Annotated in this window: 45 protein-coding genes; 21 read left to right on the plus strand and 24 right to left on the minus strand. The window is 66.8% G+C overall.

Annotated features, from left to right (window positions below; genetic code table 11):
• Positions 1 to 7: 7 nt before the first annotated feature.
• From ACTWP6_RS23340 to ACTWP6_RS23355, 4 genes are all read right to left on the minus strand, one after another.
• Positions 8 to 1,000 (minus strand): hypothetical protein, encoded by a 993-nt coding sequence (locus tag ACTWP6_RS23340; RefSeq protein ID WP_443188913.1) that lies wholly within the window; start codon positions 998 to 1,000, stop codon positions 8 to 10.
• 107 nt (positions 1,001 to 1,107) lie between these two features.
• Positions 1,108 to 6,960, minus strand: coding sequence for a MobF family relaxase (mobF, locus tag ACTWP6_RS23345; RefSeq protein ID WP_443188922.1), 5,853 nt, complete (start codon positions 6,958 to 6,960; stop codon positions 1,108 to 1,110).
• A gap of 187 nt (positions 6,961 to 7,147) precedes the next feature.
• Positions 7,148 to 10,270, minus strand: coding sequence for an MMPL/RND family transporter (locus ACTWP6_RS23350; protein WP_030133881.1), 3,123 nt, complete (start codon positions 10,268 to 10,270; stop codon positions 7,148 to 7,150).
• Between the two features lie 273 nt (positions 10,271 to 10,543).
• Positions 10,544 to 11,185: a TetR/AcrR family transcriptional regulator gene (locus tag ACTWP6_RS23355; protein WP_011777634.1), complete on the minus strand. Its 642-nt coding sequence runs from the start codon at positions 11,183 to 11,185 to the stop codon at positions 10,544 to 10,546.
• Positions 11,186 to 11,289: 104 nt separating this feature from the next.
• On the opposite strand from ACTWP6_RS23355, the gene ACTWP6_RS23360 reads away from it, so the two are divergent.
• Positions 11,290 to 12,159, plus strand: coding sequence for a metal-dependent hydrolase (locus ACTWP6_RS23360; RefSeq protein ID WP_013470992.1), 870 nt, complete (start codon positions 11,290 to 11,292; stop codon positions 12,157 to 12,159).
• Between the two features lie 128 nt (positions 12,160 to 12,287).
• Here the strand turns inward: ACTWP6_RS23360 and ACTWP6_RS23365 are convergent, their stop codons facing one another.
• The 3 genes from ACTWP6_RS23365 to ACTWP6_RS23375 all read right to left on the minus strand — a co-directional run bounded on the left by ACTWP6_RS23365 (position 12,288) and on the right by ACTWP6_RS23375 (position 15,070).
• Complete coding sequence (locus ACTWP6_RS23365) at positions 12,288 to 13,190, minus strand: alpha/beta fold hydrolase (RefSeq protein WP_013470993.1); 903 nt, start codon at positions 13,188 to 13,190, stop codon at positions 12,288 to 12,290.
• A 58-nt stretch (positions 13,191 to 13,248) separates the two neighbouring features.
• Positions 13,249 to 13,689, minus strand: a complete 441-nt coding sequence (locus tag ACTWP6_RS23370; protein WP_030133884.1) for a PaaI family thioesterase — start codon at positions 13,687 to 13,689, stop codon at positions 13,249 to 13,251.
• Positions 13,690 to 13,873: 184 nt separating this feature from the next.
• Positions 13,874 to 15,070 carry a cytochrome P450 gene (locus tag ACTWP6_RS23375; RefSeq protein WP_032698085.1) on the minus strand — a complete coding sequence of 399 codons (1,197 nt, stop codon included), beginning with the start codon at positions 15,068 to 15,070 and terminating at the stop codon, positions 13,874 to 13,876.
• A 74-nt stretch (positions 15,071 to 15,144) separates the two neighbouring features.
• Between ACTWP6_RS23375 and ACTWP6_RS23380 the strand changes: the two genes are divergently transcribed.
• Together ACTWP6_RS23380 and ACTWP6_RS23385 are read left to right on the plus strand one after the other, a co-directional pair.
• Complete coding sequence (locus ACTWP6_RS23380; protein ID WP_013470996.1) at positions 15,145 to 15,741, plus strand: TetR/AcrR family transcriptional regulator; 597 nt, start codon at positions 15,145 to 15,147, stop codon at positions 15,739 to 15,741.
• The gene (locus ACTWP6_RS23385; RefSeq protein WP_013470997.1) at positions 15,738 to 16,787 is read left to right on the plus strand and encodes an LLM class flavin-dependent oxidoreductase; all 1,050 of its coding nucleotides are present in this window, start codon (positions 15,738 to 15,740) and stop codon (positions 16,785 to 16,787) included. Before ACTWP6_RS23380 ends, ACTWP6_RS23385 begins: the two co-directional genes overlap by 4 nt.
• A 48-nt stretch (positions 16,788 to 16,835) precedes the next feature.
• Here the strand turns inward: ACTWP6_RS23385 and ACTWP6_RS23390 are convergent, their stop codons facing one another.
• From ACTWP6_RS23390 to ACTWP6_RS23400, 3 genes are all read right to left on the minus strand, one after another.
• Entirely contained in the window at positions 16,836 to 17,300 is a 465-nt protein-coding gene (locus ACTWP6_RS23390) for a DUF6188 family protein (RefSeq protein ID WP_013470998.1), read from the minus strand.
• A gap of 78 nt (positions 17,301 to 17,378) precedes the next feature.
• The gene (locus ACTWP6_RS23395; protein ID WP_030133888.1) at positions 17,379 to 18,050 is read right to left on the minus strand and encodes a TetR family transcriptional regulator; all 672 of its coding nucleotides are present in this window, start codon (positions 18,048 to 18,050) and stop codon (positions 17,379 to 17,381) included.
• Positions 18,047 to 18,562, minus strand: coding sequence for a PaaI family thioesterase (locus tag ACTWP6_RS23400; protein WP_013471000.1), 516 nt, complete (start codon positions 18,560 to 18,562; stop codon positions 18,047 to 18,049). Before ACTWP6_RS23400 ends, ACTWP6_RS23395 begins: the two co-directional genes overlap by 4 nt.
• 100 nt (positions 18,563 to 18,662) lie before the next feature.
• On the opposite strand from ACTWP6_RS23400, the gene ACTWP6_RS23405 reads away from it, so the two are divergent.
• The 3 genes from ACTWP6_RS23405 (at position 18,663) to ACTWP6_RS23415 (ending at position 21,069) form a co-directional block, all read left to right on the plus strand.
• Positions 18,663 to 19,355 (plus strand): TetR/AcrR family transcriptional regulator, encoded by a 693-nt coding sequence (locus tag ACTWP6_RS23405; RefSeq protein ID WP_013471001.1) that lies wholly within the window; start codon positions 18,663 to 18,665, stop codon positions 19,353 to 19,355.
• A gap of 502 nt (positions 19,356 to 19,857) precedes the next feature.
• Positions 19,858 to 20,181, plus strand: a complete 324-nt coding sequence (locus ACTWP6_RS23410; RefSeq protein ID WP_030133890.1) for a YegP family protein — start codon at positions 19,858 to 19,860, stop codon at positions 20,179 to 20,181.
• 9 nt (positions 20,182 to 20,190) lie between these two features.
• Positions 20,191 to 21,069, plus strand: coding sequence for a TIGR02391 family protein (locus ACTWP6_RS23415; RefSeq protein WP_050597092.1), 879 nt, complete (start codon positions 20,191 to 20,193; stop codon positions 21,067 to 21,069).
• A gap of 69 nt (positions 21,070 to 21,138) precedes the next feature.
• Here ACTWP6_RS23415 and ACTWP6_RS23420 read toward each other — a convergent pair whose 3' ends face one another.
• The 3 genes from ACTWP6_RS23420 to ACTWP6_RS23430 all read right to left on the minus strand — a co-directional run bounded on the left by ACTWP6_RS23420 (position 21,139) and on the right by ACTWP6_RS23430 (position 24,021).
• Positions 21,139 to 22,449 (minus strand): hypothetical protein, encoded by a 1,311-nt coding sequence (locus ACTWP6_RS23420; RefSeq protein WP_030133892.1) that lies wholly within the window; start codon positions 22,447 to 22,449, stop codon positions 21,139 to 21,141.
• 128 nt (positions 22,450 to 22,577) lie between these two features.
• Positions 22,578 to 22,910 carry a helix-turn-helix domain-containing protein gene (locus ACTWP6_RS23425; protein WP_030133893.1) on the minus strand — a complete coding sequence of 111 codons (333 nt, stop codon included), beginning with the start codon at positions 22,908 to 22,910 and terminating at the stop codon, positions 22,578 to 22,580.
• A complete protein-coding gene (locus ACTWP6_RS23430; protein ID WP_030133894.1) occupies positions 22,900 to 24,021 on the minus strand; it encodes a tyrosine-type recombinase/integrase in 1,122 nt (373 codons plus the stop codon). Before ACTWP6_RS23430 ends, ACTWP6_RS23425 begins: the two co-directional genes overlap by 11 nt.
• Positions 24,022 to 24,411: 390 nt before the next feature.
• Here ACTWP6_RS23430 and ACTWP6_RS23435 point away from each other — a divergent pair, with 390 nt between their 5' ends.
• Positions 24,412 to 24,879, plus strand: coding sequence for a hypothetical protein (locus ACTWP6_RS23435; RefSeq protein WP_443188914.1), 468 nt, complete (start codon positions 24,412 to 24,414; stop codon positions 24,877 to 24,879).
• Between the two features lie 241 nt (positions 24,880 to 25,120).
• Positions 25,121 to 25,624, plus strand: coding sequence for a hypothetical protein (locus ACTWP6_RS23440; RefSeq protein WP_112744669.1), 504 nt, complete (start codon positions 25,121 to 25,123; stop codon positions 25,622 to 25,624).
• Between the two features lie 129 nt (positions 25,625 to 25,753).
• Here the strand turns inward: ACTWP6_RS23440 and ACTWP6_RS23445 are convergent, their stop codons facing one another.
• The 5 genes from ACTWP6_RS23445 to ACTWP6_RS23465 form a co-directional block, all read right to left on the minus strand.
• Positions 25,754 to 26,287 (minus strand): hypothetical protein, encoded by a 534-nt coding sequence (locus ACTWP6_RS23445; RefSeq protein ID WP_443188915.1) that lies wholly within the window; start codon positions 26,285 to 26,287, stop codon positions 25,754 to 25,756.
• Between the two features lie 15 nt (positions 26,288 to 26,302).
• A complete protein-coding gene (locus ACTWP6_RS23450) occupies positions 26,303 to 26,545 on the minus strand; it encodes a hypothetical protein (RefSeq protein ID WP_112744670.1) in 243 nt (80 codons plus the stop codon).
• Positions 26,546 to 26,556: 11 nt separating this feature from the next.
• Entirely contained in the window at positions 26,557 to 26,841 is a 285-nt protein-coding gene (locus ACTWP6_RS23455) for a hypothetical protein (RefSeq protein ID WP_112744671.1), read from the minus strand.
• A gap of 47 nt (positions 26,842 to 26,888) precedes the next feature.
• Entirely contained in the window at positions 26,889 to 27,137 is a 249-nt protein-coding gene (gene nrdH, locus ACTWP6_RS23460; protein WP_112744672.1) for a glutaredoxin-like protein NrdH, read from the minus strand.
• Between the two features lie 271 nt (positions 27,138 to 27,408).
• Positions 27,409 to 28,986, minus strand: a complete 1,578-nt coding sequence (locus ACTWP6_RS23465) for a ParB/RepB/Spo0J family partition protein (RefSeq protein WP_443188916.1) — start codon at positions 28,984 to 28,986, stop codon at positions 27,409 to 27,411.
• A 291-nt stretch (positions 28,987 to 29,277) separates the two neighbouring features.
• Between ACTWP6_RS23465 and ACTWP6_RS23470 the strand changes: the two genes are divergently transcribed.
• From ACTWP6_RS23470 to ACTWP6_RS23485, 4 genes are read left to right on the plus strand one after another with little or no spacing between them, the layout of a single operon-like run.
• Positions 29,278 to 30,717 (plus strand): tyrosine-type recombinase/integrase, encoded by a 1,440-nt coding sequence (locus ACTWP6_RS23470; protein WP_014805453.1) that lies wholly within the window; start codon positions 29,278 to 29,280, stop codon positions 30,715 to 30,717.
• A complete protein-coding gene (locus ACTWP6_RS23475) occupies positions 30,714 to 32,552 on the plus strand; it encodes a hypothetical protein (RefSeq protein ID WP_041783812.1) in 1,839 nt (612 codons plus the stop codon). The genes ACTWP6_RS23470 and ACTWP6_RS23475 overlap by 4 nt, the downstream gene beginning before the upstream one ends.
• Positions 32,549 to 34,663, plus strand: a complete 2,115-nt coding sequence (locus ACTWP6_RS23480; protein ID WP_014805451.1) for a hypothetical protein — start codon at positions 32,549 to 32,551, stop codon at positions 34,661 to 34,663. The genes ACTWP6_RS23475 and ACTWP6_RS23480 overlap by 4 nt, the downstream gene beginning before the upstream one ends.
• The gene (locus tag ACTWP6_RS23485; RefSeq protein ID WP_014805450.1) at positions 34,660 to 35,082 is read left to right on the plus strand and encodes a hypothetical protein; all 423 of its coding nucleotides are present in this window, start codon (positions 34,660 to 34,662) and stop codon (positions 35,080 to 35,082) included. Before ACTWP6_RS23480 ends, ACTWP6_RS23485 begins: the two co-directional genes overlap by 4 nt.
• A gap of 45 nt (positions 35,083 to 35,127) precedes the next feature.
• On the opposite strand, the gene ACTWP6_RS23490 is transcribed toward ACTWP6_RS23485, so the two are convergent.
• The 3 genes from ACTWP6_RS23490 to merA are packed head-to-tail and all read right to left on the minus strand — an operon-like array spanning position 35,128 to position 38,587.
• On the minus strand, positions 35,128 to 36,483 hold the full coding sequence (locus tag ACTWP6_RS23490) for a dihydrolipoyl dehydrogenase family protein (RefSeq protein ID WP_014805449.1): 1,356 nt from the start codon (positions 36,481 to 36,483) through the stop codon (positions 35,128 to 35,130).
• A 49-nt stretch (positions 36,484 to 36,532) separates the two neighbouring features.
• On the minus strand, positions 36,533 to 37,174 hold the full coding sequence (gene merB / locus ACTWP6_RS23495; protein WP_014805448.1) for an organomercurial lyase MerB: 642 nt from the start codon (positions 37,172 to 37,174) through the stop codon (positions 36,533 to 36,535).
• 27 nt (positions 37,175 to 37,201) lie between these two features.
• Complete coding sequence (gene merA, locus ACTWP6_RS23500; RefSeq protein ID WP_014805447.1) at positions 37,202 to 38,587, minus strand: mercury(II) reductase; 1,386 nt, start codon at positions 38,585 to 38,587, stop codon at positions 37,202 to 37,204.
• Positions 38,588 to 38,752: 165 nt separating this feature from the next.
• Between merA and ACTWP6_RS23505 the strand changes: the two genes are divergently transcribed.
• The 4 genes from ACTWP6_RS23505 to ACTWP6_RS23520 are packed head-to-tail and all read left to right on the plus strand — an operon-like array spanning position 38,753 to position 40,917.
• The gene (locus tag ACTWP6_RS23505) at positions 38,753 to 39,061 is read left to right on the plus strand and encodes an ArsR/SmtB family transcription factor (RefSeq protein ID WP_079633045.1); all 309 of its coding nucleotides are present in this window, start codon (positions 38,753 to 38,755) and stop codon (positions 39,059 to 39,061) included.
• A 21-nt stretch (positions 39,062 to 39,082) separates the two neighbouring features.
• Positions 39,083 to 39,400, plus strand: coding sequence for a hypothetical protein (locus ACTWP6_RS23510; protein ID WP_014805445.1), 318 nt, complete (start codon positions 39,083 to 39,085; stop codon positions 39,398 to 39,400).
• Between the two features lie 3 nt (positions 39,401 to 39,403).
• A complete protein-coding gene (locus tag ACTWP6_RS23515; protein ID WP_052765176.1) occupies positions 39,404 to 39,994 on the plus strand; it encodes a TlpA family protein disulfide reductase in 591 nt (196 codons plus the stop codon).
• Positions 39,991 to 40,917: a cytochrome c biogenesis CcdA family protein gene (locus tag ACTWP6_RS23520; RefSeq protein ID WP_014805443.1), complete on the plus strand. Its 927-nt coding sequence runs from the start codon at positions 39,991 to 39,993 to the stop codon at positions 40,915 to 40,917. The genes ACTWP6_RS23515 and ACTWP6_RS23520 overlap by 4 nt, the downstream gene beginning before the upstream one ends.
• Before the next feature lie 424 nt (positions 40,918 to 41,341).
• On the opposite strand, the gene ACTWP6_RS23525 is transcribed toward ACTWP6_RS23520, so the two are convergent.
• Positions 41,342 to 41,749 carry a heavy metal-responsive transcriptional regulator gene (locus ACTWP6_RS23525; RefSeq protein ID WP_014805442.1) on the minus strand — a complete coding sequence of 136 codons (408 nt, stop codon included), beginning with the start codon at positions 41,747 to 41,749 and terminating at the stop codon, positions 41,342 to 41,344.
• Positions 41,750 to 41,852: 103 nt separating this feature from the next.
• On the opposite strand from ACTWP6_RS23525, the gene ACTWP6_RS23530 reads away from it, so the two are divergent.
• From ACTWP6_RS23530 to ACTWP6_RS23545, 4 genes are all read left to right on the plus strand, one after another.
• Positions 41,853 to 41,999 carry a hypothetical protein gene (locus tag ACTWP6_RS23530; protein ID WP_014805441.1) on the plus strand — a complete coding sequence of 49 codons (147 nt, stop codon included), beginning with the start codon at positions 41,853 to 41,855 and terminating at the stop codon, positions 41,997 to 41,999.
• A 41-nt stretch (positions 42,000 to 42,040) separates the two neighbouring features.
• Entirely contained in the window at positions 42,041 to 43,231 is a 1,191-nt protein-coding gene (locus ACTWP6_RS23535) for an MFS transporter (protein WP_014805440.1), read from the plus strand.
• Positions 43,232 to 43,449: 218 nt separating this feature from the next.
• On the plus strand, positions 43,450 to 44,550 hold the full coding sequence (locus ACTWP6_RS23540) for a hypothetical protein (RefSeq protein WP_443188917.1): 1,101 nt from the start codon (positions 43,450 to 43,452) through the stop codon (positions 44,548 to 44,550).
• A 61-nt stretch (positions 44,551 to 44,611) separates the two neighbouring features.
• On the plus strand, positions 44,612 to 44,860 hold the full coding sequence (locus tag ACTWP6_RS23545) for a helix-turn-helix domain-containing protein (RefSeq protein ID WP_443188918.1): 249 nt from the start codon (positions 44,612 to 44,614) through the stop codon (positions 44,858 to 44,860).
• Here ACTWP6_RS23545 and ACTWP6_RS23550 read toward each other — a convergent pair.
• Both ACTWP6_RS23550 and ACTWP6_RS23555 read right to left on the minus strand, forming a co-directional pair.
• A complete protein-coding gene (locus tag ACTWP6_RS23550) occupies positions 44,854 to 45,153 on the minus strand; it encodes a hypothetical protein (RefSeq protein ID WP_443188919.1) in 300 nt (99 codons plus the stop codon). The two genes, ACTWP6_RS23545 and ACTWP6_RS23550, sit on opposite strands and share 7 nt — an antisense overlap.
• A 122-nt stretch (positions 45,154 to 45,275) precedes the next feature.
• On the minus strand, positions 45,276 to 45,818 hold the full coding sequence (locus tag ACTWP6_RS23555; RefSeq protein ID WP_443188920.1) for a hypothetical protein: 543 nt from the start codon (positions 45,816 to 45,818) through the stop codon (positions 45,276 to 45,278).
• Positions 45,819 to 46,814: 996 nt separating this feature from the next.
• Here ACTWP6_RS23555 and ACTWP6_RS23560 point away from each other — a divergent pair.
• Positions 46,815 to 47,312 carry an Imm61 family immunity protein gene (locus tag ACTWP6_RS23560; protein WP_443188921.1) on the plus strand — a complete coding sequence of 166 codons (498 nt, stop codon included), beginning with the start codon at positions 46,815 to 46,817 and terminating at the stop codon, positions 47,310 to 47,312.
• The last annotated feature ends 551 nt before the right edge of the window (positions 47,313 to 47,863 follow it).

Below are 47,863 nucleotides of genomic sequence, written 5' to 3' on the forward strand. Positions count from 1 at the left end.
ACAGTCGTCACCATGACGACCACCGCGTCGCCGCGACGATTACCCCGTCACAATGCAGACCGACCCCCGAAATCACGTCTGCATCCACAGTGACGCCATCGTCTGCATCCTGAGCGACGGCCAACACGGCTGCCCCGGCGACGGTGCCGGTGTTAGGAGCGATGACGAACAGGCTCGCGTCCGGGTCATCCAACATTGCGACATCGAAGGGTTCGATGCTGAGTTCGTCGACGGCGCTGAGGCGGTCCAGATGCTCGGTGGCGCTGAGCCCGAGACGCACCCACGGCGTCACGGCCTTGGAGACGGTGATCGCCACACTGTCGCGCATACGGCTGTTGAAGGTCAGCACCCGCTGCATCGGGTCGGACAGCATGGGGTGCGGGCACAGCGCGGCGGCAGTCATCCACGATGGGGTGGCTTGCAGCGACAACTGTGTGCTCGCACCCCCGTCTTCGTCATCCTCGATGCCGAGGTTTTCGACGGCTTCGAGCACCCACGGCATGCCCTGGCTGTTTCCCTGCGGGCTGGCCGCGTAGAGCAAGCACGCCAAGGGACGGCTGGCCGTGGACTCCCACAGTCCGCCGGCGGCGACCGTTTGTCCGCTCGACGCACCGCCAAAGCCCACACCGGATGTCGCGAGCATGGTTTCAGCGACTGTCAAAGCTTCGTCGGCGGACGTGATGGACATGGTTGGGTCACTGACCATGGAGCGCACGCCCTCGGGCCAGACGAGGGTCTTTTCTGGCCGCAGGTCGATGACGCCTGTCGGGCCTAAACCGCGGCGCATCAACACCAGCTCGGCGAGGTCTTCCTTGCTCGATACCGCGACCAATGGGCCCGGATGCATGACAGCGGCGGGGGCCAGTAGGCGGCGGGTCTTACCGGTACGAGTGGGGGCGCTGATCGCTAAATGCGGTGCACCCATGACCCTTTCGTGGAGCCCGTCGTCGTTTACGACCAGGCCGCAATAGGGGCTGTAGGGCTCGGGCCGCTTACTCATGAGGTCATGGTGGCGGGGATGGGGCGCGCGAGTCCACCACCAGAGCCCGATTGGTACTCAAGTTGTCCGAGGCCTGGAAAGCGGGGGTGCAGCCAGGTGGAGCCGGGTTAGAGCCCCACGTCGTCGTGCTCGATCGAGTGGGCGGGATCGTCGATCGCGTTGGCCGGCACGCTCCAGCCCAGGGCGATCTGACGGCGCTGGGCTGCTCGGACGGCGCGCGCGGCGATGTCGTGCTGGGTGAGGACCTGGCGCCATTCCTCGCCGAGGTGAGCGCGGCCCAGGCGGTCGGCCATAGTGACCGCCGGCACGGGGTCAAGGAGCGGGTCTGCGGGTGCGGACGTCGCGGTCGTGAGAGTGGTGCTCCACGGCAATGAATGGGTGAGCAGGCGCAGCGCTGAGGAGCCGGCGCCGCGGCTGGTTTCCGGATCGAGCAGGATGATGCGAGCGTTGGACGCGGCGGCGTGGCGGGCGATATCTGCGAGCTGGTGCGGCTCGGCGGCACCGGGGTCATCGACCACGACGATGGCTCCTGCTGGAAGCGCCCACTGTTGGTCGCTGACCTGCTGATGTGCATGGCTGACCGTGGTGATGGTGTCGGCCAGCTCGGCCTCGTGGGCGGGTGCTGCCCCGACCTCGGCGGTCGAGAGCCACAGCACTTTGCGGTCGTTGGCGTTGGCGGTGGTGCGCAGGGTGTACAGCGAAGCTGCGGTTTCGCGGTCTGTGATGTCGGCCCGTACGACGCTGATCCGATATGGCTGTGCGGCAAATGCTTTGAGTCGATCTGCGGTGTGTGGCTCGTGGCCCGCTAGGGCCGCCTCGGGGATGACGAGGGGTGTGCGGGTGAGGTCGACGTCGCTGGCGACCTGGAGCAGGGCCACCTCGGAGCGCGCCGATTCGAGCAAGCGTTCGAGAGTGTCGGAGGTGGCGGTCTGGGCCGCGGCGAAGGCGGTCGCGACGTCGCGCTCAGCGCGCTCGAGGTCGCGGCGCAGCTCCTGCCGCCGCTCGCGTAGCTGCGCGCGGGTGGCTAGGTCCACGCGCTCGGCGTCGCCACGCGCGGCGAGGATGTCGTGCTCGGTGATGATCTTGTGTCCGCCGGCGGCCGCGGTGCGCTCTGCTTGCGCGCGGGCGAGGGCCTGCTGGAACTGCAGTGACGGCGGCTCGTCCGGGAGCAGCTCGGTGTAGAACCCGACATGCTGTCGGGCTGAGGCGATGTCGAGTTCGTCGGCGTCGGGGTTGGCCAGCAGAAGGTCGAGCTGAGCGCGGGCATGCTCGACCAGCCGCAGGTTGTCGTTGTAGGCGGCGTCGGCATCGGCCCACTGCTCAATGACCGCGGTGACAGCATGGGCATATGGTCGATCGGCGTCGACCTGGCGGCGCATCCGCGCCAGCTCGTCGGCCGCAGCGCGCATAGCCGGGCCGTTTCCTGCCCGAATTTCTGCGTCCAGGATTTTGATTGTTGCGCAGACTTCGCGGTATTCCTGTTGCAGCGTGCTGACCAATTCCATGGTGATGCCCAATTCCGGTACGGGGCGGTTTGCTGTGAAGTCTTCGAATTGCAAAGTCCCCAATTCTTCGGACGCGTATTCGAAGGAATCGTCGGGCGCAGCGATGTCGAAGAAGTCGTCGAAGGGCGGGGCCTCGTCGGTCTCGGCGAAGGGGCTTTCCGGATCGGGCGGAAAGAGTGCTTCATCGTCGGGGTGTGGTGGGGCGTCCTCCGGCGTGGGCAGGTCCTCGATGTCGATGCCAAGACGGGCGTGCAAGCGATGGGTGAACGCATCGACGGTGTAGGTGATGAGGCGCGCGTAATCACCGGGCGGGATCGGGCGGTCGTCGTCGTGTGCGGCGTCGGCGAGCTGCTCGGCGGCGACGTGGAGCAGGTCGCGCGGCGTCCACTTCTGCGGGTCCGCAGCGCTGATCGCGGCCACCAGGCCGGGCCAGGCGGGGTCGGAGGTGATGGTCTCGGCGAGCGCAGTGCCGAACACGACGTCGATGTCGGTCACCCAGGGCGGGCGTAGCCGCGAATGGGTGGTGGCCAGGGTCGCGGTCGGAGACAGCGCGCCGGCGATGCGCCACCACAGCGCCGCGGCGGGCAGCTCGTCGGGCAGCGGCCCTTGGCGGGCGGCAGTGGTGATGATCTGGCGCAGGTCGGGTGTGGTGCGTGCGGCCTGGACCAGCTGGGCGGCCAGTTGCGGCCAATATGCGTCCGAGCGCAGCCGCGGGTCGATGGAGTCGATCAGGTCGTTCCAGCGGGTGGTGTCGGCGCTGCGTCGACCGATGTCGGCGGAGGCTTGGCGCTGCAGCGCGGCCTGGACGCCGCGGGTGCGCACCGGGAATTGGCGGGCACCGGTGAGGCGGGTGTCGGCCGCGTCGACCCCGGTGCAGGCGCGGAACACCGCGATTTCGGCGGTCAGCACGGGGTTGACGGTGATCAGGGGGCGTGCCCAGGCGGGCGCGGTGGCGTTGGTCCACGCGCGCGCGCGCGTGCGGATCTCGGTGGCCAGTCCCTCCACCAGCTCCTCGCGTCGGGCCAGATAGGTGCCCCACTGTGGATCGTCGGCCAGGGCCTGGGGGATCGCGGGCAGCCAGCGCAGCACCCCGATGCCGGCCGAGTGGGTGCCGGCGGGGTCGATGCGGTGATCCAGGACCGCGGCCGGGTCGGCGGCGTCGGCGACACTGCCCTTGGCCAGCGCCTCGGTGAGCAGCTCGCGCGGGTCGGCTCCGCGAAGGGCGAGGATGGACAGGTTGCGGCGTAGCACCGGCCAGGCTTCGCGCTGGCTGAGCTGGGGGATGATCTCGTCGGCCATTGCATCGAGGCGGTCGCGGGCGCCGACGCCGAGGCGGTTCTCGGCGGCCGCGCCGAGTGCGTCGTAGTACATGTCGGCTGCGGCCTGCAGTCGCGCGGCGGGGTCGGCGGCTTGGCGGGCGGCGGTGGTGGCCGAGACTTGGGCGCCGTCGCGGGCCAGCGTCCGGGTCAGGACGTCGACTGCGGTGTCGGGGTGGGTGGCCTTGGGGGAGAGCAGCCGGTGCGGGTCGCCCTCGGCGGTGGACAGGTACAGGTGGTTTTCGTCGGCGCCGCGGGTCATAGCGACGTAGAGGTGCTGGCGGGTCAGCATGTCGGAGCCGACGATGTGGCAGGTGCCCCGGGTGGCGCGCCCGCCGGCGGTCAGTCCCTGTGCGGAGTCGATGGTGGCCGCGTAGCCGAGTGTGACGTGTTGGGCGATGTAGTCCGCGGGCAGCGTGACGATGCGTCCGCTGCGCAGATGGCGGGCTTTCACGCCGCCCTCGGGCAGGACTTCGGTGATGGTGTAGCGGTAGCCGTTGCGCACGAAATCGTTGCGACCGAACGCGATTCGACGGTTGTTTTTGCGGGTGCGGATGGTGTCTCCGACGCTGGCGTGGAGTTGATCGGCCAGCACCACAGAGGGTGCGTTCGCCACGTCCGGGTCGGCGGCGAGGCGGTCGGTGCGGGCGCGGGCGTTGAGCTCGTTGATGACGTCGTTGGTCGGCGCGAGCAGGATGGAATCCCCGCCAGCGGCAAGGTCAGCGCGCCACGCGTGATAGGCCATGTCGGCGGCGGTCTCGTCGGTGCCAACATGGATGCGGTGATGGTCGATGTAGAAGCCGATTCCGGCTGGATCGGCGTCGTGCAATGCCAGTCCGGCCGCGGCCTCGGCGGGCGATTTGAACCGCACCACTTCGCTCAAGGTGAGAGCGTCGGTGGCCTCGGCGATGTCACGCAGAACACCGCCGGCCGAGATCGACGAGAGCTGCCCGTCGTCACCGACCAGGCGCACGCTGGCACCCTTGCGCAGCGCGTCGGTGATCATCGCGTCCAGCCCGGCAGTTGCGGCCTTGCCGGCCTCGTCGACCACGATCAGCGTGTCGGGTCCAACCTGGGTGAACCAGTCGGGCACACGTGATGTCGTGGGCTTGGCCGGATCGGCCGACCAGACGTATTTGTCGAGGGTGTCGGTGACCGCGCCCAGGTCTTCGCCGAGGACGATCGCCGCGTCGGCGGTGGGGGCCAATCCGATGACGTGTCCGCCCGAGTTGCGCCATGCATGAGCAAGCGCTGCCATAGCCGTGGTTTTGCCGGTTCCGGCCGGGGCGAGCGCGAGTGCGACACGGCGCCCCGCGGTCGCCATTTCCGAGACCAGAGCGGCCTGGCCGGGGTTGAGTGTGCGTCCGCGCGCAGCCGAATCAGCCAGGGCCATTTCGACATCTGTCGCATGTGCGACACGGCCGTCGCTGCGGTGCACCGCGTCCAGAATCCGGCGCTCGGCGGCGAGTGTTTCGCGGCTGGTGTACGCCTCGACGCCGTGGCGGCGGTAGACGCTGGCACCGTCGCGGCGACGCAGCGCGACCGGCTCGCCCAGCTCGGCGTCAGCGACGCGGGCGTGCGGTACCGAGAACACGTCTCCGAGGGCGGTATCGCTGAGCCTTTCGACTAATGCGACATCGTGCGCCACGTCGTGGGCGCGGGCCATGCGCAGTGCTTCGGCGCGCACGTGGTGGCGCTGCCAGGTGGCCCGTGTTTCGGCGACGGTGGCGATGAGTTCGCCAGCGCGCGACGCGATCCATTCCTCGTCGATGGTGACGGTCTCGCGGGTGGTCTTCGGTGCGGCCAACGTGTCGGCCAACATCTGGCTCACGCCGTGGTGTCCGAGGACCTCGACAGCTTGGGTGCGCCACACGTGGCGCTGCTCGGCCAGCGAGCGCGGCTCATGCTTGGCTTCGCGCGATTCCAGCGTCGCTTGCTGAGCCAGGGAGATGATCTCCACGTTGGTCGGTTCGCGGCCGTGGTCGGCCTGGAACTGCTTGGCCAGCTCGGCGGTGCGGGCTTTGATCGCCGCGCGCCGGCTCGACCACCGCGCCATCAATTCCGCAGATATGCCGGCGATTTCGCGCACCGGTCGCTTGCCGCGCCCGCGCGATTCTTCGACGAACCGAACACCCAGGCTGGCGATCAAGTGGGCTTCCAGTCGGGTGTTGTACAACTCCGACGCGGCGACGGTGACGCGGTGCAGTGGTTGACCGTCCAACGCGAGCCAGCGGCGCACGCCGTTGGCGTCGACGTAGGACACTTTGTTCGAGATCGCGACGTGGGTGTGCAGATCCGGATCCCCGGCCCGGGAATCGCGGTGGGTGAACGCCGCGGCGATGAGTCCTTCGGTGTCGACCTGGGCGACGCCGCCAGCGCCGGTGCGGGTGAATGCGGCCTGATCCTGCAGCCACTCCAGCACATCGGCCACGGCCGCATCGTGGGCTGCTTCGATCTGCTCGGACACCTGCAACGGGGCGATGGCCCACAGCGCGGATACCGATTTCACCGGCGAGAACGTCAGGTCGTATCCGGCGACGGCGGTGGTCTTTGCGCGGGTGTTGCGGGCGATGAACCCGGACAGTTCCCGGTCGTCGGCAGGCGGGCGGCCGTACTCTTCGCCGAACAGCTCCACGGCCACGCGAGTGCGGATTTGCGCACGGTCCTCGGGGGTGATGGTGGCGTTCCAGTGCGCACCGATCTCGGCGTTGTGGTCACGGAAGGCGACTGCCAGGCGGCGCGCGAACTCCGGTTCGCCGTCGCGGACTGCGAACTCGCGCCCGAGCCGGCTGGCCGCGCGCTGGCTGCCCATGTTGCGGCCGGTGACGTAGTTCTGAATGCGCTCGGCGTTGGGGTGCAGACCTACCCCGTAGAGGGCGCGCATCTGGGCTTCGCCGACCCCAGAGCCTTCCTCGACCGTCCAAATCTCTTCGCGGACAGCGGCACTGACCTTGCAGCGGCCGGTGTCTGACAGTGCTGCCAGGCCGCGGCCCATCCAGCGGCCCGGCGATTCGCCTTTGGCGGAGTAGTAGTCGGCCAGGGTGGAGCGGCCCCGTTCGGTGCTGTCGGCGGCCGCGACCTGCCGCACCAGGTACAGGTATCCGTCCCCGGCGGTCAGCTTGTGCAGCGTCATCACCATGTCGCGCACGCCGGTGTCCGCATGCGCCGCACGCTACGAAGTCGGGGGTTGGCGAAGCCACCACCAAACCGGAGGTTCTTAGAAAAGTCTTAGACGGCCGGTACTGGCGCAGGGGTCGTATTCATTCGGGGTGAATACGCCCTCACGCTGGTCGGCATGTAGCGCCGGGTATTGCTCTGTTCGCTTCTCACCTCTCCTGGACCAGCACGTGAGGTGCGTCCTTCATGCCTCCTGCGTTGGTCTGACCACGTCGCGGGTTTGTTGCTTTGGTGGGCCACCAGCTGGCTTCGCGTAGGAGTGTGGCGATGGCGGGCACGGTGAGGGTGCGCACGAGGAAGGTGTCGAGCAGCAGCCCGAAGCCGATGATGAGGCCGGCTTGGATCATGATGGCGACTGAGCCGACCATGAGGCCGAACATGCTGGCGGCGAATATCAGGCCAGCGGAGGTGATGACGGCTCCGGTGTTTGCCACGGTGCGCAGGACGCCGACGCGGATGTTGGTTCCGGATTCTTCGCGGAGCCGTGAGACGAGCAGCATGTTGTAGTCGGCGCCGACGGCGACGAGGATGATGAACGCCAGCAGCGGTACGGGCCAGGCGATTTCGTGGCCCAGTCCCCATTGGAAGACCACAACGCCGATGCCGAGCGAGGCGAGGTAGTTCAGCACGACGGTGCCTAGTAGGTAGAGGGGTGCCAGGAGTGCGCGCAGCAGTAGGACCAGGATGACGCCGACGATGATTATGGTGGCGATGGCCAGTTGTGCGAAGTCGGCCCATAGGAGTCGTTGGATATCGGAGTTGACGGCGGGGAAGCCGGCGACGGACACGGTGGCGTCGGCGAGTGACGTGTTGGGTCGTGCGGTGTTGGCGGTGTCGGTGATGCGGCTGGCGAGGTCCATCGCTTCAACGCTGTATGGGTCGTGGCTGCTTTCGATCATGAACCGCGCTGTTTTGCCGTCCGGTGAGAGGAATTGTTCGGCGACGTCGGTGAATTGCCGGTTCTCGAATGCGTTGGCGGGCAGGTAGAAACCGCTCGAGGAGTCGGAGTCGGCCGCTGCGCGTGAAGAGTTTTGCAGTTGGGTGGCGATCTGGCTCATGCCGGACAGCATTTCGATGTTGCTGTCGGCGAGGGTGCGGACGCCGGTGGCGAGTGCTTGGGCGCCGGAGGCCAGCTGTCCGATTCCGTCCTGCAATCGGCGGAGGTTGGTGGCGAGGTCGGCGGGGTCACCGAGGGCTCCGAATGCCTTGTCCAGCGAGGCGACTGCGTTTTGGACGTTGGCGAGGGTGCCACCGACTGTGGCATTGGTGGCGGGATCGTAGCGGTCCCCGAGGTCGGCGATCTGGGTGAAGAATCCGCTGTCGCGCAGAGTGACCAGGATCTTCACCTGGTCGCGGATTTGGGCGCATTGCGGGGTGGTGGCACACCACGGTGAGGTGTTGAGGGCGCCGACGAGTGGGTCGAGCTGGGTGATTGCGTTTTGGGCTTGGTTGGCCAGCGGTCGTAGTCCTGGGCCGGATTGGATGGCTTGGTCGACGGCGGGGGCAGTGGCGGAAAGCTGTTGCAGCAGTGGCCGGAATTGGTTGACCTGAGTTCCTGCGGATTGGGCTTGGGTGAGGATTCCGGCCAGTGGTGTGAGGGCGGTGCGCACGGTGCTGTCGAGTTGGGCGAGGCCGTCGGCGAGCTGGTCGGCGCCGCCGGTGAGTTTGGCGAGGTCGTCTTTGCGTGAGTTGCCCTCGGCGACCGCGCCGGCCATTTTGTCGCCGATCTGGCCGTTCTGCCAGGCCAGTTCTGCTTGGTCGAGGCGCTCTCCGGTGGGGCGGGTGACTCCGGAAACTTTGGTGACGCCGGGGATCTGGGAGACGCGGGAGGCCATCTCGTCGAGGTCGGCCAGTCCTTTCCCGGTCCGCATGTCGGTCGGGTTTTCCACGACGAGGAATTCGCTGATGACGACGTCTTTGCGGAAGTGGCGGTCCAGCAGGTGGTAGCCCTGGTTGCTGGCTGTGGTGTCTGGTTGTCCCTTGCGGTCGTCGTAGCTGATTTTGATGGTTGCAGCGGCTGCTGATAGGGCGAGCAGGATGACCAGGCTGACGATGAGTAGTGGCACGGGACGGCGGACCACGGCGACGGCGACGCTGTTCCAGTAGCGGCGGGTGCGGTCGGGTTTGGGTTCACCGATGCCGCGTTTGGCGGCTAGCGACAGCACGGGTGGCAGCAGGGTGACGGTGGCCAGAAATCCGAACAGCACGGCGATGGCGCACGCGGGGCCTAGGGCGGCGAAGACGCTGAGCCGCGCGAAGACCATGGCCAGGAACGCGAGTGCGACGGTGGCGGCGGAGGCGAGGATGACGCGCCCGATGCTGGCGGTGGCGTGGATGATGGCCTGATCGGCGGGTACTTGGGCGCGGCGCTGCTCGTGGTATCGGCTGATCAGGAACACGGTGTAGTCGGTTCCGGCGCCGAGCAGGATCGCCGTCATGAAGGCGACGGTGAACTGGGAGACCGGCATGCCCATCTCGCCGAGGGCGGACAGCACGCCGCGCCCGACTGCCAGGCTCAACCCGATTACCAGCAGCGGTAACAGCGCGGTGAACACCGACCGGTAGACGATCAGCAGGATCAGGGCGATCACGCCAGCGGTGGCGATTGAGATCAGCAGCAGGTCGTGCTCAGCGGAGGCGATCATGTCGCTGAAGGTCGCCGGTGGTCCCGTCACTTGCACGGTCGTGGTTGAGTCGGTGAACACCTCCGCGGCGATGTCGCGCACCGCGTTGACGGATTCTGCGGCCGTGGGGTCTCCGAGGGTGCCGGCGACGCCGACGGGCAGGTACCAGGCTTTGCGGTCGACGCTGACCGCCTGGGCTTCGGTAATCGGATCGGCCAGTAGGTCTTGCACCAGCAGGACGTGGTCGCCTTCGGTCTGCAACCGGCTCACGAGTTCGCCGTAGCGCTGCCGTGCAGTCGGAGTCAACCCATTGGGGTCTTCCATGGCGACAAACACCATGGTTTTCGAGCCTTCTTCGCCGAACGCGGCGCTCATGCGGTCAACCGTCTGCAAGGACGGCGCATCGCGAGGAATGAGGTCCACCGACTGTTGGCGCACCACGGTTTCCAGCTGGGGAAACAGCAGCGCGAGAACCACCGCGGCGCCCAGCCATACCCCGATGACCAGCGCTTTGTGCCGGAGGGTGAATCGGGCTAGCGCTGCCAACCGTTCGCTGTACTCGCGGGTGTCGGCCGGGTCGGGGGATCCGTTGGCGCGCCGACCAGAACGCGTGGCCTGGCTTGGGGAATCTGCAGTGCCGTCGGTCACTAGACCTCCACTGGTAGCGTAGCGATACTGTCGGTATCGCTACGCTACCGCATGTAGTGCACGTGGTGGCGGCCGCTATCGAGTAGGCCCGCGGCCGCGGTCACAGTAGGCAGAGGAATGGTCGAACACTCAGTTGGCTTCTGGAAGCCAAGGCCGACGCTGTTCAGTCGACGACACTGGCCTTGGATGTCGTTCAGGGTCTTGCTGTTGCTGGTCCTCGACGTTGACATCGAATGCACGGACGGCCACATCGCGTAGCGGGGCCGCGGGCCGCTACCTGTGGGGTCGGGCTTCGGTTGTGGCCGACTGGTCCGTGTTCTGCAGCAGCACGTAATTGCCGAGGCTGCCCAGGAAACCTGCGCAGTGCTGAACGAGTTCATCGGTGGTGAACTCGAGTTCTCCGTCGAGTCGGCGGCGCAAGACTTCGAATAGCCCTCCCACGCCCAAGGTCGAAGCCAAATGGGCAACCCCAACGGCGGAGTCGGCGATGTCGAGGTGGAGTCTGGCTTCGCGCAAGACGAGGTCGGTGAAACCCGCCATCAGTTCGCTGCGTAGCTCTCGGAGCAGCGGCTCGGTTGCAGATTCCACGAACAGGATCCGACCCAGCCGAGGGTCGTTGTCGATCATGCTGACCAGCCTGCGGATCGGCGCGTACGCCAGCACCTCCGGTGGCTCGCCGGCATCGGGGATCGCGTCGACTATCACCTCCTGGAAGGTGGCATAGAGCTGCTGGTAGACAGCCCGCAGGAGGGCGTCTCGGCCGGAGAAGTGCTGGTAGAAGTAGCGTGACGTGACGCCTGATTCAGCGCAGACGGCAGTCACAGTGGCGGCGGCAACACCGCGCGTGCCGATCAACTCGGTTGCGGCCTCGATGAGACGGGTGCGCCGGTTCCGGTGACGCTCCTCGGCGGACATCCCGCTATACACCCGCGCCGAAACCACGTGGATAGCTTGCCATCTAATTCTGACAAGGCTTAGAGTCAGATTGCCAGCGTGCCTTTGACGAACGGGAGAACAACATGAGCGACGATTCGTCCACACGGCCCACCACGCGGGTCGTCCCGAAGCCCCGCCGTGTTCGATTCGACATGCCTGCCGGGACCAGTCGGCAGCACTTCGTCGATGGCGACTTGGTGATGAGCCACTTTGTGTCCACCTTGTCGGCCACGTTCCCCGAAGGGGAAGACTTCTTCATCCGGTCAGTCCGCGAGTACCGGGACCACATCAGCGACGCTGACCTCAAGGAGGCGGTCAAGGGATTCATTGCACAAGAGGCCACCCACCGACACCAGCATCAGCTGCTCAACGATCGGCTCCAAGCGATGGGCTATCCCACCGAGGGGATCGATCGGCATATCAAGAAGTTGGTTGGCCGACTTGAGAAGCGTTTTTCTCCCACGATGCGCCTGGCTGTGACGGCCGCCCTGGAGCACTATACGGCGACATTCGCCGAAATCATTCTCACCAGCGACGAAGCTCAAGAACTCATCGGCTACACCGAAGTGCGGCCTATTCTGCTCTGGCACGCACTGGAAGAATGCGAGCACAAGGCCGTCGCTTTCGATGTCTATGAGACGGTCGGTGGAAGCGAACGCACCAGGGTCTGGGGGATGCGGATCGCCAGCCTCCTCTTGTTCAGCGAGTTGGTCATCCAGACCACCCGCTCTCTGGCCGGTGACCGTGCCGCCTACAACCCGGTGCGGTTGCTGCGCAGCCTTCGAGCCTTCCGGCATAACCCGCTATTCAGCTCAGCAGCAATTGAGCGCTTTCGTTCCTACACCCGCGGCGGATTTCATCCCGACGACTGGGACAGCGCAGAAATCCTCGAACGCTGGACCAAGGAACTCTTCGACGCCGATGGTGGCCAACAAGTGCGTAGCAGCGTCTAGCTCGACCAGAGCCTGTCGCGGTCTATTCGGCGTGCCGAAAGGCGTTGTGAGGGCCTCCTCTTAGTCATAGGCAGCGTTTCAATAACCTTGGTGGGGCCCACTTTTACTGGCCGCTCGACGCTGCCCGATCACGGCGGGGGCTGGAGGATGCTTCGGCCGAGGAACTCGGTGACGGCGGAGCTGAAGGCGTCGTTGTCGTCGCCGGCGATCATGTGTCCGGTACCGGATACGTCGACGGTCTCGGCGTGGGGAACCAGTTGCTGGAACTCGTCGACGGTGGCTTGGGAGACCACGTCGGACAACAGGCCCCTTACGAGAAGTGTTGGGGCGCTGACCCGTCGGGCTCCGTCGATCAGCAGGTGGCTGATCGCGTCGAATTGCTCCGTTCCCGTGGTCGATTCGTCGCGGAGGAAGTCGAAGTTGGAGTGAATGAATGCCGGGTCCCACCGCCAGATCCAGCGGCCGTCGTGACGCTGCCGTAGCACCTTGCGCAGGCCGTCGACGTTGGCCGGGCGCGAGCGATGGGGGTTGTACGCGGCGATCACCTCGGCGGCGTCGGTGAGGGTGCCAAAGCCGTCGGGATGTGCGGCCATGAACGTCACTACGCGACGAGCGCCCTGGAATTCAAGCCGCGGGGTGACGTCGACCAGGACAACCGCCGCCCACAACGCCCCGGATGTCAACAGATGCGTGCCGAGCACGGTCATGCCCCCAAGGGATGCACCTACGACGGCAGGGGCGATATCCGCGCTGAAGTGCTCACGCACGGCGAGCAGATCGGTCGCGAGTCGCTCGAGGTCGTACCTGCCGGCGGGGTCCCAGTCGCTGTCGCCGTGACCGCGGGTGTCGTAGGCGACGACTGTGTATCCGCATGCGTGGAGGCGACGCGCTGAAGTGCTCCACGCGTGCCGGTTCTGGCCGCCGCCGTGCAGGAGCAGCACGACGGGACGGGCGTCATCGTGGTCGTAGCAGTCGGCGGCCAGGGTGATCCCGTCCTGGGTTCGGACCCGATGCTGCACGGCGGAGGTCATGACAAATTCCTGGCGAGATCGGAGTCCGCCCGAAGCGTGCGACCGGCTACAAGCGCCTTCATTGTGCGTTGCCCGCGGCGTTCACGATCGTGACCGTGCCCTGGGCTACGCAGACGGCTTTGTCGCCGTTGCTGATGTCGATGCGCGCTACTCCGCTGCGCTTGCCCAGTGACACGATGTCGGTGACGGCGACACACACACCGGTGGACACGGGTCGCAGCAGGTTCAGCTTGAATTCGGTGGTGGCGACCCATGATCCGGCCGGAATGACGGGGTAGAACACGACTCCGAGACAGTGGTCGACCATCGCCGATAGACATCCGCCGTGCAGGGTGCCAAAGGGTGTGAGCAGTTCGGCGCGGGTTTCCATCTCTGCCACCAGCCGACCGGCGGCGAGTTCGGTGTGCCGAAAGTTCAGGAACGTCGACAGTCCACCGGCTGTGGTCGCCGATCTGAGCAGCTGGTCGGCGATCTGCTCATCGAAGTGCGCGAATGTCATTGCCACCACCATGCCCCTTTCTCCTGTCCGGCCATGGGTTCAATCACCGTTCGAGCCTGCGAATCGTTTGAGCATGTCGCCGAATGCGCCGAGGTCGACGGCGCGGCGGAGTGCTCGACATCGACGGCGATGAACCTGGCCGTCGCGGTGAAGCACACGACGCGTCGTCGAAGAGGGGCACGGGCTAGACCGGTGTGGTCCAAGTGATGGGCAGCGATGTGTAGCCCCGGATCGGCCCGGACCGCAGCCGCCGCGCCGATTCAAGATCGACCTCCCAGTCAGGCACCCGGTCCAACAATGCATCCAGAGCGATGCGGGCCTCCATCCGCGCCAGCGCCGCACCCAGACAGAAGTGAATGCCGCGACCGAAGGCGACCTGGTGCTCACTGGTGCGCTCGATGTCGAACACGTCCGGATCGGGGAAGGCACGCTCGTCGCGGTTGGCCGACCCGAACAACAGCAGCACCTTCTCACCTTGACGCATCGTCGTGTCGTGCAGGGTGACGTCGCGGGTCAGGGTTCGTGAAAGTCCCTGTGCAGGTGAGTCGTAACGCAGCAACTCTTCCACCGCAGGCCCCAACAGTGTTCGATCGGCGGCTAGGCGTCGGCGGGTTTGCCGATGCTGGGCCAGCACGACCGCGGAGTTCCCCAGCAGATTGGTGGTGGTCTCGTAGCCCGCGACGAGCAGCAGCGCGCAGAAGCCGAGGACTTCCTCGTCGGTCAGTCCGATCCCGTCGACTGTGGCGTTGGCCAACGCCGACATCAGGTCCTCGCGGGGGTTCTTGCGGCGGTCGGCGAGGAAGTCGGTGAAGTAGGCGTAGATCGCGGCGGCGGCGGTCAGTGCGTCGGTGGTTTGTCCGTGGTTGACGTCGACCTGGACCAGTTGGCTCGACCACAATCGGAACTGATCACGATCGGTGGCGGGAACGCCCAGCAGATCGGCGATCACCGCGGCGGGCAGGATCGCGGCGAAGTCGGTCACGAAGTCCGCCGATCCGGAACCCTCGTCGAGGCGCTCGAACAACTCCGCGGCCATCTGTGTGATGGCGCCCTGCAGCCCGGCCACCCGCCGGGGAGTGAACGCCCGGCTGACCAGGGCACGCAACTGGTCGTGGCGCGGAGGGTCCATCACGATCATCATCGGCAGGAACGAACCGATGAAGTCCGATCCCGGCGGGGTGGGGAAGATGCCGTCCACCGAGGAGTACGTGCCGTGATCCAGTGCTGCGGCCTGGACATCGGCGTGGCGGCTCAACACCCAGGTATGGGATTCCTCGGCGCGGTACACCGGAGCCGCGTCACGCAATAACCGATACGTCGGATAGGGGTCGTTGAGGATCGAGGCGTCGAACGGGTCGTAACGAATCTGCACCGAGACCACAAGACCTCCTACCACCAAAGTAACGACGGTTTAGACTGGCAGTCTAAACCGGCCGAACGGGACAGGTGGGGCAAATGCGCAAGATTCCACGTCAGATCTCTGACCGGCTTCCCGCCGCGGCGGACTTGTTCGCCGAGAAGGGGCTCAACGACTCCAAGATCGAAGACGTCGCCGCGGTGACCGGTGTGCCGAAAGCGACGCTGTACTACTACTTCGCCGGCAAAGAGGACATCCTTGCCTTCCTGCTCGAAGACCTCCTCAAGGACATCTCCGATGCCGTGACCGCGATCGTGCACACCGACGGCTCCGGTGCCGAACGCCTCGCACTTGTCATCCGCGCACAACTGCGGGCAATGGCGCAGCGGCCAGCGGTATGCCGGGCACTCATCGGCGAACTGGGACGAGCGGCCCGCATGCCTGCCATCGCCGAGATGATCAATACCGCCTACCAACAACCCGTTGAAACTCTGCTCATCGAAGGAGCCCGCGACGGATCCCTCGTCGCCCAGCCCGATGCACGATCGACGTCCATTGCGCTGTTCGGCGCGGTCACCATCAATGCACTCATGTACCTGGTCACCGAGAACCACCTCGACGAGACGGTGGTCGCCAGCACCCTCAGCGCCGTCATGTTCGACGGCCTGCGCCCGCGCACAGGAGACCAGTCATGAGCACCTACGGCCTGTCGGTTCTCGGCGCGGATTTGAAGTCACTGGCCCAGACCGCCCAGGCCGCCGACGCGGCCGGGTTCGACGCCGTATGGGCCTCGGAGTTCTACTCCCGGTCCGGATCGATCTCCATGGCCGCGATGGCCAACAGCACACAGAACTGCCGGATCGGTTCCTCCATTCTCTACGGCGTCGGCCGAAGCCCCCTGGTGCTGGCCACCGAGGCGCGTGATCTCGACGAACTCTCCAACGGACGGCTGGTACTCGGAATCGGCAACGGCACCAAACGGATGATGAGCGACTGGCACGGCGTGCCCGACACCTCCGCGCCCGCGCTGCGGATGGAAGAACTCGTGATGCTGCTGCGCCGGATCTGGAACCTGCATGAAGGGCCGATCCATCACGAGGGCCGTTTCTACAGAATGAATCTCACCCCGACCGGCGACGTGGGACCCCCCAGCCGGCCGATCCCGATCGTCACTGCCGGTGTCCGGCCCCGGATGTGCGAGGCGGCCGGGCGGGTGGCCGACGGCCTGGCCGGACATCCCCTGTTCACCACCACCTACGTCGAGGAGATCGTCCGGCCCGCTATCGCCCGGGGTGCCGCGCACACCGGCCGCGACCCCAATGACGTGGAAATCATTTCCATGGTGATGTGCGCCATCCACGACGACGCCGAGGTCGCCAGGCGCGAACTGGCGCAGCAGATTGCGTTCTACTCCTCGGTCAAATCCTACGAGACGGTACTCGATGTGAACGGATTCGCCAGCGAAGGCCGAACCATCCGGGAAGCATTCGCCCAGCGCGATTTCCCGGCGATGTTCGCCGCGGTGTCCGACGAGATGATCGACACCATGGGCGTCGCCGGGACGGCACACGAAGTCCGTGAACAACTGAGACGCTACGACGGCGTCCTCGACCACATCATGCTGTATTCACCATCGGTCGGCATCGCTGCGGAACGCGTGCAGCAAAACCTCGACAGCATCATCGGGGAATGCTCGCCCGCCTCGATGTCGCCAGGGCAGTCCGGTCCACGTTCAACCTGATCCACGCATTGCCGCCCACGTCGACCCGTCGCCGCGTCCGCGGCCGCATCAGTGGCTCTGCCGCGCCGACCCCGCCGATGATTGCGTGGCGCTGTTGACGATGTTGGCGTCGTCGGTGTCGGGGAGGTCATGGCGGACCACGCGAACCCGTCCTTGAGGTAGGCAGGCCATGTAGCCGTGGCGCATGCCGTAGAGTTCCCACGCTGTCTGTTCAGTGTCGGGATCGACATCGATGCGATGTCCGCGCGAGAAGCTCAGGTGTAGTCCTCCATCGTCGCTAGAACAGGCCTGGGTGCACACTGCGCCGGCGAGGTTCAGCAGTGGGCGTTCGTGGGTCGCGATCCTGAGGGGGTCAATGCGCACCGCCTCGATGGGGTAGGTGCCGACGGCCGGAAGGGTCAATAGCAGGGGGCAGGAGATGACGATTTCGTTGTAGTCATCGAAATCCAGAACCAGGCCGCCATGCAGCGAGAGGCGTTGTACGACAAGGTTTTCGATCCATTGGGTGTACATGGCAGTCTCTTTTCGACGCATCGTTGAGCCGTATCCCCAAAGAGTACGCTAAGTAGCGCTGCGATACCAGTAGTATCGTTATCGGTTGGCGGTGGGCCGAGCAGCGTTGGTCACGACGCGCCTGGTGGCTCGGTCAATGCGGTCGCGGGTGTCGGCGGCTGTCGCGCGGTCGCCGCTGAAGGCCACGAGGTTGGCCAACCAGATGTCGGAGATGACCCCAGCGACGTGCAGATCGGCGGGGGTGGGTTCGCCGCCCCTGAGCGTGCGGGCTAGCAGGATCTGGATCTCATCGGCCGCGCGGTCGAGTTCCGCGGCGGCGCGGGTGTCTGCGACGGCGAAGGCCCGTGTCATGGCCGTCGTCAGCCATGGGTCGCGCTGCCAGCGGTCATGCAGATGTGCGGTGAGCCGTTCGAGCCGTTCCAGCGGTGTGCCCTCACCACCCGCCCAGTCGCCGGCCGAGTCGAGTCGACGGAACTCGCGCGTCAGCGCTGCTACCAGCAAGTGGGTTTTCGCCGGGAAATAGCGGTAAAGCGTGCCGACGGCGATGCCGACCCGCTCGGCAACCGTCCGCATCTGAACCGCCTCGTAACCACCGGCCGCGGCCACGGCCAAAGCTGCATCCAGAATCGTTTCCCGGCGCCGTGCGGAGGCGCGTGAACGCGACGCGTTAGCGGCCCGCTTCTCTGCAGCGACCGAGTTCGCTTCCGAAGGCAGGGTTTTCCCGCGGCTGCGCGCCTGAGGGAAAGTCATGACGGCCCCGGGTCCAGACCGCCGCGGCGCGAGAACTGCTCCAGAAGATCGCCGAAAGCGCTGACATCGCCGTGTGCGGCGAAGTGCTCAGGGCTGACGACAATGAACACTGCACTGGCGGTGAAGCGGGCGATCCCACCCTCACCCGTGCCTGTCGCCGTGACATGCAGCGCCCGCCCTTCACGAGAGACGATGTGGGCAGTAATCCGGTGGGTCTGATGCAGCGGCACCGGCCGCAAATATTCGACCGTCAGGGTGCGGGTCACCGCCGGGGTGCCGGCGATCCACAACGTGAAGCCCAGGACGTCATCACATGCGGCGGCCACTGCCCCGCCGTGAGCCAGGCCCGGGGCCCCGATATGCCGCTCGTCGAACCTCACATCGGTGTACACCGCGTCGCCGCTGCGATGCACCACTAGCCGCAGTCCGTGAGGGTTGTCCGGGCCGCAACCCATGCAGGTCGTGGTGTGCGAGGGCAGCCGCTCCGGCGGCAACACGCTTTTGGGCACCATCACCCCCCAATACGATCGGTTTCGCTGCGCTACCGTTAGTACCACACTGCTAGACTGCCAGGACAACATCGCGTGAAAATCGACCGCCCGAGGTGAATGAGTGAGCAACAGTCAGTCAGCGCCAGTCCCTGACGATGACGTGGACCCGCGGCGCATCCGGTCACGCACCCGGCTGCTGGATGCTGCGGCAACGCTACTGAGCACCGGTGGGGTGGAAGCGGTCACTATCGATGCCGTCACCAAAGCATCCAAAGTGGCCCGAACCACGCTGTACCGCCACTTCCACAGTTCGTCGCATCTGCTCGCAGCCACGTTCGAACGCCTACTTCCGCAAGTGACCACTCCGGCACCGACCAGCGGACCCCTCCGTGAGCAGCTGATCGAATTGCTCAGCCGCCAAGCCGCACTCTTCAACGACGCACCGCTGCATGTCACGACACTCGCGTGGCTCTCATTGGGGCCCACCGGCTCCACTAACGAAGCGGATGAGCGCCACACATCCGGGGCGCTACGGGCCCGAGTCGTTGACCAGTACCGTCAACCATTTGACGCCATACTCACCAGCCCGAGAGCACAAGCCGAACTCGACGACTTCGACCGGGAACTGGCGCTCTGCCAACTCGTCGGACCACTCGCCTTCGCCCGAATGACCGGGCTTCGCACCATCACTCACAATGACTGCGCGAACATCGTCGATGACTTCCTCGCCGCCCACCGCAAGACCGATAGCGACGCCAAAGAGTCGAAGATCGCCACCAAGAAGACGGGCCGCCCCGCGCGCTTAGCTCGCTAGGCACAACGAAATCACAGCGTCCAGCCGGCTGGTCTTCGGGCCCTTTTCGCCTTCTCGCAAATCGCGTCGGCGATGGCATCGAAGGACCGTTCGTCGCCATCATCGGCGAGGCCGTGCGCGCAGATTCCATGGGCATCCGCGTGACGATTCGTGCCGGCAAAGTGAGTGCACCACCTCAGTGTTCGGACCGCCGTTTCCCGCGTTGAGAACTCTTCCCCCTACGTCCGTGAGGTGTCTCGCGGGCAACCCCTCGCATCCGCGGTCTCGCAATCCTTGGGACGCGGGGTGTCTGCGCCGCGGATCTTTATCCGGATATCGTCCGTCGTTAAGTGATCGTGCTTATTGGCAGAGGGGTCGAATTCCGAGTGGGGTGAATGCCCAAATCAGAGGTCTGTTCGAGGGCGAGTTTGTTCGCTGCGTCGCAAGCGCTGGCTGTCGGTGTCTCTTGATAAGACTGTTGCGAGCTGACTGCGTACCTGTGGTCAACAGGCAGGAGGATCCGATGTACTTCAAGGTCACGGTCACTGGTGACGCCAACCGCTATCCCACGTGGGCCTTGTACGGCGACAACCATGAGATGGTCGCCTGGGCAGGCGAAGGCTTCGAATCGCAAGCCAACGCCACCAGAGCGGCAAATGCCTTCAAGTCCGGCGGGTCCGCAGCACGGTATGAGACATTCCAGGACGTCGGCGGAAGCTGGCGGTGGCGCGCATGGCGGTCGAGTGACAAAGTTGCCGCCTCAGGTGAGTCGTTCGCCAGCTCTTACAACGCGGAGCGCGCCGCCGAGAACGTGCGGGCGAACGCGCCGTATGCGACTGGGCCCTGAGCTGCGTACATGGGTGACAATGACGATCTGAAGTTGAATCCACGGTTCCTGCGGCGAGCAGCGGAACAGGTGCGCGACTTTGAGCGGGCGTTCAGCGCCCTGCTCGAGCTGTGTCAGTTCACCGCTGGGCTTCGGGCGATGGCTGGTCCCGACCTGCCTGACGAGGTACTTGCCGGCTACGCCAGTCTGCCCGCCGTGACACCGAGATCTGATGTGTCAGACGACGAATGGGTGGCGGCGAAGGGCCGCTGCTCACGGACAGCTGGCCGTATTGCGCATCTTCCCGACATCACCGGTGTGCGGATATCCCGCCCGGGATTCGGCGGTCCGGTTAACCCGTTCGAGATGTGGATAACTGTCACCCAGCCGCACTCGCTCGTACAGCCGGACGACATCCTCGCCGCGTCCGAACACACCATCGGCATCCTTGAATCGATGGTCGACCGTGTCGATGTCACCGGCGACATCAGCATCGAGGATATGCACCCTTTGGTCTGGGGCGCGGCTCGAGGCCAATGGCGCATCGAGTTGTACCGCGAAGCGGTGTCATCCGCCGTGGGCGCTGTCATCGACCACGTCCGCCAGCTCACCGGAAGGACTGACCTCGACGACAAGGACGTTTTCACGCAGGCCTTCTCGCAGAGTCCACCCAAGGCTGGTGCTCCGCGATTGCGCTGGCTCGGAGGTAATCAAGACCAGACCGTCATATCGATGAACCGCGGCTTGTTGAGTTTCTCGACGGGCGTCCATGCTGCGATCCGAAACCCAACCACCCACGACCGGACGCAGCTATCGGCGCAGGAGGCCGCCGAGAGGCTCGCCGCTTTAAGCCTTCTGGCGACTTGGGTGGAGAAGTGCAGGCTCGACAGCGTCGACGCCACGCAGTGAACAATCACTCGCGAGAACTCAAGCGCTGGAACCGCCGCCGCGAAATCCATCTGAGGCACAGCGATACGGTCAGCGGGCTCTTTCGGCGATGTAGGCGGTCCAGTCGCGGGCAGCAAGTCTGGCCCAGTCGGCGGCGTTTTTGTCGGTGAGCCCGAGCAGTTCGGCCAGGACTGGTGCGGGCATGTCGCCGGAGAGGTGGAAGAGGGTCGCTTTGCGGTTCTCGTAGGGCTTGATCCCGATGGCGACGAGCTGGGAGCGGATGTTCTCGGTGGCGAGGTGCGCTGCAGGGTTGCCGCCGCGGAACAGCCAGCCGGTTCCGCGTGAGGCGTAGAGGCTTTTGCCGCGGTGCTCGAGGTGCTCACGGATGAGGTCGTCGAGGAGCGGCGGCATCTGGACTGGAATCTTGCTGAAGGTGACGTGCACGGCCCGGTCGTCGGTGATCGCGACCTGACTGGTGCGCATGGCGACGATGCGTGAAAGCGGCTGTGCGAACAGCAATGTGAGCAGGCCCGCAATTCGTGTATAACGGCGCACGGTCGTGTCGTGCAGCAGACGCTCTACGGCCGCCCACCGCTGCGTATCGGAGACGGTTACTGAGGGCGGTGACTGCGGGACGTCGGGGACTCGGAGTTTGGTGTTGGTGCGGGATTGGCGTAGCCAGACGATGAAGGCGTACTCATGGTTCAGCATCCTGCCGACGTGTTCTTGGTAGCGCTCCAACAGATCCTGGGTCGCGGTCGCCGCACTGGCGTCATGGCGGGCGAGGAAGCCCACGAACTCGATCGCGACGCGGATGCGCCGTCGACACGCATCGGCCATCGACTTGGTCAACCGGTCTTCACGGGCGGCCTTGCGCATTCCTCGCAGCACCTGCCAGTGCGCGAATCGGCGAATCAAGGCGGCGTCCTCGGCGGGCAGTTCGGCGACGATGTCTTCGATCCAGGGCAGCATCCGTTCGATGCGGATGTCGAACGGTTCCAGGACACCGACCGCGACGAGAAGACTGCGAAGGTAGTCGTGGGCACGATCCGAGGGCAGGGTGCGGAAGGTGTCGTGGCTGATGTCGACCGCGCCGCAAGCCATCTGCCCGAGAAGTTGGGGGCCGATGCCAGGTTTCTTGCGCAGCCACCACAGCCCTGTTTGTGGGCGTTCGGAGTTCACCAGCTCGTCGAAGACCGGCCGCAATTGGCGGTGAATCTGGCCGGTCGTCGGGTCGGCGAGCAAGTCGCTGAGGCGTTCACGCAGGAAGCATCGCGCGCACCGATTGTGCCCGTAGGGATGGTCTTCGCGCCCGCATTCGCGGCACCCGAAGATCGACTCGACACCGGCACATGACGCGCACACCACCGTCTCGCCGCGTCGCCATGCCAGCGGCCGCACGACATGGCAGCCCGGACAGGTTTCGGGGTGGTAGTGCCGCCTGCGACGGCAGCCGACACAAATGCGACACCCATGCGTCAGCCGGGTCAGGTAGTTGGTGCTTGCGCACTCCCAGCAGGCTCGTCGATTCACTCGTTGTCGCCGGGGCGGCGGATCCTGGCGCGGATCGGCCGCAGGTCGCCGATCCCGGACCCGCTGTCGTTGACTGCGGGTGCCTCGCGGATCTGTTCTTGGGCGAGCTCGAACAGATCGTTGGGGGTGCACGCCAGGATGTCGCACAGCGCCGCCAGCAGGTCGAGATTGATGCGCTGTGGAGGCTTGGTAGCGATCCGGTGAACCATCTGTCGGGAGATCTCCACGCCACGTTCGTGCAGCGGTGCGACGAGGTCGGTGGTGGCGAACATGCCGTTCTCGGCCATCAGGCGGCGCAGGTTCCACCGGAGGACGGTTCTAGTGCTCATCCTGGCTCCCTTCAGTCGTCGCGGATCCGTAGACGCGGCGCAGCGCCGCCTGCAACGTTTTGGTCTTGAAGTCGTTGGACACCGAGGTGTAAATCGCGGTGGTCGAGGCGTAAGAATGTCCGACCTGCTCGGTAACGAACCGTTCCGGGTAACCGAACTCGATCAGGTGGGTCACATAGGAGTGCCGCAGGCAGTGCAGGGTGAGGTCTTGAGGCAGACCGGCCTGCGCCCGCAAGTAGGCGAATCGCTTGTCCATTTGCTTGGTCGCCACCCGCTGCCGACGCTCAGTCAGCCACAACTCTTGACGGCTGCCGGGACTCAGAAGCGGCCGGGCTTGATCGACCCATTGGCGCAGTCCGTCGATCACCCAGTCGAACTCGGGAACGGCCAGCACCGTGCGACGCCGAGGGGCGCTGCCGCGGCTGGACTTGGCATACCGGACGTGGACGGCGCCGAACGTTCCCCACGCCGGCATCCGCGGGTTGGGACGCAGGTCGGCCACGTCGAGGTAGCACAGCTCTCGACGGCGTAACCCGAAGGCGTAGGCCGTCTTGATCATCTGCGCGTCGCGCAACGCCGCCAACGCGCCTTTGCGACCCGAACGCGCAATGATGTCCACTCGATCGGCAAGGAACGCGAACAACGTTTCCACCTCGTCGTAGGTGAACGGCCGGCGGGCGGGCTTGCCCTCGTATTCGACCAGATGCGCCGCGGTGTTGAAGTCATGGCAGACCTGCGACGGGATCCTTTCGAACCGCTGCTCGCACTGCGAGATCCAGCCATAACGGCCATCGAGTAGGTAGTCACAAAACAACCGCAGCGTCATGTGGTAGCCGCGAATTGTCGAGGGCGCCTTGCGGTTGTTTCCCGACATCAGAGCCGCCGTGAAGTCCTCGACATCGCCGGCCGTCCAATCCCACGGATGCGTCTCGGCGAACGCAGCGAACCGTCGCACGAACGCCAATCGCGATTCGATCGTGGCCTCGGCAAGCAGCCGGGACTTCTGCTGGCGTCGCCACCCCGACAGCATCGCTTCAAAGACCGCGGACGGTTCATCAAGATGGACCACGCCCGCGGCGAGAACGAGGTGCGCCGAACCTGGAACGCTCAACTGAAGGCCTCCAGACGGTCAACTCACAGTTGTCAATGTCAACGGCAAGTTACCACGATCTGGGCCGAAATCGCTCATCAGCACAAACGGGAAATGGTTCAATGGCGGCTTGGCGGCTCTCGCCCCAAGCGCCACCCGCGTGCGTCAACTTTAAGTTGATTGGCGATCTTCTCTTCCTGAGTGCAAGAGGTGTGTGGTCTGTCGGTGGGCCGTGGAAGGGGGTGTGAGGCGGTGAGCTGAGGGGGCGCAGCAGCCGCGGTGAGGGAACGGGCTGCACGGTGGGTGAGCGGAGGGCGGTGCTGCGGAAGGGGCGGCGGCGAAAAATTGGTGGATGACGAATGTGGCTGTGGTGGTGGCTTGTCCGGCCGTGCCGGTTTTAGTGTCCCGGTCATGACAGCAGGAACGTCCAAGTTGGAGGCCCGGCGACGGGCCGTGGAAGCGAACCGGCGCGCCAACGAAGCGCGCGCTGCGCGAGACAAGGCGAACATCAAAGACGCGACCACCTTCATGTACGAGGTCGGCAAGATCGCCGAAGTCGAACAGTGGAAGAAGGAGCGCCTGGCCCAGCTGCGCGCGCAGGTCGACGCCGAGGCAGCCAAGAAGGTGGCAGACCATCGAGCCAAGGCCGGCGCGGCGGTCGCGCGCATGCAGGACCGCGGTGAGACGCTGACGACCATTGCCGAGAACACCGACGTGGGGATCGGCGTCGTGCGCACCATGCTGCGGCACGCTCCGAAACCCGAGAAGACCACTGCCAGCAATGGTTCGCATGCACTAGGCGGGGACGGCGCCATGACCGATCCACCACCGGGCCGCAGTGACGGTGAGGCCGACAACCCACAGGCAGCCTCGGCGTGATGACTCATATTTCCTGCTGCGCTGCGCCGCGGGCCAGGAGCACGGGTGCCGCGAGCGCCTGGCCGCGCAGCGTGTCACGGTGCGCGGTGCGGCGGGGCCGCGTCGAGTGGTCCGACATGCGCCGCGGACTCGCGTTCTGCGGCGGTCAGATCCTGGCCGGCGGCGGGCAGGCGGGGCGGGTGCCTTCGTGCTCCTTTGCGGCACCGCCGTGTGTCGGTGTCCGGCCCTAGGGTCTGCGGTCATGAGGAGCGCGGGACAGCTCGTTGTGGATCGGCAGTTGCATGCCGCCGAGGTCGCGCGCTTTCACAGTCATGTGGTCTGTGGGCCAACACCTTCGGACTGCAACATTTGGACCGGGGCTATCGGCGCTGATGGCTACGGCCGGTTTTACCTCACACGTGACGGCGTGGGGTTCTGCGTCCGGCCGCATCGCTATGCGTTGGCGATTGCCGGGGGCAGCGTCGCCGCGGGCGTGCTCAGTTTGCATGAATGCGACAACCCGGTGTGCGTGAAGATTGCGGCCGACAGCGACCCGCAGCAGCACGTGGTGTCGGGTTCGCAGGGCGACAACATGGAGCGGATGGCGCGGATGCGTCGCGGTGGTGGCCGCTATGCGGTGCGACGCTGCGACAGTCGCGGTGTGCGGCGTGAGCGTTCGGTGGCGCTACGCGAGGCGGTGCGCCATGGCTGGGATGCCGCCGCGGTGCAGGCGGCGCTGCTTGGCGACCAGCCCACGCTGTGGTGAGTTCCGCGTCCTCGCTGAGGTGGCGCGGGCAGCATCGGGCAGGGACGCGCTGAGGGGCGTTACGGGGACGTGGCGGGCCGTGTCGCAGCGCCGACGTGGGCGGGCTGAAAAGGCGACCGCGCGGGCCGCTTAGCCCCGCTGCAGGATCGTCGCGTCGCGCGGCGGACGCACCGTGGTGGCGTCGAACCACACGGGCAGCGCGCAGACGCCGGCTGTGCGGGCCCAGCAGATGCGGTGCTGGCCAATCGTTTCGCGCTGGCCGTGTCCGTTGGTGTAGATGCGCAGCGAGTCGCTGTAGCACAGCAGTGCCAGCGCCAGCCGGCGGTCCGCTGTCGCGAGGTTGGCGAACGGCTCGTGGTTGCGCGCGGCGTGGGATATGGCGGCGGTGTCGGCGCTGGCCGGGAACGGTGCGAGGAAGGCGATGACGGCGGGCACCACCACGGTCCAGTTTCCGGTGTGGACGTCGCAGGCCTGTCGGCGTTCGGAGATCGCGGGGTCGGTGAAGAGTTCGCGGTAGCCGTGCTGCCCGGGGTGCTGACCGTGCGTTCGGAGCACAGCTTCAAGCGCGAGAGGACAGTTGGAGCGTGTGCCGTCCTGGTGGGGCCGCTCTCCCATTGTGTGGGGGTAGGGCAGCTCGTCGACACGGGTCAGGTAGTAGGGCATGGCGCGAGTTCGGGGTTAGGCCGATAGCAGCGTGGATCGGCGCGTCTCTTGGGCGGGGCCGCCGACCTCGAACGGGCGGACGTCGACTCCGAAGTACTTCCCGACCAACATCGGATCGTCGTATCCCAGGTCGCCGTGCACGCTCTGCAACGACTCCATGCCCTTCTCACATGCCAGCCTGGCGGCTTGCTCAGCGGTCTCTGCGACGGCCGTGTACTCGATGAGGGTTCGGACGGTGGCGACGAACACGGTGGTCATCTCAAGGTCCTCTACGAGGCGAGTGCGTGGACGGGGCTGGCGGCGAACGCGGCGTGCAGATCGCGACGGGCGTCGAGTTCGGAGTAGGGCTCGATGGTGGCCACACCGACGACGCGCGGCCGGGACTCGTCGAGGGAGATCAGCTCGAACGCTGTGTGAGAGGCGGTGAGCTGAGTCGGCCGGTGGTAGTAGTCGGCCAGCACCAGGTAGGTGTGCAGGGCCGCCTGCGCGGCTTCTGGGGTGTCGTGAAGCGTGCTCACGTCGTGGCCGTGGTCGTCGATGGTGAGTGTGTACATGGGTGGCTCCTTGAGCGACGGGTGGTGGTGTGTGGACCGGGGTGGGGCTACGCGGCGGCGGCGGCGGCCAGTGCCTTGATGCGGTCGGGCCGGAAGCCTGACCAGTGGTCCTCGCCGGCCACGACGACGGGGGCCTGGAGGTAGCCGAGGGCCATCACGTAGTCGCGGGCCTCGGGGTCGGTGGTGATGTCCACGACGGCGTAGTCGACGCCTTGCTTGTCGAGTGCTTTGTAGGTCGCGTTGCACTGAACACATGCGGGCTTGGTGTAGACGGTGACCGTGGCGGTGGTGCTCATGTCGCGCTCCTTAATGGTGTGAATTCGCGGTGTTCTTATCCCTTTTATTCTAATTGCTGGTAGCCATTTCGGCAACGGATAGACGCATATTAGTTGGCCCTATTTGGGCGCATTTCATGCCGCTTTAAGTGCGTAATTAATGGCACTAGGAGGCACATATTCACACTAGGAACCGATTACGCAATTGCCTTTAGTTGGCGCTGGTTCTCTTTTCTTCGAATAGCAAAAGGCCCCGGGGAGCTGAGTGCTCCCCGGGGCCCTCACGGGCGGCTTAGTCCTCCTTGCAAGCCTGTCGGTACACCGCGTCGGCTTTGCGCTTGCCGAGGATCACCTGCTCGATGTCACTGAGGGTGTAGCCGTTGTCCTCCAAGAATTGCAGGTAGGTCTTGGTGATGTCCTGGGGACCGCGCCAGGCGTCCTTGGCGGTCCGGGCCTCGGTGGTGGCGAGGACCATGCCGAGCAGGATGACCTGTGCGCGGCCGTCGCCGGTGGCGGGGAGTTTGGCGACCGCCATCTTCGGGGTCTCGTTGTCGGCCAGGCCGAGCAGCTCGGGGGCGAGCTTCTGTCCGTGGTAATCGTTGAACAGATCCGGTCGGGTGACGAGCGCTTCGGCGAGGTAGAGGGCTGCGCCTTTCGGGGCGGTCTTACGGGAGAGCAGCTTGTCGCGCACCCACTCGCGGCGCACGATCGCCGCTGCCTCGCCGAGTTTGTTGAGTGCGATCAATTTGCGTCGCTCGGCGCGCTCTTTTTCGGCCTCCTCCTGGCGGGCTCGCTCTCGCTCGACCGCGCCCTCGGGGTCGCTGGCATCGGCCAGGCGGTCGGCGTCAAAGCCGTACTGGCGTGCCGCCCAGTCGGGCATGGTGACCCCGGCGCCGCGCGGGTTGCAGCAGTAGTACTCGGGGCTCCACGCGGTGGTCTCGGTGACAGTCCGGATGTGCCGGTAGCCCTCGTCCGGCTCCAGGCTCGGATCGTCGGCGGTGGCGAAGTCGATGTCGCGCTCATCGACCGGTTCGCCAGTTTCGACGTCGAGGAACACTTCCTCGCTGTCGAGCACGACGGCCCAGTGCTGCGGATCCATCGCCGCGATCGTCTCGCGGGTGAGGTGCTCGCCCTGGGCGTCGCGCAGGTAGTTGGTCGGGATGTAGGCCTTATCGCCCCAGCCGGGGCGGCGGTCGAGAACGGTGTAGCCCTTCGCGGCGAACACCGCTGCCGTCTCCTCGTAGCGCCGCCGGTCCTCCCGCTCGGCGCGCAACTGAGCAACCCGGTGGTCGAACTGGTCGGTGCCGGCGACCTTGATCAGCTCGGCTTGGGCAGCGTCGTCTCCGTCGAACTCCACGAAACTGGTGGCCTCCATCAAGTTGAGCTGCCCGGTGTCCAGGGCGCTCATGGCCGTCTGGGACTCGATAGCGACCTTGGCAGCGGCCACAGCGTCTTTGGTGGTCGACAGTTCCTTAGCGACCTTGGTGGGGGAGACCCCTTCCAGAAGAAGCTGGTTGATGCCCCGCGCCCGTTCGGCCTCGGTCAGTTTGGCGCGGTGGTCGTTGAGCACGATCTGCTCGATGACGCGGTGGGTGCGCTGCGCGGCCTCGTCGCCTTCGGCGGGGTGGACGTAGACCGGGATGGTGGGCACGCCCAGCTGGCGCGCAGCTTGGGTGCGGCGCTGTCCATCTCGCAGGGCCACGCTGCCGTCTGCCAGGCGCACCGCCGTCACCGGCGCGAGAACTCCGTGGGCCTCGATGGATGCCAGGAAGTCGCGATCCAGGCGGGGATCTAGGCGAACGTTCTCGCCGATTTCGATGGTGGTCGGGTCCAGGTGAAGCAGCTCGGGAGTGGTGGTGGTGGTTGTCATCAGGTGTCCTTTCTCAGTTGTTCGAACCTGTTGCCTATAGGCTACACCATGATGTAGCCTATAGGCAACACGTTGGTTCAACGAGGAGCACTGAAATCCGATGGCCCTGAACGACAACCAGCTACCTGGCATCGCCGAAACCGACTGCGGCACAACCGTGGTGATGAGTTACGGCATGGGCGTCGACTCGACCGTTATGGTGACACTTCTCTGCTGTCGCAGAGGTCCCTAGCCAACGCCAGCTTCGCTGTGTTTGGCGTGTTCAGATCCCGGAGGATCTCAACCTTGCTCATGTACAAGACGTCACCGGTGAGAGCGCTCGGCGCACCTGGGCTCGGCGGTGACGAAGCCCAGGTGCTGCGTCGTGCCGGTGTAGGCGACGGGCTGCCGTTCCTACTCGGCCCCGACGGCTCGTACGACCTGGAGTTGAACCGGTTCGTGCGCGAGTTGGACGGGTGGGGTGTGCGCTCGGAACACACGAGAGAGGCGTACGCGCGTGATCTGATGTTGTTCGGCCGCTTCCTCCACGAGCACCGTGGTGGACGGTCCATCTGGGACGCCGGCCAGGACGATCTGCGCGCCTACAAGCGGGCGCGGCGGCGGACCAAGGGCTTCACGGTGTCCGCGTCGACCTGGAACAGGTTCATCGCGGCGCTAGACAAGTGGGTCAAGTGGGCGATACACGAGGAGCTGATCGAGGCCCAGCCGTTCCGCATGGTGGAGAAGACGGTGTTGACGCCCCGCGGGCTGGTACGGGTGCTGTTCAATGCCGAGCGCGAGGTCGAGGACAGCGCCGGGCCGGTGCGGTTCCTGGCCTACGAGGACTACCTGGTGTGGCGGGACGTCGGGTTGCGTGGCCAACTACCCGACGGCTCGCCGGACCCGAGTTGGCGCGGTCGGCACGGCGAGCGCAACGCGGTGTTCGCCGACCTGTTGGTCTGCACCGGGATGCGGCTGAGAGAGGCGTCGAGCCTCCTGGTCACCGAGGTACCGCCGCTGGCGCAGCGGCGGCTGACCGGAGACCTGAACCTGCCCGCGACGATCACCAAGCGCAGCCGGCCGAGGACGGTTTTCGTGTCGCGCCGCGTGCTGCGCGACCTGCACCACTACGTCGACATCGAACGCGACGAACTGGTCGAGCGCCGCCGGGCGGCCGGGGCTTACGGGTGTACGGACGCCTGGATGGGAGTTCGCTCCGCCGGCAAGACTGCGCTGACGCTCGTCGAGGATGGCCGCTCGCGGCCGTACTCGCGGGTGACGATCGAGGAACGGCAGCGACTGTGCCGGGTCGGCGACGACGGTCCGGGTGGTCCGTTGTGGCTGTGGCTCGGTGAGGACGGCTTGCCGCTGTCGCGGTCGACGTGGCAGGCGGTGTTTCGGCGAGCCAACGAACGGTGCGCCCGGTTCGGCCTGGACCTGGTGGTCCATCCGCACGCCCTGCGTCACACATTCGCCGTGCACATGCTCGGGCTGCTGCTGCGCCAGACCGTCCGCGCGTTGCGCATGGAGCCCGGCGAGACCCTGATGAGCCAGCAGGTGAAACGGCTGCTGGTCGGCGACCCGCTGCGCAAGTTGCAGCTACTGCTCGGCCATCGCCAGCGCGAGACGGTCTTCGTCTACCTCGACGTCCTGGACGAGGCGCAGGAGATCGTGCTGTCCGCGCTGCGCGAATGGGATGAACAAGCCGAAGCGCTGAGCAGGGTCCGGCTTGAGGATGGTGCTGCCGCGTGAACCGCACCGAGGGTGCCGGCTCCGGTCGCCGTGGCCGCTGGGCGGCTTTCCCGACCGAGGAGCAGATGCCCGCGCAACCCGCTCCTGTCCCGGACATCGGTCCGCTGGTGCTCCGGCTGCACCTGGATGGCGCCGACCGCACGTTCGACATGTCCGCGTGGCCATGCCCGCGGTTGACCCGCCAGCTTGCCGCGACGCTGCGCACGGTGGCCGCCGACGGACCCGAATCGAGTTACCAGGCGTTCAAGGTGAACCTGTTCTCGGTGCGGAAGTTCGTGCGGTTCATCACTGGAGCCGAACCGCAGAACGCCACCGAGGTCGAGTTCAGTGACCTGGAGGCCGAGCACATCGACGCGTTCGAGCAGGCGCTGATCGCCGAGTACGGACCGGACAGTGACCAGCCGCGCATCAGCATCGGTGTGGTGGTCCGGCTGCTCCGCGTGGCGTTCGACGCCAGCCCCACGACGTTCGATCCCGACCTGGCTATCCGGCTGAGGTTCCTCGGACGGGAAACCCGTGCCCGTCAGACGAGACCCTTGGATGCCTACCCGCAGAACGTGTTCGAGGCGATCAGGAACGCCGCGCTGGCGGATGTCCGCGCGATCGCGCGCCGAATACAGGATGGCGAAGCCCGAGCCGCGACGGGCCAGGACCCGAACGTCGGCGGTTGGGATGTGATCGAGAACGTGCTGTGGCACATCGCCCGTCACGGGCCTGTCACGATGCAGTTCCTGCGGCCCCTGGTCGGCAAGAGGCTGGGCAACGGGCGCCCGCTCAACGCGGCGCTCATCCTCACTCGGGAGGACAACGTCGTGTTCCTGATCCTGCTGATCTGCATGACCGGGCTTGAGCCGGAGTGCGCCAAGCGGTTGCAGGCCGACTGCTTGACCAACCCGGCCCGCGGGTTCGTGAGTGTCAACTATGTCAAGCGGCGCGCGCACGGTCGCCGGATCTCTAAGTCCATGCGGGTCAGCGATGGCGGTGCCCTGCACCATCCCGGCGGTCTGATCCGACTGGCGCTGCGGCTCACCGCGCGAGCCCGCGAGTTTAGTGGCAGCACCGATTTGTGGGTCGACTACGGAGACAAGGGCCTGCGGGACTCCTTCCCGCTCGGCGGGCAGGGTCCTTGGGGTCACGTGGACAACTGGCAGAAACGACACGGCATCGACCAGATGACCGACGCTGACGGAACGCCGGTGCGGCTGGATCTGCGGCGGCTGCGCAAGACCTACAAGTCCCAGCAATACCTCAAAGCCACCGGCGTGCTCGCCGACTTCACCCAGGGCCACACCGCCGACGTCGCCGCAAACCACTACGCAAACATCCCCGCCCACGACGAGCTGCACGACCAAGCCGTGGAGAACGGCCTGCGCGAAGCGCTGGACGTCGCGCTGCCGCCGCCGGTGGTACTCGACGAGGACGGCACCCGCCTCGATGCCGGAGAAGGGGACCTGCCACCCGAGCAGGTGCAGGCGCTGCTGTCGCGCGAGAGCGACGTGTTCCTGGCCTCCTGCCGCGACTTCTACGACTCGCCTTTCGGGGCGAAGGGCAAGCCGTGCCCGGTGTCGTTGTGGGGCTGCCTGGAGTGCCCGAACGCGGTGTTCACCACCCGGCACCTGCCGCAGGTTCTGACCTTCCTGGACTTCATCGAGCGCCAGCGGGAGGAGTACCCCGTCAGCGAGTGGAACGTGCGCTACGGCCTGGCGTGGGACCGGATCGTGCGCGGCATCCGGGCCAAGTTCCGAGACGAGCAGATCACCACCGCCCAGACGATCGCCGAAAGCGGTGGGGCACGGTTGCTGCTGCCGCCCGAGTTCTGGGAGGCCGTCGCGTGACCCGCGCCCCCGCACCGCGCCCGTCCGCCGCGCCGGAGCCATCGGCCGATCCCTGGGTGCTGCCCGAGTCCTTGACCACCGAGACAACTGGCCGCGGCCCCCGGTTCAGCGACGACATCTGGGATTTCCGACCGTTCGCGCCCCGCAGCAACGGCTACCTCCGGCTGGACTTCACCGAGCTGCCCGACGAGATCGCGATGCTCACGGCCAAGGAGTTCATCTACTCCCGCATCCACCGCGTGGTCCCGCTGTCCTACGGATCGCGGACCGCCCGACCGATGAAAATCACCAACACCTACAAGGACTTCATCATCGTGCGTCAACTGTTTACCGAGCTCGGCAAGCAGGGCGTGACGCGCTTGGCGCAGGCCCGCCAATCCCACCTGGACGCGACCGCACGCGTCTGGCGTGAGACCTGTGTGCCAAACACGCTGGCTGTCCGGATCGGCGTCATCCAGCACCTGGAGGCGCACAGCCCGTACCTGACCGCGGACCGCCTCACCGTCGTGCCCTGGAAGGGCCGCCCGGCCACCCAGGTCGCCGGGCGGCGACCGGACGAGGAGAACAGCACCCCGCGCATCCCCGAGCCGATCATGGCTCCACTGCTGCGCGCCGCCCTGTTCTACGTCCAGACCGCCAGCCGGGACCTCCTGGCCGCCCAGCGGGAAATCGCCGACCTGGAGCAGGCCCGAGCAGGCGGCCGGTGCCGGCATGGCGAGGCTGTCACCAAGATCGAGGCGTTCCTGGACCGCCGCCGTCAGGAGGGGCGAGGTGTTCCCGCACTGCCGCTGTACTGCCTGGCCCAGCGCCCGACCGCGCCGGTTGTCGACGGCGTCGTGCAAGCCCCGAACGCCGCTCTCGTCGCCCTGATGAGCGGAACCAACAGCTTCCAGGGGCATCCGACACGGCTGATGGAGCAGATCGGCGCCGAGATCGGCTACGAAGAGGGTGGTCTGGACACGCCGATCTCGACGTGGCCGGACACCGGGCGACCCTGGCGAGGGCGGCTGAATCACCGCAGCCTGCATGACGAACTGCACCACCTGCGCACCGCCTGCTGGGTGCTGGTGGCTTACTTGTCAGGACTTCGGGACATGGAAGTCCTGGAGCTGGCGCGGGACTGCGCTGTCACCACCACCACCGCCGTTGACGGCCGGACCCGCTACAAGCTGCGCGGCCGGGTCTTCAAGGGCCGCAAGCTCACCGGTGACGAGGCCGAGTGGGTCGTGCTCGACGCCGTTCACGAGGCGATCGACGTCCTGCTGCAGATCAACGACGACCCCACGCATCTGTTCGGTTACCGGCTCTGGCCCGCCAGCAAGCCACGGCTGGCGAACAAGCTCACCGAGCGCCTCGGTGGTTTCCGGGACCACGTCAACGAGCTGTTCGGTACCCAATCGTCCGACGGGGTGGCCGAACCGTTCGTCCCCGCCGACGGGGAACAGCAGTGGGTGTTCACCACCCGGCAGTTCCGGCGGAGTCTGGCCTGGCATATCGCACACCAGCCCTTCGGTGTGGTCGCCGGTGCCCGGCAGTACCACCACGCCAAGGTGACCATGTTCGAGGGCTATGCCGGGACCTCAGCCTCTGGGTTCGCCGCCGAGGTCGCCGCCGAGGAGGCGGTCGCCATGCTCGACTACGTGGAGGATCTTTACCGGGATTGGAACACCGGCGCCCAGTCCGGCGGTGGGGCGGCCGAGCGGATCAACGCCGAGTTCCAGCGCATTCGGCGCGAGCTGGGTGATCTCCCCGGCGTCGTGTCCGACGAGCTGCGGCTGCGGACGATGCTTCGGCATCTCACCAAGACGCTGCATCCCGGCGTGCTCAACGACTGCTTCTTCAACGCGGCGACCGCGGTCTGTGTCAAGCGAGCCAAGGTCGTCGGGCAGCCCGTTCCGCAGCACAACATGTGCCTGCGCTGTCCGAACGCCCGACGGTCCACAGTGCACCGGCCCCGGCTGGCCGCCGCCCGCAATCAGGCCCTGGATCTCCAGGCGTCCTGCGAGAAAGCCGGTCCGGTCCCGAAACTCCAGCAGGTCGCGCTCACCGGCTACATCACCGAGCTCGACCAGCTCATCGGTGATCTCGACAGCGAGGAGGCGCAGGCGTGACCCGCGTCGCTACCCAAGTCCGCCTGGAGCAGGCGCTGACCCGGCTGCTCGCCGGTCAGCCGACTGTGACCGACGGCGAGCTGACGGTCTCCAACCTGTGCCGGGAAGCCGGTGTGGGCCGCGACTCGTTCTACCGCTCGCCTCCGGAGTTCAAGGACGCCGTTGTTGCGGCACAAGCGAATCGAGAAGCCCAGCAACCTGAACTCGTCGCGCTGCGCGAGGAGATCACCGCCCTCAAGCGGGAACGCAAACAGACCGCCAGCGACCACGCCGCCACCGTGCGGGAACTGGAGGAGACGATCAGGGTCTACGCCAACCAGATCCAGGTCCTCGCCCTGCGCAACTCGGAGTTGGAGGACCAGATCCGACATCTGGCGCACCACGATCCCGACGTGATCTCGCTTCACACCCGGAGGTGACCCCCGTCCACCGACGCTGTGACACCGAGAGCGGCCGGGCGGTTTCTAGATGGCGAGCTGTTCGAGGGCGGCGAGGTACGCCTCGGTGTAGGTCGGGAATTGGGCGACGCCGTCGAGCAGGGTGTCGATGGAGATCTGGGCGCGGATGGCGAGGGCGGCGGTGTGGATCCATTCCCCGGCTTGGGGTGCGATGGCCCAGGCCCCGATGAGCGTCCGCTGGGTGCGGTCGGCGATGAGACCGAGGGTGCCGTCGGGGTCGGTTTCGTAAGTCCAGGGTCGCGCGATCGAGTCGGCGAGGTCGAGTTCGGTGGTGGCGATGTCGAGGCCACGCTGGCGGGCTTGGTCGGTGGTCAGGCCGACAGCGGCGATCTCGGGTTGGGCGAACACGACGCGGGGGATGCCGCTGTAGGTGGTTTGGCGGGGTGTGCCGAGGATGTTGTCGGCCACGACCCGTCCTTGGTACATGGCGACGTGGGTGAACAGCGCGACCCCGGTGACGTCGCCGAGCGCCCAGAGGCCGGCGGTGACGCGGCAGTGCTCGTCGACCTCCAGCGCGCCGCGCGGGTCCGGTGTGACCCCGACAGTCTCCAGGCCGAGCCCGTGGGTGCGGGGGCGGCGTCCGGTGCCGAGCACGACGACGTCGGTGCGCACGGTGGTGCCGTCGTCGAGGTCGATCACCGTATCGGCGCCGTCGCGGCGCGCGGCGGTGGCCTGCCGGCCGAGACGGACGTCGATGCCGTCGGCGCGCAGGTGGGTGGCGACGATGTCCCCGACACGGGGGTCTTCCCGGTCCAGCAGCCGGTCGCCGCGCTGGATCAGGGTGACCCGAGCGCCCATGCGAGCGAGGAATTGGCCGAGTTCGATCCCGACGGCGCTGCCGCCGATCATCACGATCCGCTCGGGGATCTCGCGCAGGGTGGTAGCTTCCCGGTTGGTCCATACGCTGACCTCGTCCAGGCCCTCGATGGGTGGGTGGATCGCGTCGGAGCCGGTGGCGATCACCACGTGCTCGGCGGTGAGTTCCCGGCCACCGGCCCGTACCCGCCACGGGTCCCGGCCCACCAGGGCTGCGGTGGCCTTGATAACCGTGACGCCCTGCTTCTCGTATCCGGTGACCTGCTCTGTGTCGTCGAGGTGGCGGATCATGTAGTCGCGGTAGTCTCGCAGTGCCGCCCAGTTCTGCGCCGGAGTGGACAGGCCGGCCGCGTGGGCGGCTTCGGCGCGGGCCTCGGGTGGGCGCAGCAAGGTTTTGGACGGGATACACGCCCAGTAGGCGCACTCCCCGCCGATCAGTTCCTGCTCGATCAACGCGACCCGCCGTCCGCCCGCGTGCAGGCGCGAGGCGGCGGTCTCGCCGCCCGGTCCGGCGCCGATCACGATTACATCGAAGTCCGTACTCACAGTGGCTGTCCCTTCTCGGTGATGGCGGTTCGGGCGGCGCAGGTGGGCGTCAGCAGCACCCGCCGGGCTCGGGCTCCTCGGATTGAGCGGCGTCCAGCTGCCGGCCGAGTTGATAAGCGTCGGCGACTGGGAGGACCGATCCGCCGGGGTGCTCAGCGAGCCAGGGCGCCGCGGCGTCGGCGTCGGCGAAGAAGTGCACGTGGTTGCAGAAGGAAGCCCGTACGGAGACCAAGTCGTCAGGCGTGACGATGGAGACCATCGCGGTCTGGGGCTCGACATCCCTGACTCGGTCGGGCTCGACGGTGAGCCGTATCGGGGCACCGGTGCTGTGGCAGGGGGATTCAACCTGGGCGGATTGGCCGAGGGTGGCGGGGAAGATGAGGGTGTCCAGGGCACACCAGGTGTAGAGCTGGTGGCCGTCGACGGTGAAACGGTGCGGGGTCGGGCGCAGCGTGATGCCGTAGCCGACGATCCGTCCGGCGTCGTCGTATTCGGTGTCGCGCAGTCGGCCCACCGCCTGCGCAACCTCGTCACCGGCGCGGCCGGTGGCGGCCGCGAGGTCGGCAATCGTGAGGGGTTCGCCGCGGGCCAGTTGCCGCAACAGCGGCTGCCATAGCCATCCGGCCGGGCTGTCCTGGCGGGAGAAGACACTATCCATAGTGGACACCACGGTGTCCAGGTCATTCGTCATCGGGATTGTCCTTCCGAGAGCAGGGTTTCAGGAGGCGCAGCAGGAGAGTTTGGACACGTCGCGGGTGAAGGTTTGGGCGGCGAGTTTGATGCCCTCCGCCATCGTCAGATAGGGGCACCACAGGTCGGCCATCTCGTGCACCGTCATCTGGTTTGCCAGCGCATAGACAGCGGTGGCGATGACGTCCCCGGCGCCCGCGGCGAGCACGTGCGCGCCGAGCAGCCGCCCGGAGCCTTGTTCGGCGACGAGCTTGATCGCGCCGCGGGTGTCGCGGTTGACCAGCGCCCGCGGCACGTACTCCAGCGGCAGCACCCGGCACTTACAGGCGTAGCCCTGCTCCACCGCTTGGACGTCGGTCAGCCCGGCGGAGGCGAGACTGGGCGTGGTGAAGGTGACCGCGGGCAGGTGATGGTAGTCCAGGGTGCGCCCGGCGTCGCCGAAGGCGTTGTCGACCACGACGCTGCCATGGGCCCCGGCGACGTAGACGTACTGCGGGTGCCCGGTGACGTCCCCGGCCGCCCAGACGCGCGGGTTGTCGGTGCGCAGATACTCGTCGACGACCACCTCCCCGCGATGCCCGGTCTTCACGCCCACCGCGTCGAGATTGAGCCCGGCGGTGACCGGGTTCCGCCCAGTCGCGAGCAGCAGCCGCTGCCCAGTCACCCGCTGCCCACCGGCGGTGACGACGACGCCCGAACCATCGGCCTCAACCTCAGTGGCGCGCTCGGCGATCACGGCGATGCCGTCGTCAGCGAACACCCCGGCCAGCAGGCCGGCGAGTTCCGGTTCGGTGTGCGGGGCGAATCGGCCCACGATGCTCACTCGGACGCCGAGGTGGGCGAACAGTTGCGCCTGCTCCAGCCCGACGTAGCCGCCGCCGACGACGACCAACGACTCGGGCAGTTCGGTCTGCTCCATCGCGGTGGTCGAGGTCAGGTAGTCCACCCGGTCGGCTCCGTCGAGGCCGTCGGTACGCGGGGTGGAGCCGGTGGCGATCAGGTAGTGCTCGGCCTCGACCCGGACGTGGCCGCCGTCATGCAGGTTCACCTCCAGCGCCGGTCCCTCGATGAACCGGGCCTCGCCGGGCAGGATCTCCCACCCGTACTCGGCGGCCAGGTCGACGTACTTCTCCGCCCGCAACCCTGCCACCAGCGTGTCCTTGCCACCGATCAGCGCGGCGGCGTCCACCGGGCCCGCGCTGGTGGAAATCCCCGGAAAGTGCTGGTCCAGCGCCACATGGCGGGCCTCGGCCGCGGCCAGCAGTGCCTTCGACGGCACACAGCCGACGTTGACGCACGTCCCGCCAACGGTGCCGCGCTCGATCATCACCACGCTCTTGCCCTTGCCGCGGGCCGCGATCGCCGCCGCGAACGCACCCCCACCCGAACCGATCACCGCCAAGTCGTACCGCACCAGCGATCTCCTCCCACTGACATATTCGTCTTCCCGGATGCATAGATGCTAACCTAAGATTCGTACATCCGGATACGACAGACACTCGATGTGAGGACGGCGACCGTGGCCGACGCTTCCGAACGCAGCAGCACGCTGCTGCCCACCGAGCCGAACGGGGTGGAGATGATGGCGAAATTCTTCCGCGCCCTCGGCGACCCCGCCCGGCTGCGGCTGCTGGAGTTCCTGCTGCACGAGGAACACGCCGTGGGCGAATGCGTCACGCACATCGGCCTGTCCCAGGGCCGGGTGTCCAGTCACTTGGCCTGCCTGTCCGACTGCGGCTACGTGCAGCTGCGCCGCCAAGGCCGCTTCGCCTACTACCGGGTCACCGACCCCCGCGTCGCGGAACTGGTGCTGCTGGCGCGCTCGCTGGCCGCGGACAACGCCGCCGCCCTCGCCGCGTGCATGCGCATCACCGCCCCGAACGCCTGACCAGCCGAGGAGACCGCCTCCATGTCGACCAACCCCGGCTCCGAGAGCAAGCGCACCGCGCTCGCCGCCGCCGGTTTCCTCCTGGTCCCCATCGTGTGTTGCGGCCTGCCGGTGCTGATCGCCGCCGGAGCCCTTGGCGCGGTGGGCTCGGTACTGGGCAACCCCTGGGTCATCGGCACCGCCGTCGTGGTGGTCCTCGCCGCGGTGACGCGGTTCGCGCGCCGGCGCGTCACCCGACACGGTGCCACCCGAGACAACTCGTGCTGCCCGCCCGTGCCACCCGCCCGCGACCAGCCCGATCGGCCACACGAGTCCTCCCACCCCAACCAGGAGTCCTGACCCATGCCTGACGCACCCGCCCCGACCGGACCTGCCGCGCTTCGCTCTCGTCGACGACTCGTCACGATCGCGCTGACCGTTATCGCCGTCGTCGGGATCTCCGTCGTGCTGTATTCGGCGTTTTCCCCGTCGAGCAAGCAGACCGCGTCCCCACCCGCTGCCGACGGCAGCGCAAAGGCCGGGACCACTGCCGCTGCGGGAGCGTTCACCGCCCGAACCCTGCAGGGCGTGCAGGTCGCGGTGCCCGGCTCGCGGCCCAGCGTGCTGTTCTTCTTCTCCGTCGGGTGCGGCGGTTGCGGTCCGGCCACCCACACCCTCGCCCAGGTCCAGCAGGCGGTCGGCACGAAGGCGAACTTCGTCGCCGTCGACATCGGCCCCGGCGAAACCGAGCAGGACATCACAGACTTCCTCACCGCCAACCAGGCCACCAGCCTTGCCTACGCCAGCGACAGCAACGCCACCCTGATCAGCGCCTACCAGGTCACTCAGCTGTCCACCGCCGTCGTGCTGGACGCCTCCGGCAAACCGGTGTTCCGCGCTGTCGAGCCCACCGCCGATCAGATCCGTGCCGAACTGGCCAAGGTGAGCGCGTGATCGGCCCGCTGTTGGCGCTCGCCTTCGGCGCCGGGATGCTCGCCCCGGTCAACCCCTGCGGCTTCGCCGTACTGCCCGCCTTCCTCGCCTACGCCGTCGACACCGGCGACGGCCAGGCGGACGCGCGGCCCGGCGCTTTGTCCCGGCTGGCCGGTGGCCTGCGCGCCGGGCTCGCGCTGACCGCCGGGTTCGCCGGCACCTTCACCGCCATCGGACTACTACTCGCCCTCGGCTTGCGTTCCCTGACCGGTGTCATCCCGTGGCTGGCCGCCGCGCTCGGCGCGATCCTGGCCGTGGGCGGCCTGGCCATGGTCGCCGGCGGACACCTGCCGCTGCGGCTACCCACCCGCCGTTCCGGCACCCCGCGGCAGGGGCCCAGAGGCATGGTGGCCTTCGGCGCCGGGTACGCACTGGCCTCCGCCTCCTGCACGCTCGCGGTGCTGCTCGCGGTCGTCACCCAAGCCCTGGCCAGCACCAACATCTCCGGCGTCCTGGTCGTATTCGCCGCCTACGCCGCCGGCTCCGCCACCCTGCTGCTGTCCCTCGCGCTATTCGCCGCATTCGCCAGCGGCCTGATCAACCGGTTCCTCCGACGGCTGCTGCCCCACATGAACCGCATCACCGGCGCCGTGCTTGCCCTTTCCGGCGGCTACCTACTCCTTTACTGGCTGCCACAACTACTCGGCGGGCACCCCGGCATCGGCGCACTCACCGGCGTCGTCGGCACCGTGTCAGCCTGGATCACCGGACACCAACTTGCGATCGCCATCACCGCACTCGGCCTCATCCTCGTCACCGCGATCGCCACCCTCACCCGCCGCGAACGCCGCCACACCACCACCGACACCGCCGACGACTGCTGCGCACCCAGGCCACAGCCCGAAGAAAATGCGGACCAGGTAGGAGGACCCGGTAGCAGGTGACCTGCCTGCCGGGATCCAACTGGCACGCGGGCCTCTACGATGCGAGCCCGAGGCGGCCGGATTGTCCCCATGGGAGTCCGGCAGGCGGCAAAGCCTTGCTGTAGAAGCAAACCACCACAGTCGACGACGCAGGGCTGCGGACTCTGCATGCCTCCATCTTCACGGAGAATCGCGCAAGCATCGCCCCGCACCACGCCGCCGGTTGCTGAACCGTCGGCATCCGCGAACGCATCGCCCAGCGGGGCGGCGTCTGGCACAACACAGTCTTTTATCGAACGCCGCTCAGCCGTCCGATGATCGGTCGGCCCAGTCTGACTGGACATTTGCCGCAACGAGTGGCCATTCCGCAAAGGCTCGGCTACCGCCAGTTCGCAACGCGGCCATCAAGAGTTCAGTGAGACATGAGGGTCCTTGAGCGGCTACTTCACCGTTCGATGATCGGGCAGATCGATCTGTTCGGTTCCGACTCGGTATCGGCTGCCACGGCGGTGTCCCGACTGGCGGTGAGGCTCGCACGCAGCGCCAGCAATTCGGTAATGGTGTTGTCGATCTCCGCGATCCGGGCGTCGAGTAGATCCCGTACGGCTCCGCACGGGGTGGGACCGGCGCGGCGGAGGGTGAGGATGGTGCCGATGTCGTCCAGGGGGAGGTCCAGGGCGCGGGCGCGGCGGATGAAGGTGAGGGTGTCGACGTCGTCCTGGTTGTAAAGGCGGTACCCGGCCGCAGTGCGCTGGGCGGGCGGCAGCAGGCCGCGCTCCTCATACAAGCGCACGGCCTTACGGGTGAGCCCGGCCGCCTGGGCGGCCCGCCCGACGGTCATCGCCTGGGCCATCGTCTGCCTCCTTCGCGTCCCGGCCGCTCGCCTTGACCTTCACCTGGGGTGAAGGTTTTAGCGTCTCCAGTGTAGGACCGGAAACCGAAGGGAGGCGCAGGTCATGGCAATAGTCGAGTGCGAGGTGTACCGGCGCCCGGACCCGGAGCGCGGATGTGAGATGACCGTCACCAAGGGCGCCGTCCCAGGCCACGGTCGCGACCGCAACCCCACCTGTTGCTGCGGGCACACCATGGAGAAAGTCCGCTGAGCCGCGGCCAGCCAGGACGTGCGGGCACCGGGCTGCGCCAGGTGTTCTCCCATCCTGGTTACCGCCGGTTGTGGGCGGCGCGCACCGCTTCTGCCTGGGGTGACGCGTTCGCCACCGTGGCGTTGGGCCTGCTGGTGTGGGACCGCACCGGCTCCGGGCTCGGTGTGGCCGGGGTGATCGTCGCGGAGATCGTCCCGGTGCTGCTGCTGGCACCGTTCGCTGGGGTGGCAGTCGACTGGTTCTCGCCGGTGCGGGTCATGGTGGTTGCCGACTTGGCGCGCGTGCTGGTGGCTGCGGGGCTACCGCTGGTCGCCGGCTCGGTGCCGGGCATCTACGCGGTGGCGTTCGCCATGTCCGCAGCGTCGGCGTTGTTCAATCCGGCCGCCAGTGCCGCGCTGCCCGCGCTGGTGAACGAGGAGGAGTTGATCGCCGGGAACTCGGGGATCTGGACCGCCGCGGTGCTCTCCCAGATCGTGCTCGCCCCGGCTGCGGGTGCCGTGGTCGCGACCGTCGGCTATGGCCTGGCGTTCTGGGTGAACGCAGCGAGCTTCGCCGTCTCGGCGCTGCTGCTGTCCCGCCTGCACCTGCTGCGCCCGGCAGCCGATGCGGCCCGTGCCGCCTGGTGGCATCAGGCCCGAGACGGCATCAGGGTGCTGGCCGGGCACCGGGTGCTGCGAGCCTTGGCCGCTGGTCAGGCCCTGGCGGCGTTGTCGGCCGGAGCGACCAGTGCCCTGCTGGTTGTGTTGATCCGCGAGCGCCTGGGCAGGGGCCCCGCCGGATACGGAATCGCGCTGGCCTGCATCGGCGTGGGCGCCGCAGCAGGCCCGTTACTGCTGACCCGGCTGATCACCGATCCTCGCAAACCCGCGTTCATTTTCGGACCCTATCTGTTGCGCGCCGCCGTAGATGCCGTCCTTGCGAGTGTCCGCGTCCCGGTGGTGGCGTTGGGCAGCCTGGCCGGCTACGGCGGGGGCACCTCTGCCGGCGCAGTCACCTTCAACTCGCTGCTGCAGGCCGAAACCCCACCCGCCGCACGCGGCCGGGTCTTCGCCGCCTTCGATCTGATCTGGCAACTCGGCCGCCTGGCCTCCCTCGGGCTGGGTGGGTGGCTGGCTGATGCGGCAGGGATCACCGCCGTCTACGCCGCAGGGGCTGCACTGCTCGTCGCTGCCGCTCTGATCGGCCGAGCCGGTCTGACCGACCATCGCCACCACCAAGAGAAGAGGCGCTGACGCGAGGACTTCGGCGCCGGCGACGACGCTCGGCCACTGGCATCAGTCCGACGAACAGAGCTCCGACTCCGCAGCGATCACCAGGGGCCGGCTGGAAAATCGCCATTCACACCAGGCCCGCCCTTGGAGAATCCCGAGGTAGGTTCCACCGAGGCGCCGCCGCCCTGCGACACCGTTCCTTCTGCGACAGCTTGACTGTTTACATAAGCACGGCGATCTTGCTGCGCTGGCTGACCGACCCGTCGAGCCGGGACTTCGATCTCCGGGACCTGATCGTCATCACCGCCCACACCGGGGATGAGTTCGAGCAGACCCTGCGCGACGTCGAGGAGGCTGTGCTTCCCGCGCTGCGACGCCATGGTGTGCGGTTCATTCAGGTTGGCCGCACGCAGCGCAAGACGACCGCCGGCGGGGAAGGCGTTGTCGTGCTCGACGACTCCACCGCACCGCAGCGGCTATGCGTCGAGGGCTACAGGCTGTCCGACGAAATGCTCTCGGCCGGAACGCTTCCCCAACTCGGGGGGGCCCGCATGTGCTCGGTCCATGCGAAGGGAAATTGCCTGGATCCGGTCATCGCGTCGGTGACCGGGGGGCGTCGGTATCGCCACGTGCTGGGCTTTGAAGCCGGTGAGCGGGCGCGGGCGGCAAAAGATGCGGTGTTCAACACCGAACGCCGGACAGGGTGGTACCCGCTCGTGGAGTGGGGTTGGGATCGGACGCGGTGCGCGGACTTCATCGCCGAAGCGACCGGCCGGCGGTGGTCGAAATCAGCCTGCGGTTTCTGTCCGTTCGCGATGGCTACAGCCTCGGGTCGGCAGGCCCTCGTCGAGCGCTACCGTCGCGAGCCGCAGGCCGGAGCCCAGGCCTTGTTCCTCGAGTTCGTTGCCCGCAGCCTTAACGAACGACAGACCCTGATTGCCGGTGGCTCGGCGGCGGAATTGGTGGACGCCGCCGGTCTGACCGAGGTCCAGATGCAGTACCAGGCGCTGCTGGCGGACAAGCCTCACGCCGTCTACGAGGTTCGCCGGCTGACGCGCCGCTCGTCCAAGCGACCTCACGGGCGTGGCATCACCGCGCGTTCAGTACGCGCCGTGTCCCATGGCACCCGCGAGCAGATGACGAGGCAGCTGGCGGCTCAGCCCGGCGATCGTCATGACGGGCCGGATGGCATCACGCGTCACGTACTGCGGGCCCGCGGTGCCGAATTGCCCTCCCTGGAACACTTCTTCGTCGTCTGCCCAGCAGTGGTGGAGGACAAGGCGCGGCCCGGTTTTGACGAATGGTGGCAGGAGGCGACCAGCGATGCTGTTCTGTTCTGAGGTCAACTCACCCCGCCGCGACGGTGTAGCCTATGGGCAACGCCATCGGAGGGAGCTGACCATGGAAGCTGAAACGTCGACCGACGACGGTTCTGCGATCCTGGCGGCGTTGGGTGCCGCGATCCGCGAGCACCGCACCGCGGTGGGTCTGACACAGGCCCAGCTCGCCGAACGGGCAGGTATCGGCCGGCCGCATCTCAATCACATCGAGGGCGGGCGTAAGAGCCCGACTGTGGTGGTGCTGGTTCACCTGGCTCGCGGCCTAGGCGTCGAGCCCGCGGCCCTCCTGCAGACCGAGGCAGCTCAGTAGGGCGATACGCCGAGGCAACGTGAGGACTCGATCCGTTGAATCAGCGTTGCGCACTCTGCGTGGTCGGGACGCCCAGCGTCGTCGGTGCCGGTCTGAATCAGGGCCACCAGCTCGGTGTCGACGCGAAGTTCATAGCGGGGCAGACCGGAGGACGCACCGGTCCTCGCGTCCTCGATCCCGTCCAGTGCGGCGGCCAACACCGCCGTCACTGCAACGTCGTGGTCCTGGGCCGACCCAATCGTCGCGTCGACCCGGCGCGCGGTCGTCGTCGTCACTGTCCAGTGAGCGGTCATAGCGCTGCCTCCTTGGCGTGGGTACCTCGGCCACAGTGTGCGCCCCGAACGGCAAAAAAACCGGGCCTGCCTTCCACTGGTGTGGATAAACAGACCCGGTTCTCGCAGGCTGTGGATAACCCCTAACCGCTGGGCGGGGTGTAGTCCCGGTCACGGGGGTCGGCGGCGAAGTCGGGGCCGTCGAGGAAGACCTGCGCCCCGGTGCGGTGAGCTGTCGTCAGCAGCTCCACCGCGCTGACGCCTCCTTCCTGGTCGAGGATCTGAAAAGTGACCGGCCCCATGTGCAGGTCGAGCCACCGGAGTTGGCGTGAACGGTCGCGCGACAGCTCCTGGCGGGGGACGACCGCGTAGGCCGGTCGGCGCGTCCAGTCGATCGAAACGGTCGGCACGGCGAAGGGCTCAGCGGCCGGTACGGGCGCCGGGATGGACCGAGGAATCAGCGTCATTGCCGCACGAGCTGCGCAGAACCCTTCCAACACTCCCTGAACTGCCTGCGCGGACAGCATGGTCATCAGCAGGCCGCCCCACTGCAACCGCAGGCGAGCCTCGGGAGAGCAGGCGTGGAACACGGCGATGTCCCCGTTCTGGTCGCCCTGGATGCGGACCATCGTGTGGGTGAGCAACGCGGCGGGAGTGACATGGGTTTCGGTGGTGCGAGACTTCATCGGACTGCCTTTCGGTTGATGTTGCTTATAGGCAACAGTCTACCGTGTAATCAATTGTCTCGCAACAGGTTTGACCTACTTACCTGCCTTATGCGCCGTACCGAACACCACCTCTGGTCAGGGCTTTTCGTTTCCCGACGCCCTCGCCTCCACCGCGTCGAGCGCTACGGAAAACCCCGAAACTGAAGGCTGCGGCGCGCCGCTGGTTACCCCACTGCGCGGGGCCTGCATGCAACCAGGCCCCCAACCACTCGGCGCGAACAACAGCCGCGGCGGTCGCAGGCCGCACCGCATCCTCGACCTCAACGGCTAGGCGCGCCGCTGGGACCCCGGGACGGCTACGACGCGAAATTTCGGCGAAGTTGCCTGTGGTGGTGGACTCAGATTCGCCCGCCTCCGTACGGTCCGTCACATGACAGCTTCCCTCCCCGGTGGTCTAGCGGACGCCGAAAACGACTTGCGCACAGCACAGTCTGAGGCCGAGTGGCACCGGCAGGGCCAGTACGCGCGCTCGGCTGCCGACACCGCGGCACAGGTGGCTGTCGATAGCACGACCAGTGACGCTGATCGGGCCCGCGCGGTGGCGGTGATGGACACCGCTCTCGCACTGGCTGCGCGAAGTCTGCTTCGCGAGGCGCAGTCGACCCTCACGGAGGCCCGAGGAAGCGCTGATTCTCAGCGCCGGCAAGAACTAGCTCGGTCGGCGGTGAGCAAGGCGCGCCAGGTCGCCCGTCACCGCGATGTCACCGAGGACGAGCGCGCCGAAGCCCGACAGGTCATCGGCCACGGTCGGATGCTTGCAACGACAGTGGGTGCCTCTGTGCGCCGCCAGCAGCGCGTGGAGCGCGAGCAGGAACAGCCCGGTATAGCGATCTAGGCGCGGCTTCGAGAGGAGCGCGTTTGCATGGCGTGCGGGTGCGTACGCTCACCCGCGTGGGTAGGGACAGCGCAGCGACGCCTCACCCGCGGGCTCCTGTAGTTCTAAGCGCCGAGTGTGTGGGCTGGGCGAGTACGGCCCACTACGTCACCACTGTGGCCGAGGATGGCGATTTTCAGCTGCGCTCAGAGGCTGGCGCCCCGACGCGGTACTTCATACGACGGCGCGGAGCGGACCGACTCGAACTCACCCAGGCCGACGACGACGCCGAACACCCATTGTTGTTCGTGGCCGATACCGCCGTGTTGGAGAGGCATCTGATCGGCTTGTTCGCCGATGACATCCGTGAGGATCTCGACTTGCCGCTTCTTGAAATGGATTGGAGCGTCGACGCTTTGGCCGAAGGCTACGAGGTAAGTGCCATGGTGCGGGGTTACCGCACGCTCAAGCGGGTGGGAGGTGGGCCCGTCGCCGCGGCACCTGATCCGACTTTGAGCCTGCTCGCACTGGTGCCGCTTTCGCACTACTTGCAGTGGTCTATCTCCGAACTCAAACGCTCGTTTCTGAATCCGGCCGGCGTCCCACTGCTGCGCGGGGGCCGCTACGCCTCGCACTAAGTAAGACTGCGCTGGCCCTGGAAGCGGTGACCATCGCGCCGCGCAGGAAACAAGGCGACGGCCGCCCAGCGAATGCACCGATGCCGGCGCTGACAGGATGCGTAACCTCGGTGGTGTGGGGAATCGCGGCAGGGTGGCGACGCGTCGGCAGGCTCCGGCGCCAATGCTGGCTACCTTGGGACGGCCGCCGGCAGGTGATGACTTCGCCGTTGAAGTGAAGTACGACGGCCAGCTTCACTGAACTTGTCAACCGTCGTTGCGCGCCAACCTGTGCGGCGGACTTCTTCATCTGTACGTCTCGGGTCAACCCAGCGGCGCATCGATGCCACCTGCGCCCTGCGGTGCGGGTCGACTGAGTTCTCCTCCGGGATCGCGAAGTGCGCCAGCGTGGCTGGGGAGGTCGCTTCGTCGAACGGGCTACCTAGTGTTGGCCGTCGCTCAGGATGCAGACGATGGCGTCACTGTGGATGCAGACGTGATTTCGGGGGTCGGTCTGCATTGTGACGGGGTAATCGTCGCGGCGACGCGGTGGTCGTCATGGTGACGACTGT

This window comes from Mycobacterium sp. 4D054, assembly GCF_052245755.1.
Lineage (GTDB): Bacteria > Actinomycetota > Actinomycetes > Mycobacteriales > Mycobacteriaceae > Mycobacterium.

Bases quoted from the DNA above. Each gene is read 5' to 3' on its own strand.
- ACTWP6_RS23435 (WP_443188914.1), top strand. From the start codon at position 24,412: ATGACAGCAGGAACGTCCAAGTTGGAGGCCCGGCGACGGGCCGTGGAA.
- ACTWP6_RS23425 (WP_030133893.1), bottom strand. From the start codon at position 22,910: ATGAGCACTAGAACCGTCCTCCGGTGGAACCTGCGCCGCCTGATGGCC.
- ACTWP6_RS23340 (WP_443188913.1), bottom strand. From the start codon at position 1,000: ATGAGTAAGCGGCCCGAGCCCTACAGCCCCTATTGCGGCCTGGTCGTA.
- ACTWP6_RS23470 (WP_014805453.1), top strand. From the start codon at position 29,278: ATGTACAAGACGTCACCGGTGAGAGCGCTCGGCGCACCTGGGCTCGGC.
- ACTWP6_RS23355 (WP_011777634.1), bottom strand. From the start codon at position 11,185: ATGTCCGCCGAGGAGCGTCACCGGAACCGGCGCACCCGTCTCATCGAG.
- ACTWP6_RS23445 (WP_443188915.1), bottom strand. From the start codon at position 26,287: ATGCCCTACTACCTGACCCGTGTCGACGAGCTGCCCTACCCCCACACA.
- ACTWP6_RS23410 (WP_030133890.1), top strand. From the start codon at position 19,858: ATGTACTTCAAGGTCACGGTCACTGGTGACGCCAACCGCTATCCCACG.
- ACTWP6_RS23370 (WP_030133884.1), bottom strand. From the start codon at position 13,689: ATGACATTCGCGCACTTCGATGAGCAGATCGCCGACCAGCTGCTCAGA.
- ACTWP6_RS23365 (WP_013470993.1), bottom strand. From the start codon at position 13,190: ATGACCTCCGCCGTGCAGCATCGGGTCCGAACCCAGGACGGGATCACC.
- ACTWP6_RS23380 (WP_013470996.1), top strand. From the start codon at position 15,145: ATGCGCAAGATTCCACGTCAGATCTCTGACCGGCTTCCCGCCGCGGCG.
- ACTWP6_RS23450 (WP_112744670.1), bottom strand. From the start codon at position 26,545: ATGACCACCGTGTTCGTCGCCACCGTCCGAACCCTCATCGAGTACACG.
- ACTWP6_RS23390 (WP_013470998.1), bottom strand. From the start codon at position 17,300: ATGTACACCCAATGGATCGAAAACCTTGTCGTACAACGCCTCTCGCTG.
- ACTWP6_RS23395 (WP_030133888.1), bottom strand. From the start codon at position 18,050: ATGACTTTCCCTCAGGCGCGCAGCCGCGGGAAAACCCTGCCTTCGGAA.
- ACTWP6_RS23555 (WP_443188920.1), bottom strand. From the start codon at position 45,818: ATGAAGTCTCGCACCACCGAAACCCATGTCACTCCCGCCGCGTTGCTC.
- ACTWP6_RS23525 (WP_014805442.1), bottom strand. From the start codon at position 41,749: ATGGCCCAGGCGATGACCGTCGGGCGGGCCGCCCAGGCGGCCGGGCTC.
- ACTWP6_RS23530 (WP_014805441.1), top strand. From the start codon at position 41,853: ATGGCAATAGTCGAGTGCGAGGTGTACCGGCGCCCGGACCCGGAGCGC.
- ACTWP6_RS23505 (WP_079633045.1), top strand. From the start codon at position 38,753: ATGATGGCGAAATTCTTCCGCGCCCTCGGCGACCCCGCCCGGCTGCGG.
- ACTWP6_RS23385 (WP_013470997.1), top strand. From the start codon at position 15,738: ATGAGCACCTACGGCCTGTCGGTTCTCGGCGCGGATTTGAAGTCACTG.
- ACTWP6_RS23415 (WP_050597092.1), top strand. From the start codon at position 20,191: ATGGGTGACAATGACGATCTGAAGTTGAATCCACGGTTCCTGCGGCGA.
- ACTWP6_RS23440 (WP_112744669.1), top strand. From the start codon at position 25,121: ATGAGGAGCGCGGGACAGCTCGTTGTGGATCGGCAGTTGCATGCCGCC.
- ACTWP6_RS23545 (WP_443188918.1), top strand. From the start codon at position 44,612: ATGGAAGCTGAAACGTCGACCGACGACGGTTCTGCGATCCTGGCGGCG.
- ACTWP6_RS23465 (WP_443188916.1), bottom strand. From the start codon at position 28,986: ATGACAACCACCACCACCACTCCCGAGCTGCTTCACCTGGACCCGACC.
- mobF (WP_443188922.1), bottom strand. From the start codon at position 6,960: ATGGTGATGACGCTGCACAAGCTGACCGCCGGGGACGGATACCTGTAC.
- ACTWP6_RS23455 (WP_112744671.1), bottom strand. From the start codon at position 26,841: ATGTACACACTCACCATCGACGACCACGGCCACGACGTGAGCACGCTT.
- ACTWP6_RS23510 (WP_014805445.1), top strand. From the start codon at position 39,083: ATGTCGACCAACCCCGGCTCCGAGAGCAAGCGCACCGCGCTCGCCGCC.
- nrdH (WP_112744672.1), bottom strand. From the start codon at position 27,137: ATGAGCACCACCGCCACGGTCACCGTCTACACCAAGCCCGCATGTGTT.
- ACTWP6_RS23400 (WP_013471000.1), bottom strand. From the start codon at position 18,562: ATGGTGCCCAAAAGCGTGTTGCCGCCGGAGCGGCTGCCCTCGCACACC.
- merB (WP_014805448.1), bottom strand. From the start codon at position 37,174: ATGACGAATGACCTGGACACCGTGGTGTCCACTATGGATAGTGTCTTC.
- ACTWP6_RS23515 (WP_052765176.1), top strand. From the start codon at position 39,404: ATGCCTGACGCACCCGCCCCGACCGGACCTGCCGCGCTTCGCTCTCGT.
- ACTWP6_RS23360 (WP_013470992.1), top strand. From the start codon at position 11,290: ATGAGCGACGATTCGTCCACACGGCCCACCACGCGGGTCGTCCCGAAG.
- ACTWP6_RS23550 (WP_443188919.1), bottom strand. From the start codon at position 45,153: ATGACCGCTCACTGGACAGTGACGACGACGACCGCGCGCCGGGTCGAC.